The organism is Amycolatopsis ultiminotia (genome assembly GCF_039536925.1).
Classification (GTDB): domain Bacteria; phylum Actinomycetota; class Actinomycetes; order Mycobacteriales; family Pseudonocardiaceae; genus Amycolatopsis; species Amycolatopsis ultiminotia.
The window spans coordinates 1-57,671 of the sequence record NZ_BAAAZN010000007.1 but is presented as its reverse complement, the minus strand read 5'-3'; the positions used below and the strand labels follow the sequence as shown (position 1 = coordinate 57,671).

At 71.0% G+C, this 57,671-nt stretch carries 47 protein-coding genes (1 of these 47 running past the window's edge); 23 read left to right on the top strand and 24 right to left on the bottom strand.

Going from position 1 to position 57,671, the window contains the following annotated elements:
* Positions 1–197 carry the beginning of a winged helix-turn-helix transcriptional regulator gene (locus tag ABD793_RS17510; RefSeq protein WP_344861150.1) on the bottom strand. Its footprint begins 226 nt before the window's first position, so only the first 197 of its 423 coding nucleotides appear in the window; its start codon is at positions 195–197; its stop codon lies off the left edge, out of view.
* Between the two features lie 94 nt (positions 198–291).
* On the opposite strand from ABD793_RS17510, the gene ABD793_RS17505 reads away from it, so the two are divergent.
* The gene (locus tag ABD793_RS17505; RefSeq protein ID WP_344861148.1) at positions 292–972 is read left to right on the top strand and encodes an SDR family NAD(P)-dependent oxidoreductase; all 681 of its coding nucleotides are present in this window, start codon (positions 292–294) and stop codon (positions 970–972) included.
* A gap of 173 nt (positions 973–1,145) precedes the next feature.
* On the opposite strand, the gene ABD793_RS17500 is transcribed toward ABD793_RS17505, so the two are convergent.
* The gene (locus ABD793_RS17500; RefSeq protein WP_344861146.1) at positions 1,146–2,306 is read right to left on the bottom strand and encodes a saccharopine dehydrogenase family protein; all 1,161 of its coding nucleotides are present in this window, start codon (positions 2,304–2,306) and stop codon (positions 1,146–1,148) included.
* A 67-nt stretch (positions 2,307–2,373) separates the two neighbouring features.
* On the opposite strand from ABD793_RS17500, the gene ABD793_RS17495 reads away from it, so the two are divergent.
* From ABD793_RS17495 to hrpA, 3 genes are all read left to right on the top strand, one after another.
* Positions 2,374–2,688, top strand: coding sequence for a hypothetical protein (locus tag ABD793_RS17495; RefSeq protein WP_344861145.1), 315 nt, complete (start codon positions 2,374–2,376; stop codon positions 2,686–2,688).
* Between the two features lie 45 nt (positions 2,689–2,733).
* Complete coding sequence (locus tag ABD793_RS17490) at positions 2,734–3,939, top strand: cation:proton antiporter (RefSeq protein WP_344861143.1); 1,206 nt, start codon at positions 2,734–2,736, stop codon at positions 3,937–3,939.
* 249 nt (positions 3,940–4,188) lie between these two features.
* Positions 4,189–8,076, top strand: coding sequence for an ATP-dependent RNA helicase HrpA (gene hrpA, locus ABD793_RS17485; protein ID WP_344861141.1), 3,888 nt, complete (start codon positions 4,189–4,191; stop codon positions 8,074–8,076).
* Between the two features lie 127 nt (positions 8,077–8,203).
* Here hrpA and ABD793_RS17480 read toward each other — a convergent pair whose 3' ends face one another.
* Positions 8,204–8,602, bottom strand: coding sequence for a hypothetical protein (locus ABD793_RS17480; protein ID WP_344861139.1), 399 nt, complete (start codon positions 8,600–8,602; stop codon positions 8,204–8,206).
* A 164-nt stretch (positions 8,603–8,766) separates the two neighbouring features.
* Complete coding sequence (locus ABD793_RS17475; protein ID WP_425548721.1) at positions 8,767–10,419, bottom strand: bifunctional 3'-5' exonuclease/DNA polymerase; 1,653 nt, start codon at positions 10,417–10,419, stop codon at positions 8,767–8,769.
* A gap of 202 nt (positions 10,420–10,621) precedes the next feature.
* Between ABD793_RS17475 and ABD793_RS17470 the strand changes: the two genes are divergently transcribed.
* Positions 10,622–12,235: an acyl-CoA synthetase gene (locus ABD793_RS17470; protein WP_344861135.1), complete on the top strand. Its 1,614-nt coding sequence runs from the start codon at positions 10,622–10,624 to the stop codon at positions 12,233–12,235.
* 452 nt (positions 12,236–12,687) lie between these two features.
* Here ABD793_RS17470 and ABD793_RS17465 read toward each other — a convergent pair whose 3' ends face one another.
* Positions 12,688–13,629, bottom strand: coding sequence for a hypothetical protein (locus ABD793_RS17465; RefSeq protein WP_344861133.1), 942 nt, complete (start codon positions 13,627–13,629; stop codon positions 12,688–12,690).
* 386 nt (positions 13,630–14,015) lie between these two features.
* On the opposite strand from ABD793_RS17465, the gene ABD793_RS17460 reads away from it, so the two are divergent.
* The 3 genes from ABD793_RS17460 to ABD793_RS17450 are packed head-to-tail and all read left to right on the top strand — an operon-like array spanning position 14,016 to position 16,369.
* Positions 14,016–14,768, top strand: coding sequence for an SDR family oxidoreductase (locus ABD793_RS17460; RefSeq protein ID WP_344861131.1), 753 nt, complete (start codon positions 14,016–14,018; stop codon positions 14,766–14,768).
* Positions 14,769–14,781: 13 nt separating this feature from the next.
* Complete coding sequence (locus ABD793_RS17455; protein ID WP_344861129.1) at positions 14,782–15,438, top strand: histidine phosphatase family protein; 657 nt, start codon at positions 14,782–14,784, stop codon at positions 15,436–15,438.
* Positions 15,439–15,448: 10 nt separating this feature from the next.
* Positions 15,449–16,369, top strand: coding sequence for an SMP-30/gluconolactonase/LRE family protein (locus ABD793_RS17450; RefSeq protein WP_344861127.1), 921 nt, complete (start codon positions 15,449–15,451; stop codon positions 16,367–16,369).
* Positions 16,370–16,388: 19 nt separating this feature from the next.
* Here ABD793_RS17450 and ABD793_RS17445 read toward each other — a convergent pair whose 3' ends face one another.
* Complete coding sequence (locus tag ABD793_RS17445; protein ID WP_344861125.1) at positions 16,389–17,216, bottom strand: enoyl-CoA hydratase family protein; 828 nt, start codon at positions 17,214–17,216, stop codon at positions 16,389–16,391.
* Positions 17,213–17,926, bottom strand: a complete 714-nt coding sequence (locus ABD793_RS17440) for an SDR family NAD(P)-dependent oxidoreductase (protein WP_344861123.1) — start codon at positions 17,924–17,926, stop codon at positions 17,213–17,215. Before ABD793_RS17440 ends, ABD793_RS17445 begins: the two co-directional genes overlap by 4 nt.
* Before the next feature lie 47 nt (positions 17,927–17,973).
* Between ABD793_RS17440 and ABD793_RS17435 the strand changes: the two genes are divergently transcribed.
* From ABD793_RS17435 to ABD793_RS17420, 4 genes are all read left to right on the top strand, one after another.
* Positions 17,974–18,792, top strand: coding sequence for a PaaX family transcriptional regulator (locus ABD793_RS17435; protein ID WP_344861121.1), 819 nt, complete (start codon positions 17,974–17,976; stop codon positions 18,790–18,792).
* A gap of 7 nt (positions 18,793–18,799) precedes the next feature.
* Entirely contained in the window at positions 18,800–19,591 is a 792-nt protein-coding gene (locus ABD793_RS17430) for a tryptophan 2,3-dioxygenase (RefSeq protein ID WP_344861120.1), read from the top strand.
* The gene (locus ABD793_RS17425) at positions 19,588–20,781 is read left to right on the top strand and encodes a kynureninase/PvdN C-terminal domain-containing protein (RefSeq protein ID WP_344861118.1); all 1,194 of its coding nucleotides are present in this window, start codon (positions 19,588–19,590) and stop codon (positions 20,779–20,781) included. The genes ABD793_RS17430 and ABD793_RS17425 overlap by 4 nt, the downstream gene beginning before the upstream one ends.
* A gap of 144 nt (positions 20,782–20,925) precedes the next feature.
* Positions 20,926–21,999, top strand: coding sequence for a Glu/Leu/Phe/Val family dehydrogenase (locus ABD793_RS17420; protein ID WP_344861116.1), 1,074 nt, complete (start codon positions 20,926–20,928; stop codon positions 21,997–21,999).
* 53 nt (positions 22,000–22,052) lie between these two features.
* On the opposite strand, the gene ABD793_RS17415 is transcribed toward ABD793_RS17420, so the two are convergent.
* The 3 genes from ABD793_RS17415 to ABD793_RS17405 all read right to left on the bottom strand — a co-directional run bounded on the left by ABD793_RS17415 (position 22,053) and on the right by ABD793_RS17405 (position 23,707).
* A complete protein-coding gene (locus ABD793_RS17415; RefSeq protein WP_344861114.1) occupies positions 22,053–22,238 on the bottom strand; it encodes a DUF5302 domain-containing protein in 186 nt (61 codons plus the stop codon).
* A gap of 136 nt (positions 22,239–22,374) precedes the next feature.
* Positions 22,375–22,614: a hypothetical protein gene (locus tag ABD793_RS17410; protein ID WP_425548714.1), complete on the bottom strand. Its 240-nt coding sequence runs from the start codon at positions 22,612–22,614 to the stop codon at positions 22,375–22,377.
* Positions 22,615–22,810: 196 nt separating this feature from the next.
* Positions 22,811–23,707: an alpha/beta fold hydrolase gene (locus ABD793_RS17405; RefSeq protein ID WP_344861112.1), complete on the bottom strand. Its 897-nt coding sequence runs from the start codon at positions 23,705–23,707 to the stop codon at positions 22,811–22,813.
* 67 nt (positions 23,708–23,774) lie between these two features.
* Here ABD793_RS17405 and ABD793_RS17400 point away from each other — a divergent pair, with 67 nt between their 5' ends.
* Positions 23,775–24,491 (top strand): TetR family transcriptional regulator, encoded by a 717-nt coding sequence (locus ABD793_RS17400; RefSeq protein WP_344861109.1) that lies wholly within the window; start codon positions 23,775–23,777, stop codon positions 24,489–24,491.
* A 160-nt stretch (positions 24,492–24,651) separates the two neighbouring features.
* Here ABD793_RS17400 and ABD793_RS17395 read toward each other — a convergent pair whose 3' ends face one another.
* The 6 genes from ABD793_RS17395 to ABD793_RS17370 all read right to left on the bottom strand — a co-directional run bounded on the left by ABD793_RS17395 (position 24,652) and on the right by ABD793_RS17370 (position 31,616).
* Positions 24,652–25,281 (bottom strand): TetR/AcrR family transcriptional regulator, encoded by a 630-nt coding sequence (locus ABD793_RS17395; RefSeq protein ID WP_344861107.1) that lies wholly within the window; start codon positions 25,279–25,281, stop codon positions 24,652–24,654.
* Positions 25,282–25,377: 96 nt separating this feature from the next.
* A complete protein-coding gene (locus ABD793_RS17390; RefSeq protein ID WP_344861104.1) occupies positions 25,378–27,072 on the bottom strand; it encodes a flavin monoamine oxidase family protein in 1,695 nt (564 codons plus the stop codon).
* Entirely contained in the window at positions 27,069–27,842 is a 774-nt protein-coding gene (locus ABD793_RS17385; RefSeq protein WP_344861101.1) for a carbon-nitrogen hydrolase family protein, read from the bottom strand. The genes ABD793_RS17390 and ABD793_RS17385 overlap by 4 nt, the downstream gene beginning before the upstream one ends.
* A complete protein-coding gene (locus ABD793_RS17380) occupies positions 27,839–29,221 on the bottom strand; it encodes an amino acid permease (protein WP_344861765.1) in 1,383 nt (460 codons plus the stop codon). The genes ABD793_RS17385 and ABD793_RS17380 overlap by 4 nt, the downstream gene beginning before the upstream one ends.
* A gap of 201 nt (positions 29,222–29,422) precedes the next feature.
* Positions 29,423–30,928, bottom strand: a complete 1,506-nt coding sequence (locus ABD793_RS17375) for a sensor histidine kinase (RefSeq protein ID WP_344861098.1) — start codon at positions 30,926–30,928, stop codon at positions 29,423–29,425.
* A gap of 4 nt (positions 30,929–30,932) precedes the next feature.
* Positions 30,933–31,616 carry a response regulator transcription factor gene (locus ABD793_RS17370; protein WP_344861096.1) on the bottom strand — a complete coding sequence of 228 codons (684 nt, stop codon included), beginning with the start codon at positions 31,614–31,616 and terminating at the stop codon, positions 30,933–30,935.
* A 102-nt stretch (positions 31,617–31,718) separates the two neighbouring features.
* On the opposite strand from ABD793_RS17370, the gene pip reads away from it, so the two are divergent.
* The 4 genes from pip (at position 31,719) to lpdA (ending at position 35,340) form a co-directional block, all read left to right on the top strand.
* The gene (gene pip, locus ABD793_RS17365) at positions 31,719–32,681 is read left to right on the top strand and encodes a prolyl aminopeptidase (RefSeq protein WP_344861094.1); all 963 of its coding nucleotides are present in this window, start codon (positions 31,719–31,721) and stop codon (positions 32,679–32,681) included.
* 233 nt (positions 32,682–32,914) lie between these two features.
* Complete coding sequence (locus ABD793_RS17360; RefSeq protein WP_344861092.1) at positions 32,915–33,094, top strand: hypothetical protein; 180 nt, start codon at positions 32,915–32,917, stop codon at positions 33,092–33,094.
* Positions 33,095–33,149: 55 nt separating this feature from the next.
* Positions 33,150–33,944 carry a lysophospholipid acyltransferase family protein gene (locus ABD793_RS17355; RefSeq protein ID WP_344861090.1) on the top strand — a complete coding sequence of 265 codons (795 nt, stop codon included), beginning with the start codon at positions 33,150–33,152 and terminating at the stop codon, positions 33,942–33,944.
* 10 nt (positions 33,945–33,954) lie between these two features.
* On the top strand, positions 33,955–35,340 hold the full coding sequence (lpdA, locus tag ABD793_RS17350; protein WP_344861088.1) for a dihydrolipoyl dehydrogenase: 1,386 nt from the start codon (positions 33,955–33,957) through the stop codon (positions 35,338–35,340).
* A 42-nt stretch (positions 35,341–35,382) separates the two neighbouring features.
* Here the strand turns inward: lpdA and ABD793_RS17345 are convergent, their stop codons facing one another.
* Positions 35,383–36,015, bottom strand: coding sequence for a class I SAM-dependent methyltransferase (locus ABD793_RS17345; protein ID WP_344861086.1), 633 nt, complete (start codon positions 36,013–36,015; stop codon positions 35,383–35,385).
* A gap of 27 nt (positions 36,016–36,042) precedes the next feature.
* Here ABD793_RS17345 and ABD793_RS17340 point away from each other — a divergent pair, with 27 nt between their 5' ends.
* Positions 36,043–36,819, top strand: coding sequence for an SDR family oxidoreductase (locus tag ABD793_RS17340; protein ID WP_344861085.1), 777 nt, complete (start codon positions 36,043–36,045; stop codon positions 36,817–36,819).
* A gap of 9 nt (positions 36,820–36,828) precedes the next feature.
* On the opposite strand, the gene ABD793_RS17335 is transcribed toward ABD793_RS17340, so the two are convergent.
* On the bottom strand, positions 36,829–38,280 hold the full coding sequence (locus tag ABD793_RS17335; RefSeq protein ID WP_344861083.1) for a peptide ABC transporter substrate-binding protein: 1,452 nt from the start codon (positions 38,278–38,280) through the stop codon (positions 36,829–36,831).
* A 170-nt stretch (positions 38,281–38,450) separates the two neighbouring features.
* Between ABD793_RS17335 and ABD793_RS17330 the strand changes: the two genes are divergently transcribed.
* Positions 38,451–39,719, top strand: a complete 1,269-nt coding sequence (locus ABD793_RS17330; protein WP_344861763.1) for an LVIVD repeat-containing protein — start codon at positions 38,451–38,453, stop codon at positions 39,717–39,719.
* 127 nt (positions 39,720–39,846) lie between these two features.
* Here ABD793_RS17330 and ABD793_RS17325 read toward each other — a convergent pair whose 3' ends face one another.
* Together ABD793_RS17325 and ABD793_RS17320 are read right to left on the bottom strand one after the other, a co-directional pair.
* Positions 39,847–41,451, bottom strand: coding sequence for a glycoside hydrolase family 13 protein (locus ABD793_RS17325; RefSeq protein ID WP_344861080.1), 1,605 nt, complete (start codon positions 41,449–41,451; stop codon positions 39,847–39,849).
* A 693-nt stretch (positions 41,452–42,144) separates the two neighbouring features.
* Positions 42,145–43,158 carry a LacI family DNA-binding transcriptional regulator gene (locus ABD793_RS17320; RefSeq protein WP_344861079.1) on the bottom strand — a complete coding sequence of 338 codons (1,014 nt, stop codon included), beginning with the start codon at positions 43,156–43,158 and terminating at the stop codon, positions 42,145–42,147.
* A gap of 189 nt (positions 43,159–43,347) precedes the next feature.
* Between ABD793_RS17320 and ABD793_RS17315 the strand changes: the two genes are divergently transcribed.
* Positions 43,348–45,210 (top strand): GTP-binding protein, encoded by a 1,863-nt coding sequence (locus ABD793_RS17315; protein WP_344861077.1) that lies wholly within the window; start codon positions 43,348–43,350, stop codon positions 45,208–45,210.
* Positions 45,211–45,222: 12 nt separating this feature from the next.
* Here ABD793_RS17315 and ABD793_RS17310 read toward each other — a convergent pair whose 3' ends face one another.
* Both ABD793_RS17310 and ABD793_RS17305 read right to left on the bottom strand, forming a co-directional pair.
* Positions 45,223–47,013, bottom strand: coding sequence for a glycosyl hydrolase family 28-related protein (locus tag ABD793_RS17310; RefSeq protein ID WP_344861076.1), 1,791 nt, complete (start codon positions 47,011–47,013; stop codon positions 45,223–45,225).
* Between the two features lie 11 nt (positions 47,014–47,024).
* Positions 47,025–48,881, bottom strand: a complete 1,857-nt coding sequence (locus ABD793_RS17305) for a glycosyl hydrolase family 28-related protein (protein WP_344861074.1) — start codon at positions 48,879–48,881, stop codon at positions 47,025–47,027.
* A gap of 289 nt (positions 48,882–49,170) precedes the next feature.
* Here ABD793_RS17305 and ABD793_RS17300 point away from each other — a divergent pair, with 289 nt between their 5' ends.
* Entirely contained in the window at positions 49,171–50,139 is a 969-nt protein-coding gene (locus tag ABD793_RS17300) for an alpha/beta hydrolase (RefSeq protein ID WP_344861072.1), read from the top strand.
* Between the two features lie 25 nt (positions 50,140–50,164).
* Complete coding sequence (locus ABD793_RS17295; RefSeq protein ID WP_344861071.1) at positions 50,165–51,151, top strand: helix-turn-helix domain-containing protein; 987 nt, start codon at positions 50,165–50,167, stop codon at positions 51,149–51,151.
* A gap of 100 nt (positions 51,152–51,251) precedes the next feature.
* On the opposite strand, the gene ABD793_RS17290 is transcribed toward ABD793_RS17295, so the two are convergent.
* Entirely contained in the window at positions 51,252–53,849 is a 2,598-nt protein-coding gene (locus ABD793_RS17290) for a bifunctional FO biosynthesis protein CofGH (RefSeq protein ID WP_344861069.1), read from the bottom strand.
* Between the two features lie 145 nt (positions 53,850–53,994).
* Here ABD793_RS17290 and ABD793_RS17285 point away from each other — a divergent pair, with 145 nt between their 5' ends.
* Positions 53,995–55,614 carry an IS1634 family transposase gene (locus ABD793_RS17285; protein ID WP_344861067.1) on the top strand — a complete coding sequence of 540 codons (1,620 nt, stop codon included), beginning with the start codon at positions 53,995–53,997 and terminating at the stop codon, positions 55,612–55,614.
* Here the strand turns inward: ABD793_RS17285 and ABD793_RS17280 are convergent.
* On the bottom strand, positions 55,611–56,363 hold the full coding sequence (locus ABD793_RS17280) for an SDR family oxidoreductase (protein ID WP_344861761.1): 753 nt from the start codon (positions 56,361–56,363) through the stop codon (positions 55,611–55,613). The genes ABD793_RS17285 and ABD793_RS17280 overlap by 4 nt on opposite strands.
* Positions 56,364–57,671: the final 1,308 nt, after the last annotated feature.

The following is a 57,671-nucleotide window of genomic DNA, read 5'->3' as shown; positions in this document are numbered from 1 at the left end:
AGCGTCTGGGTCAGCATCCGCTGCGAGATCCCGGGAATGCTCGCCTGTAGTCCGGAGTAGCGCAGCGGCCCGTCGCCGAGCGTGCTGATGATCAACACGGTCCACTTGTCGCCGATCCGGTCGAGCACCTCGCGGATGAACGCGCTCTCTTCGGGCCATGCCTGACACGGCCCGCTGATCCTCGCCGGTATCACCATCTCGTCCGCCTCCCGTTCGCATTCACCACAGTACGGGCCTCGCAGCCTGTTACCACACGAGCAGTAAGTAGCGAGCATCGAAAGGAAACTCGCCATGCCCACCATCGCCATCGTCGGAGCCGGCCCCGGCCTCGGCCGGTCCATCGCCAAGGCGTTCGGGGACAACGGATTCTCCGTCGCGCTCGTCGCCCGCACCCAGGAGAAACTCGGCAACCTCGCCGCGGAGCTGACCGAGGCCGGGATCGAGGCCGCGGGCTTCGCTGCCGACGTCATGGATCCGGCCTCGATCGCCGCCGCCTTCGACCGGATCAAGGAGCGCTTCGGAGCCGTGGACGTCCTGGAGTACTCGCCCGCCGCGCACGCCCCCGTCCCCGGCCTGGGCAATCCGGGCCCGATCGAGGCGAGCAGGGCAGACATCCAGCCGCAGCTCGAGTACTACCTCTACGGCGGGATCGCAGCCACCGAGCAGGTGCTGCCCGCCATGATCGAGCGCGGCAGCGGCACCATCCTCTACACCACTGGCGGCACTTCCCAGGACCCGCTTGCCGGGCCCGCCGAGTTCACCACGACCGCCATCGGCAGCGGTGCGCTGCGCAGCTACGCGTTGAAACTGCACCAGGCGACCGCGGACACCGGCGTGTACGTCGCGCACGTCCCGATCTTCGCCTGGATCGGCAGCGGCGGGCCGGAGACCCGGCCCGAAACCATCGCTCGGCACTACTGGACCGCCCACACCACGCGCGACGGCGCCGAGCTGCCCTACGTCGCCCTGTGACCGGAGCGGCACTTCACGACCTGGTTCGCCGGCCGCCTGATGCCTGGCGGGACAACCGGAAAGCACGGATTGCCGGGTCCATCGGCCGGCATACATCGCGAGATCGCTGCTCGAGTCCGGCGGGTGCGACTGCACCTTCGATGGGTGAAGAGCCGGTTCGGTGCGGAGCCGGTTCAGAGTGTGCGGAAGCCGATGCCCGCGCGGGTCAGTCTCCCGATCAGCGCGTCGCCCATCGCGGTGGCCGTGGTGAGCTGGCCGGCGGTGCTCGGCAGTTCGTCGAAAGCCAGGCAGAGCGCGGATTCCGCGAGCATTTTGGCGGTCTCGTCGTAACCCGGATCGCCGCCGGAGACCTCGGTGGTCACTTCCTCTCCGCCGCCGCGGCCGGTGAAGCGGACGCGGAACCAGGAGCGTGCCCGTCGCCCGGCATCCGGGCCCTCGCCTGGGGCGAGCAGCCGGGACAGTGCACGCCGGGCGGGCGGCAGCTGGGCCGCGGCGAACAACGCACCGACGCCGGCCGCGGTCGCGGCCACCGACGGCAGGTGTGCGAAGGCGGCGAAGTGGCGGTAGCGGAAATCCGGGCCATAGCGCGGCAACGCACGCGCGGACTGCCGCACGATCTGCGGGTCGACGGTGGGCAGCGGCACCGCCCAATGTCCGGTACCCGGTGTGCGATGCGGGGCGCCCGCGGGAATGTGCACCGAGCGGCCGGGTATGGCCGGCTCGAGTTCGTGCCGCTGCTTCGCGGCCCGGGTGCTCTGGGTGCGCCGGGAAAACGCGTCGAGCGCGGTGGCGAAGGTGCCGCCGGAAGGCCGCGCGCCGACCCGGACGTAGCCGTCCACCCGCAGTGGCACGTTCTCCGGCAACTGCCGGACGGTGTACCACACGCCGAGGTCGTGCGGGATCGAGTCGAAACCGCAGCAGTGCACGATCCGCGCTCCGGTCTCGGCCGCTTTCGCATGGTGTGCCACGTACATCCGGTCGACGAACTCCGGCTCGCCGGTGAGGTCGACGTAGTCCGTGCCCTCCGCGGCGCAGGCCACCACGAGTGGCTCGCCTCGTGCGAGGTAGGGGCCCACCGTGGTGACCACCACCTTCGCTGCGGCGGCGATTTCGCGCAGTGAAGCCGGATCGCCGGTGTCCGCGGTGCGGATCGGCAGTTCGGCCCAGCGCTCGTCGATCCCGGCGAGGTGCTCGCGCAGCGCGGCCAGTTTGCCGGGGTTGCGTCCCGCGATCGCCCAGCGGAAGCCTGCCGGGGCGGTGCGGGCGAGGTACTCCGCGGTGAGTGCGCCGGTGAATCCGGTGGCACCGAACACCACCAGGTCGTAGTCGGCCATGTCGCCAGCGTAGTCCATCGGCAAAGACCACAGTGGACAGTAAAGGTATGGTAAACTCGTCGGCACGATGATTGGTGCCGCCCGCTCCGTGTCGCGGCACCGGTCCATCCTCGGGCTGTTGCTCGTCGCCGCGATCGCACTGGGTGTCGCGATGGCCGGCCCGGCGCCGGCAGGCGCGCACCCGGATGATGCCGGGCCCGGCCTGGTTCAGCAGCACGCCACGCATGTCGCGGCTGCGCATCCGTCGCCGCTCGCCGTAGTTCCCGCGGAAGTCCGCCTGCCACGCCCGGTCGCGTGTGCCACCGCGGTCCCGGTGCCCGAGCCCGCCGAGGTGTCCCGCGCGTTCGTGCCCGCACTCGCGCGGGCTCCGCCTGCCGGCTGAGTACGTCTCGTCGCACTCGTACCCAGCTGTCGCTCGGAGGACCCCATGAGCCACGGTCATGCTTTGCTGGCCGTCGGCGGCGCGTTTCTCGCCGCCGGTGCCCTCGCCCGCGTCGGAGCCCGGATCGGGCTGCCCACCATCCCGCTGTTCATGCTGGCCGGTTTCGTCTTCGGCCCGTACACCCCCGGTCTGTCCCTTGTGGACGACCCGGCCGAGTTCGGCGTGCTCGCCGGTCTCGGCCTCGTGTTCCTGCTCTTCTACCTCGGACTGGAGTTCTCGCTCGACGACCTCGCCCGCGGCGGCGCACGGCTGGCCGGAGCCGGGCTCGCCTACCTGGTGCTCAACGTGGGCGGCGGGCTCGCGTTCGGCTTCGCGCTGGGCTGGGGCACCAGGGAGGCCTTGGTGATCGCCGGTGCGATCGGGATCTCCTCCTCGGCCATCGTGACCAAGCTGCTGCTGGAGACGCGGCGGCTGGCGAACCCGGAATCGCGCCTGATCATGGGCATCATCGTGCTCGAGGACCTGTTCCTCGCGCTCTACCTCGCGCTGCTGCAGCCGGTGCTCAGCGGCGCGGACGGCTTCGCCGCCGCCGTGGCCGATTTCGGCAAGGCGTTCGCCTTCCTGCTCGCGCTCACCGCACTCGCCCGGTGGGGCGGGCGGCTGGTCTCGCGTCTGTTCGGCTCCGCCGACGACGAACTGCTCACAGTCTGCTTCGTCGGGGTGGCGGTGCTCGGCGCCGCGGTGGCGGAGGAGGTCGGCGTGTCCGACGCGATCGGCGCGTTCATGGTCGGCATGCTGCTCGGCGGTTCGAAGGTGGCGCCACGGGTGCACAAGCTCGTACTGCCACTGCGTGACGCGTTCGGCGCACTGTTCTTCTTCATCTTCGGCCTGTCGATCGACCCGGGCGCGGTGGGCACGGTCGTGCTGCCGATCCTCGCCGCGGCGGTGCTGACGCTGGTGCTGAACCTGGCGGCCGGTGCGGCCGCGGCCCGCCTGCACGGCTTCGACCGCCAGGCGGGCGTCAACATCGGGCTGACCGTGCTCACCCGCGGCGAGTTCTCCCTCGTACTGGCCGCGATGGCGACCACGGCAGGCCTCGACTCGAGGGTGGCCCCGTTCGTCGCCGGATACGTGCTCCTGCTGGCCGTGATCGGCCCGCTCGCGGTCCTGCGCTCGGACCGGCTGACCTGGCTGCTCCCGTGCCGGCTGGTCCGCTCACGACGCACCGAAGCGGCGGCGCGGACAGCGTGACAGCCCGGCCCCGTCAGCCCGATCGCGCAGCGGTGCCGGTCTGGCCGGTCCGCTCCGGCCGGCGTGCCGGACGAGGCCTCCGCTGTCCGGCCGGTTCGCCGGCCGTGCCCGGGTGCCGGTCCGGGCGGCTGGGCCTGCACTTGCCCGGTCCGGTGGGGGCTCGTGCGGGGCTGCCCGACCGGGCTCGGGCGTTGCGCTCGGCATATTCGGGAGCCTCGCCGGTCACGCACCGCTATCCTGGGCCGAGGTATGTCCACTCCAAACTCTCTCCCAGAGCTGCGCGCCCGGCTGTCCGAGCTCTTGCTGCGCGACGAGCACCGGCTGCGCCGCAGGCTCGACGGTGCCCGCCGGGCCGGGGACAAGCAGGTCGTGGCCGAGCGGATCGCCGGCGAAATCGAGACCGCGCGGCTGCGCGTGCAGGCGCGCCGCGATCGCGTGCCCAAGATCGAGTACCCGGCCGAACTGCCGGTCAGCAGGCTCAAGGACGAGATTGCCGACGCGATCCGTGACCACCAGGTGGTGATCGTCGCGGGGGAGACCGGATCGGGCAAGACCACCCAGTTGCCGAAGATCTGCCTTGAACTGGGCCGTGGCGTGCGCGGGCAGATCGGGCACACCCAGCCGCGCCGGCTGGCCGCGCGCACGGTCGCCGACCGCATCGCGAGCGAACTGAAGACCGAACCGGGCGAGGCGGTGGGCTACAAGGTCCGGTTCACCGACCAGTCCGGGCAGCACACGCTCGTGAAGCTGATGACCGACGGCATCCTGCTCGCCGAGATCCAGCACGACCGGATGCTGCGCCAGTACGACACGCTGATCATCGACGAGGCGCACGAGCGCAGCCTCAACATCGACTTCCTGCTCGGCTACCTCAAGCAGCTGCTGGCCCGCCGCCGGGATCTCAAGGTCATCATCACCTCGGCGACGATCGACCCGGAGCGGTTCGCGAAGCATTTCGGGGGTCCCGACGGCCCCGCCCCGATCGTCGAGGTCTCCGGCCGCACCTACCCGGTCGAGGTGCGCTACCGGCCGCTCGCCGATCCGGACGAGCACGCGGCCGATCCGGACCGCGACCAGACCCAGGCGATTGCCGACGGGGTGCGTGAACTGTCCGCCGAGGGGCCCGGCGACATCCTGGTGTTCCTCTCCGGCGAACGGGAGATCCGCGACACCGCGGACGTGCTGAACCGGCTCGGGCTGCCGAACACCGAGGTGCTGCCGCTGTATGCCCGGTTGTCCGCGGCCGATCAGCACCGGGTGTTCCAGCAGCACACCGGGCGACGGATCGTGCTGGCCACCAACGTCGCCGAGACCTCGCTGACCGTGCCCGGCATCAAGTACGTGATCGACCCCGGCACCGCGCGCATCTCGCGCTACAGCCATCGCACGAAGGTGCAGCGGCTGCCGATCGAGCCGATCTCGCAGGCTTCGGCCAACCAGCGCAAGGGCCGCTGCGGCCGCACTTCGGACGGTATCTGCATCCGGCTGTACGCCGAGGACGACTTCGATGCCCGGCCGGAGTTCACCGATCCGGAGATCCTGCGCACCAACCTCGCGTCGGTGATCCTGCAGATGACCTCGCTCGGCCTCGGGGACATCGCCGCGTTCCCGTTCGTGGAGCCACCGGACCGCCGCCAGATCACCGACGGCGTGCAGCTGCTGCGGGAACTCGGCGCGTTCGAGGCAGAGGAGGCCGCCCGGCTCACCGAAACCGGCCGCAGGCTCGCGCAGCTCCCGGTGGACCCGCGGATGGGGCGGATGGTGCTGGAGGCCGCGCGCAACGGCTGCGTGCGCGAGGTGATGATCATTGCCGCTGCACTGTCCATTCAGGACCCACGGGAGCGGCCGGCGGACAAGCAGCAGGCGGCGGACGCCCAGCACGCCCGCTTCGCCGACCCGTCGTCGGACTTCCTGGCCTACCTGAATCTCTGGGAGTACGTGAGCGAACAGCAGAAAACGCTCACCGGCAACCAGTTCCGCCGGATGTGCCGCGCCGAGTACCTGAACTACCTGCGCATCCGCGAGTGGCAGGACATCTTCGGCCAGTTGCGCCAGCTCGCCAAGCCGCTCGGGATCACGCTGAGCAGCACGCCCGCCGATCCGCAGCGCGTGCACACCTCGCTGATCGCCGGCCTGCTTTCGCACATCGGGCTGAAGGATCCGGCGAAGGGTGACTACCTCGGCGCGCGGGGTGCGCGGTTCGCGGTGTTCCCCGGGTCGGCACTGTTCAAGAAGCAGCCCCGCTGGGTGATGTCGGCGGAGCTGGTGGAGACCTCGCGGCTGTGGGCCCGGGTCAACGCGCGGATCGAGCCGGACTGGGTGGAGCCGCTGGCCGGGCACGTGGTGAAGCGCAGCTATTCCGAACCGCACTGGGAACGCAAGCAGGGTGCGGTGATGGCGGTCGAGAAGGTGACGCTCTACGGCGTGCCGCTGGTCGCCGACCGGCGGGTGAACTACGGGCGGATCGACCCCGGGCTGTCGCGCGAGCTGTTCCTCCGCCGCGCGCTGGTGGAGGGCGACTGGCACACCAACCACCGGTTCTTCGCGGAGAACCGGGCGCTGCTGGAGGAGGTCGAGGACCTGGAGAACCGGGCGCGCCGCCGGGACATCCTGGTGGACGACGAAACCCTCTTCGAGTTCTACGACCGGCGCGTGCCCGCGGACGTGGTGTCCGTGCGGCACTTCGACAGCTGGTGGAAGAAGGCCCGGCGCAGTGATCCGGACCTGCTGTCGTTCGAGAAGTCCATGCTCATCAACGAATCCGCGGGCGGGGTGACCGAGGCGGACTACCCGGACGCGTGGACCCAGGGTGGGCTGGTGTTCGCCCTCACCTACCAGTTCGAACCCGGCGCGGACGCCGACGGGGTCACCGTGCACCTGCCGTTGCCGGTGCTGAACCAGGTGACGCCGGACGGATTCGACTGGCAGGTCCCCGGTCTGCGCGGGGAACTGACCACCCAGCTGATCAAATCGCTGCCGAAGTCGTTGCGGCGCAACTTCGTGCCCGTGCCGGACACCGCGAAGGAAGTCCTTTCGCGAGTGTCCCCTTCGGACGGTCCGCTCACCGAGGTGCTGTCCGACGAGCTGCATGCGCTGCGCGGGGTGGACGTGCCGCTGTCCGCATGGGACGTCGCCGCGGTGCCGGACCACCTGCGGATGACCTTCCGCGTCGTGGACGAGCGCGGCAAACGGGTGGCCGAGGGCAAGGACCTCGACGAGCTGAAGCGGCGGCTGGCGCCGCGCGTGCGCGAGACGATTTCCCGGGCGGCCAACAGCATCGAGAAAGCCGGGCTCACCCGGCCCGCATTCGGTGAGCTGCCGAAGGTGTTCGCCTCGACCCGGCGCGGGCACGACGTGAAGGCCTATCCCGCGCTGGTGGACGAGGGCTCTTCGGTGGCCGTGCGGCTGCTGGACACCCCGGCCGAACAGCGGCACGCGATGTGGGCGGGCACCCGGCGGATGCTGCGGCTGAACCTGAACTCGCCGATGAAGTTCATCACGCGTTCGCTGTCGAACTCCTCGAAGCTGGTGCTCAACCGCAATCCGCACGGCAGCGTCGCGGGATTGCTGGAGGACTGCGTGGACTGCGCGGCCGACGCACTGATCGCCGAGGCGGGCGGTCCGGTGTGGGACGAGGCCGGTTTCGCCGTGCTGCTGGAGAAGGTGCGGGCCGGGCTGAACCCGGCAGTGCTGCGGGTGCTCACCGAGGTGGAACGCATCCTGCTGGCGGCGAACGACGTGGAGACCCGTCTGGACGGGGCACGCGGTCCGGCCCAATCGCTCGCGGACATCCGGGCCCAGCTCGACGGCCTCGTGCACGCCGGCTTCGTCACCGAGACCGGCGCCGCCCGGTTGCCGGACGTGGTCCGCTACCTGCGTGGTGTGGAACGCCGGCTGGAGAAGCTGCCCACCGAGCCGACCAGGGACCTGCAGCGCACCGCCGACATCGCGTGGATCACCCGGGAGCACGAAGCCACCCTGGCCAGCCTGCCACCGGGCACGTCGTCCCCGGCACTCGCGGAAATCCGCTGGATGATCGAAGAACTGCGGGTGAGCTTCTTCGCGCAAACCCTCGGCACCGCGCACCCGGTTTCGCTCAAGCGAATCACGAAGGCACTGGACGAGGCGCTGTCCTGACCTTCCGCGGCCACGAATCCCGGCCGGACGGGGGCGCCGGATTGCCGTCGTCCGGCCGGCTCTGCGCTGATCCTGATGGAAGCAGCGGTGGACTCACGGGTGCCGGGTCGGGCTGATCCCGCGTCGACTATTTCACGAGCAGGGTGATCGTCGCGGCGCCGGCCGAAACTGTTCCTGCGACCGCCGAGAGGGATGCTGCTTTCCCGCCTATTCCGCCGAGCATCCGGCCGCCCGCTTTGGTCAGGGCTTGCTCGCGGAAAGCCATCTTCACCTTCTGCCATTTGTGCTGGCGGAAGTGGCAGCCGAGCAGGATGCCGTGCGCGTTGTTGCGGCAGAACCCGTTGTCCCGGGTGGTGGCGCAACACCAGGTCGGAGCCTGGAAGAGGCAGTACAGCACCACGAACGCGGACAGGATCGCGATGATGCCGGGTTCGACTGACGGCAGCGGCCACAGGAAGGCGACCGCGACCAGCAGCAGATACCCCCACAGATTGCCGAGTTTCCTTTTTGTCTTTCTCCCCACCATGGCAGAAGAAGTTACTGATCACTCGCGCGGCCGATAGCGCCGTGCGGGTGGAAGTTCATCGCGGTGTTCGACACCGAAATAAGCCGCCGACCGGTCTCCGTTGCGCCGAACGGATTCTCGATTCCGCCATGTGGTCAGTGGGAGGGATGGGGTCCGGGCGCCGGCTATTTCGCCTCTGCGTACGTGTCCGCCGGAATCGCGTGCATCGGGAATCGCACCGGGCAGGCCGGCCCGAACAGCAGGTGCGCGGATTCCTGTACTGCCTGCTCGACCAGCGCCGCCACCTCGGTGGCCAGTTCCGCCGGGGTGTGCACGATGACCTCGTCGTGCAGGAAGAACACCAGGTGGGCCGGCGGTGGCAGACGGCGGCGGAGCGTGGCGAGCAGCACCGAGGTGAGGTCGGCCGCGCTCGCCTGTACCACGAAGTTGCGGGTGAACCGGCCCCAGCCGCGGGACGCCCGGCGGGCGCGGGTCTCCGAGGCCTCGTCCTCGGCAAGGCCTCCGGTGAGGGCACGCCACGCGGCGGACGGGGCCGGGGACGTGCGGCCCAGCCTCGATCGCACGCGCTCGCCGCGTTCGCCCGCCGCGGCTGCGTGCTCCACATAGGACACTGCATCCGGGAAGCGCCGGCGCAGCAAGGCCAGCAGCGGGCCGGCTTCGCCGGACGTGCCGCCGTACATGGCCGAGAGCATGGCGATCTTCGCCCGGGACCGGTCGTCTCGTGTGTCGCCGGGCCGGAGCGGGACGTACTGCGTGCCGGAAAACAGCGCCTCGGCCAGCCGCGCGTACAGGTCGGTGGCCGCCGCGACCTCGGCGAGCCGCCGGTCGCCGGACAGCGCGGTGAGGACCCGTGGTTCGAGCTGTGCCGCGTCGGCGACCACGAGCTGCCACCCCGGATCGGCACGCACGCAGGTGCGCAGCACCTTCGGGATCTGCAGGGCGCCGCCGCCGCGCGTGGCCCACCGCCCGGACACCACCCCGCCGACCACGTAGTGCGGCCGGAACCGGCCGTCGGCCACCCATTCGTCGAGCCAGGTCCAGCCGTTGGCCGAGTGCAGCCGGGACAGCTCCTTGTACTCCAGCAGCGGCGCGATCGCCGGGTGGTCGATGTCGCGCAGCAGGTACTTGCGCGCGGACGGGATCTCGATGCCCTCGCGGCCGAGCGCGCGCAGCACACTTGCCGACGAGTCCGGGTTGACCTCCCGGCCACCGAACGCCCCGGAGATCTGCGCGGCCAGCGTGACCAGCGCCTTCGGCCGCTGCCCGTAGGGCACCCGCGGGCCCAGCCGCTCCTGCAGCAGCTCACGGTGCAGGTCCGCCCGCCACGGCAGCCCGGCCGCCGACATCTCCACCGCGGCCAGCGCGCTCGCCGATTCCGCCGCGAGCAGCAGCCGCATCCGGCCGGGCGCCTCGGTGGCGGCCATCCGCTTCTCCTGCTCGGCCAGCACCAGGCGCGCGGCCTCGGTGACCGGGACGCCCTCGGGCAGACCCGGCCCGCGCGGCGAGAACAGCGTGGGCTGCACGTCCTCGCCGAACGCCGGTCCGTCGTCCGGCGGCTGCTCACCCCTGGCCCGCGCCCACGCGGCACGCAGGCTGCGCGACTCGGTCTCCCGGCCCTCGTAGGCCAGCAGCAGCCCCTCGGCCAGCGCCAGATCGTGGCACCGGTCCAGCCGCACCCCCGCCTCGACCAGCGCGGGGTAGTCCGCCTCGACCGACGGGAACACCCAGCGCGGGCTCCGCGCCGCCTCCAGCGTCCGCACCTGTGCGATCCACTCGGTCCGCGAAAGCCCGCGCCGGACCCCCTCCGGGCCTTCGATCGTGTAGCGGGAGTCCTCCTCCCGGCCGGTGATGACCTGCACCCCGCCATTGTGCGGACCGGCACCGACAATTCCGGCCACCGGTGCGGTCCCCGGGTCTGGTGCGGGCCGCCGCGGCCTGGTCTACTCTCGAGTAGCTCCCATACCGCCGGTACGCCGACCGCGGTGTGGGATCTCCCGCAGCAGCAACGGAGGTGCCCGGATGAGTGTGGTCGCGCTGGCCGGCAAGGTGACCGAGACGGTGCGCAGTATCGACGTGATGCGCCGGGCCGGACTGGTGCCGTTCCCGCGGCTCGACGAGGGACTGCGCTCGCTCGCCGCGGTCCGCAAGTACGGCCCGTTCGCCGGGGCCTGCCACATCGCGGCCCGGCGTGACCCGGCCGCGGTCGCGGTCGCCGACGAACTCGGGCCGCTCACCTTCAAACAGCTCGACGACCAGTCGAACGCGCTGGCGAGGGCGTGGGCGGAGCGTGGTCTCGGTCCGGGCACGGTGATCGCCGCGCTGTGCCGTGACCACCGCGGGCTGGTGCTCGCGATGGCCGCATCGGGCAAGCTCGGCGCGCCGCTGCTGCTGATGAACACCGGATTCGCCAAACCACAGCTGGCCGACGTCGCGGAGCGCGAAAAGGTCCGCGCGCTCGTCTACGACCAGGAGTTCACCGGACTGCTCGACGCGGTGCCCGGCACCGTCGAGCGCTACCTGGCCTGGGTGGACGAACCGGGCGGACGGGACATCCCGGTGCTCGACGAGATCATCGCCAGCACCGACGACCGGCCGCTGCCCGCGCCCGCGAAACCGGGCGGGTTCGTGCTGCTCACCAGCGGCACTACCGGTACCCCGAAGGGTGCGCCGCGGCCGCACACCTCGGCACTGGCCTCGGCGCAGTTCCTCGACCGCATTCCGTTGCGGGCCGGCGAGGCGACCTATCTGGGTGCCCCGCTGTTCCACGCCACCGGGCTTTCCCAGGCCATCCTGAGTTTCGCGCTCGGCTGTACGGTGGTGCTGCGCCGGAAGTTCGACCCGGAGGCGACGCTGCGCGGCGTGGCCGAGAACCGCTGCACGGCGCTGGTGCTGGTGCCGACGATGCTGCAGCGGATCGTCGACCTGCCCGACGAGGTCCGCGCGCAGTACGACACCTCGTGCCTGCGGATCATCTTCGTCGCCGGTTCCGCGCTGTCGCCTGATCTGGGCAACCGGGCGAACGCGCAGTTCGGCGACGTGGTGCACAACCTGTACGGCTCCACCGAGGTCGCGGTCGCCACGGTGGCCACCCCGGCCGACTGGAAGCGGGCGCCGGGCACGGTCGGCCGCCCGCCGGTCGGCTGCCGGGTCGCGCTCTACGACGAGCGCGGCGGGCAGATCACCGAACCGGACGTGACCGGACGGGTGTTCGTCGGCAGCGGCCTGAGCTTCGGCGGCTACACCGACGGCCGCACCAAGGAAATCATCGACGGCCTGCTCGCCAGCGGCGATGTCGGCCACTTCGACGACAGCGGACTGCTGTTCATCGACGGACGGGACGACGAGATGATCGTCTCCGGCGGCGAGAACGTGTTCCCGGTCGAGGTGGAGAACCTCCTGGTGGAGCACGAGGACGTGGTCGAGGCCGCGGTGATCGGCGTGCCGGACGAGGAGTTCGGCCAGCGGCTCAAGGCGTTCGTGGTGCGGGCAGCCGGGGTGGCGCTGGACGCGGACGCGGTGCGCGACCACGTCAGGGCGAATCTGGCCCGCTACAAGGTGCCGCGGGACGTGGAGTTCCTCGACGAGCTGCCGCGCAACGCCACCGGGAAGGTACTCCGCGCAAAGCTTTCCTGAACCGGCTCCGCGTCGCTCAGCCGTCCGGCGGCTCCAGCGCCGGTGTCCGGCAGTTCGGTCAGGGACTCCTGCGCCGGCGGTGCACTTCCCGTTTCATCCGGAACACTGGGTGCTCGCCGGGATAAGCGGGCTCGGCGCCCGGCTGAACGAGCTCACGCAGCTCGGCGAGCAGGGTGGTGTGGGCGGGCGGAAGGCCGCTTCGCGGGGACCCGCGGTGCATCCGTTCGCCGCCGATCTGCGAAGCCGGCGCGAGCTGGGGCGCCGCCTCGCGGACGGTCTGCGGCCGACCGGCCGGTCCGAGCTGCCGAAGGCGAGTTTCCACCTGGCCGAGCTCGGACGGATCGCCTGGCCGCCGGGGGTTCGGCCACCGTCCTGGCTTGTCCGAGGAGTGTTTCGCGCTTGCGGGGCTCGGTTCCCGGGGCGGAAAACCGGCCTTCCGCGATGACCGGTGCTCAGGCCTCCCAGCCGATGCCGAAGATCCCCGGTCCGAAGTCGAGGGCGATGGCGTGTACGCCGTGTCCGCTGTCGAGCCGCAGGCGGCGGCGGGTAGTGGCGCCTTCGGGGGTGCGTGAGTACTGCCAGCACCGGGCCGGCACGGCCTCCGAGGCGAACCGCACCTCCAGCAGGTATTCGCGCACCGAGCGGCGGAATTCGCGATAATGCGTGGCGCGGCACCGTGGATACGGTGGGCCTGCGTTGACCAATGTGTACTCGATGAGGTGTGTCTCGCCGCGGGCCAAGGTGTGCTCGAACAGCAGCTCGGCCACCAGCAGGCCGTGTTGGTCGTCCACTTCGGCGCGTCCGGTCCGGCAGTTGCGCACCGGATGCAGCTCCGGAGCCGCGGCCTCGTCGCCTTGTGCATACACGAGCAGCCAGCGGTCCTGGCCGTCCGCGCCGGCCTGGAAGACCGCGCGTGAGGTGACCGTCTGCTGGCCGCCGTCCTCGGCGATCTCGCAGCGGTCGTGCAGGCCGACGAGCTTGAGCTGGTGCTGCTGTTCGAGTGCGTCCGGCGCGCCGACCCGGTCGAGCATCGGCTGCAGGATCTCCCTGGCGAAGGTGAGCGGTTCCTCGCCTGCCCGGTCCCGGCGGCTCGCACCGCGCGGCCGGGGCGGGGGCAGCAGGCCGAGCAGTGCACCGGCCGGCACTTCGAGGATCTCCTCCAGCAGCCGTACCGCGGACAGCGATCCGGCCCGTTCGGGCTGGCGTTTGCCGGACTGCCAGTAACTGAGCGCGGTGACGCTCACCGCCGCGCCGCGGGCGCGCAGCCGGGCCTGGATCCGGTCGAGTGACAGCCCGCTGGTGGCGATGGCCTCGCGCAGCGCGTTCGCGAACGCGGTCCGGGCACCCTCTGCGGGCTCCGGACCGATCCGGTCCGCTGTGTGCCGCCCTGCCATCGTCTCCCCGACCGCCCCCGCCCGTAACCGACCGTGCCGGACTCGCCACGAAGACCGTATCAGCCGCCCGAACAGGCATTCCTCGACGGCAATGGGGCGAACGGCCTAGTACTGGCAACTGTGAACCATTGCCGTGACCTGCGCGAGCACGTTTCCATGGCCTGGGCAGACCGCGCCGGGACCGGCGCGAGCGGACCCCTCGGCCCCGGCGCGCGGTCCGCGCCCCGCGCCTCGCCGGCGGCCGTGTCCGGAACCGGTGGCCCGGCCTGCCCCCAGACGCCGGGCCACCGGTCGCCTCCCGGTCGTACCGCAGTATGGGTTACCAATCGGTAGTTCCGGCCCCGCCGCCCGCCGGAGGTGGTTGCCGCCGCGGTAGATTCCGACGCATGGTCCTGCGGAAGAACATCCTCGTCACCGGTGCCAGCTCCGGTCTCGGCGAGGGCATGGCGAGGCAGTTCGCCGCGCGCGGGCGCAACCTCGCGCTGTGCGCCCGGCGAACCGAGCGGCTGGACGAGCTTGCCGCCGAACTGCGCACGGCCTACCCGGGGATCAGGGTGGTGACGCGGGCACTCGACGTGAACGACCACGACCGCGTGGTCACCGTGTTCGACGAGTTCCGCGCCGAACTGGGCGGGCTGGACCGCGTGGTGGTCAACGCCGGGATCGGCAAGGGACAGCCGGTGGGCAAGGGCCGGTTCGACGCCAACCGGCAGACGATGGAGACGAACTTCGTCGCCGCCGCCGCGCAGATCGAAGCGGCCGCCGCGATCTTCCGCGAACAGCGGGGCGGGCACCTTGCCGTGGTCTCGTCGTTCAGCGCGCTACGCGGGCTCCCCAAGAACGTCACCGCGTACGCCGCGTCGAAGGCGGGGATTTCCTCGTTCGTGGACGGCACGCGGCTGGAGCTGCGCGGCAGCGGGATCACCGTGACCGAGCTCCGTCCCGGCTACGTCCGGACCGAGATGACCGGCCGCGCCGGGAACACGCTGCTGATGACCTCCGCGGAGAAGGGGGCGCACGCACTGGTCAAGACGATCGAGGCGGAGCCGAAGCGTGCTTACGTACCGGCCTGGCCCTGGGTGCCGCTCACCGTCGTGATGCGGCTGATCCCCGGCAGGTTCCTGCGGATGTTCGTCTGAAAGGCGGGTTCGGATGGGTGCGATCTACCTGGTGCGGCACGGTCAGGCGTCGTTCGGGGCGGCCGATTACGACGCGCTGTCCCCGCTCGGGTTCGAACAGGCCGCGGCGGTCGGTGCGGAGCTGCGCCGGCGGGGCGTGGAGTTTTCCCAGGTGCGTTCGGGCACGCTGGCCCGGCAGCGGGACACCGCGGCGACCGCGCTGAAGGAACTCCGCTCCGCGGTACCGGTCGTCGAGGACGCACGCTGGAACGAGTACGACCACGTGGACATCTCCGCCCATCATGCGGGCGGTGCGCCGCAGGAGGACTCGCGGGCATACCAGAGCCTGCTCGACGCCGCACTCGCCGCATGGGTCGAATCCGGCGACGCCGGTCCGTGCGCGGAGACCTGGCCCGCTTTCCGGTCGCGCTGCACCGCGGCGCTCGCCGATCTCGTCGCCTCGCTCGGCAAGGGCGAGCACGCGCTGGTGTTCACCTCCGGTGGCGTGCTCGGCGCGGTGGCCGGTGCGCTGACCGGGGTGCCCGAGGCCGGGTTGCTGAAGTTCAACCGGGTCACCGTGAACACCGGGATCACCAAGCTGACCTCCGGCCGAGGCGGGGTGAACCTGGTGTCGTTCAACGAGCACGCGCACCTGGAAGGCGAGGCCGCGCGGTTGCTCACCTACCGATAGGAGACGCGACGTGCAATTCGGTGCGGTGACCGTGGTCCCGGTCAACGGGCACGGGCCGGAGGACGTGGTGGTCGACGCCGCGGGCCGGGTGTACACCGGGGTCGACGACGGGCGGATCCTGCGGGTTTCCCCGGACGGGAAGCGGATCGACCTGCTCGGCGACACCGGCGGCCGTCCGCTCGGGCTGGAGCTCTACGGCGACGACGAGCTGTTGATCTGCGACGCCCGCGCGGGCCTGCTCACCATGCCGCTGGCCGGCGGCCCGATCACCACGCTGGCGACTTCCGGGGCCGGGCTGGACTTCGTGTTCTGCAACAACGCCGCGGTGACCGCCGACGGCACGATCTACTTCACCGACTCCTCGCGCCGGTTCGGCATCGACCGCTGGCGCGACGACCTGATCGAGCAGACCGCGGGCGGGCGGCTGCTGCGCCGCACCCCGGACGGCGAGATCACCCTCGTCGCCGACGGCCTGCAGTTCGCCAACGGGGTGGCCGTGCCGCCGGACGAGTCCTTCGTGGCGGTCGCGGAGACCGGCGCGTGCCGGATCACGCGGATCCGGCTGCAGGGTTCCCGTGCGGGCGAACGGGATCTGCTGATCGACGACCTGCCGGGCCTGCCGGACAACATCGCCACCGGCAGCGACGGGCTGATCTGGATCGCGCTGGCCAGCCCGATGGTCTCCGCACTGCGGATGGCCCGGCGGCTGCCTGCTCCCGCGCGGGCCGCGATCCGCGCGCTGCCCACGGCGCTGCAGCCGGCGCCCAAGCGCGAGGTCGGCGTGCTCGGGGTGGCCGCGGACGGCCGGGTGGAACACGAACTGCGCGGCGAGATCCCGGGTTTCCACCTGCTGGTGGGTGTGCGCGAACACGGCGGGCGGCTGTGGTTCGGCAGCCTCGAGGAGCACGCGATTGCCTGTACCGAGCGGTGAATCCGGTCCGCCCGCGCGCTCAGCGTCCCGTCCACTGTGGAGCCCGGCCGGCCGACCACGCGGCGTAGAACTCCTTGTGGTCGCGGGCGGTCATCAGCAGCGCCTGGGTGATCGCCTCCAGTTCGATGGCACCGCCGAGGTCGCTGTCGAGTTCACGGGTCAGCAGGACTTTCGTGGTCGAGTAGGCCAGTGCCGGGCCGTCGGCCAGCCTGCGGGCCAGCGCGGTGGCCTCGCCGTGCAGTTCGGCGTCCGGGATCACCCGGGTGGCCAGCCCGATCGCCTCGGCCCGGGTGGCGTCCAGTTTGTCGCCCAGCATCAGCAGTTCCGTCGCCCGGCCCAGTCCGACCAGCCGGGGCAGCAGGTACGCCGAACCCATGTCCGCGCCGGCAAGACCGACCTTCGTGAACAGGAAGGCGAATTTCGCCGATTCGGCCAGCAGCCGGAAGTCGCTCGCCAGCGCGAGCACCGAACCGGCGCCCGCGGCGATGCCGTTGACCGCGGCGATCACCGGGATCGGCGTTTCCCGCAGCGCCTTCACCACCGCGCCGGTCATCCGGGTGAATTCCAGCAGCTGCGCGGTTTCCATCTGCTGCAGCTCGCCGATGATCTCCTCGACGTCGCCACCCGAGCAGAATCCGCGGCCGCTGCCGGTGAGCACCAGCACCCGCACGTCGCCGCGATGCGGCAGTTCGGCGATGAGGTCCCGCAGGTCGGCGTAGACCTCGAAGGTCAGCGCGTTGAGCTTGTCCGGCCGGTTGAAGGTCACTGTGCCGACGCCGTCGTCCACAGTGAACTCGAAGTGCTCCCACGACCCGGTGAGTGCGGCGCTGGCGCGGAACGGGCTCATTTCTGGATACCTCCACCGTCGAGAACGAGGGTCTGCCCATTGATCGCGGCCGCCTCCCTGGCAGCGAAAAACGCAACCGCGTACGCGACTTCGCCGGGTTCGAGCAGCCGGCCGAGCGGAGCCGCGGCGGAGAGCGCGGCTTCGGCCTCCGCCTCGTCCCGTCCGGTGCGCGAACGGATCCGCGCCACCGACTCGGCGGTCATGTCCGTGCGCACGAAGGCCGGGCAGACCGCGTTCGCGGTGACTCCGCTGCCCGCCACCTCCGCCGCGACCGCGCGCATCAAGCCGACCGCGGCATGCTTGGACGCGGTATAGCCGGTGGTGTAACGGAATCCGGCCTGGCCCGCGGTCGACGCGACGGTCACGACGCGGCCGTGATCCCGTTCGCGCATCCCCGGCACCACCTCGCGGGTGCACAGGAACGCGCCGGTGGCGTTCACTTCGAACTGGCCGCGCCAATCGTGCACTGTGGTCTTCGCCAGCGGTGCACTCGACGAGACGCCGGCGTTGTTCACCAGCACGTCCACCGGTCCGAGCCGGGCGAAATACGCGCGCACCGCGGCTTCGTCGGTCACGTCGCATTCGGCCCGGCCCGGTGCGAGGACGGTGTCCCCGGCCTGCCGGAACCGCTCGGCGACCGCGGCACCGATGCCGCGGGTGCCGCCGGTGACCACCACGAGCCGCGCCGGGCGAACGGAGGAGAAGTTCACCTGTCGAAACCTACACTGCAGCGGGCTGTGGTGTATAGAGTTGGATTGTGCCCGAACCCCAGGAACCGGCGCGGACGCCGCAGGAGCTCGTGATAACCCTGCTCGGCAGCTACGTGAGTCCGCGCGAGACCCGCCGGGTGTGGTCCGGCGGGCTCGTCGCGCTGCTGCGTGAGCTGGGGCTCTCCGACGGCGCGGCGCGGATCTCGCTGACCCGGCTGGTCCGTCGCGACCTGCTCGCCCCGCACCGCGAGGGCAGGCTGGTGCACTATTCGCTGACGCCCCGTACGGTCGCCCTGCTCGCCGACGGCGACCGGCGGATCTTCGGACTCGGCCGCCGCGATCGGCCCGTGGGCACCTGGACCGTGCTGTGGCAGAACATCCCGGAATCCCGGCGGCCGGCGCGGGAACGGCTGGTGCGGCGGCTGCGTTTCCTCGGCTTCGGCCCGGTGCAGGACGGCACCTGGCTCGCCCCGCACGACCGGGAAGCCGAGGTGCTCGAAGTGCTTGGCGAACTGGACGTCACCGAGCACGCCGGCCTGATGCTGGGCATGCCGTCGGCTGCACTGGACGTACGCCGGTTCGCCGGCCGCGCATGGGACCTCGACGGTCTTTCCGCCCGTTACGACGCCTTCGTCACCGAGTTCGGCAGCTGCCCGCGCGACCTGCCCGACGCCGAGGCGTTCACGGTGCGCACCCGGCTCGTGCACGCCTACCGGGTGTTCCCTTCGCTCGATCCGGAGCTGCCCGCCGACCTGATCCCGGCGCCGGGACGGCGGGCCGCGGCCGTCGAGCTGTTCCACGACCGGTACACCGCGCTGGCCCCGGCGGCCCAGCGGCACTTCGACCGTGTTCTTTCCCCGAAATGAGGACCCGATGACCGGACCAGGCGATCCGCAGGCCGCACTCAGCTACACCTCCTACCTTGCGCTCGACGAGCTGCTCACCGCACAGCGGCCGCGTTCGGACGAGCACGACGAGCTGCTGTTCATCGTGATCCACCAGGTGTACGAGCTGTGGTTCAAGCAGATCCTGCACGAGGCGGCGTTCCTGCAGGACAACCTCGAAGCGGGCAATACCGCGCATTCGATCCGCACACTGCGCCGGATCCTGACCGTGCTCAAGGTGGTGGTCGCGCAGATCGACGTGCTGGAGACCATGACGCCGAGCCAGTTCACCAGCTTCCGCGCCCGGCTGGACGCGTCCAGCGGTTTCCAGTCCGCACAGTTCCGCGTGCTGGAGGCGGTGCTCGGACGCCGCGACGAGCGGGTGCTGGCGCACTACCCGGACGGCGGTGAGCAGCGGGCCCGGATCTCTGCGGCGATGAACCGGCCGTCGGTCTTCGACTCGTTCCTGAGCTACCTCGCCGGGCACGGGTACGCGGTCGCGACCGAGCGCGACGTCACGCGCGCCGTCGAGCCGTCCACGGCGCGGCAGGAGGTGCTGCTGAAGGTCTACCAGGACGACGGCGGGCCGTCGGTGGTCGCGGAATGCCTGGTCGACCTCGACGAAGGGATGCAGGAGTGGCGGTACCGGCACGTGAAGATGGTGGAGCGCACGATCGGCGACAAGACCGGGACCGGCGGTTCCTCGGGAGCGGGCTACCTGCGCACGACGCTGTTCCAGCCGATGTTCCCGGATCTGTGGGCCGTGCGGAGCCGGTTGTGACCACCCTCGACGCTCTGCGCACCAGTCCGAACGCGCTTGCTCCGCACTACTCGCGGTTCGCCGTGGCCGATCGGCTGCTGTTGTCCGCGCATTCCCACCAGGCCTGGCCCGACGTCGCCGAGGACGGGTTGCGCGAAGCGTTCGCCGACGCGGCACGCGACGTGGACGAGAAGTGGGGGAGGGCGTTCGCGAAGGCCGAAGAACTCCGCGAGGGGTTCCGCGGCCTGCTGTCGGATCCGAACGGCGAGTACGCGCTCGGCGCGAACACCCACGAACTGGTCCTGCGCTTGCTGTCCGCGATCGAGCTGCGGAAACGGCCGCGTCTGGTGACCACGGACGGGGAATTCCACACGCTGCGCCGTCAGCTGGCCCGGCTGGCCGAGGAAGGGGTCGAGGTCGTCCGGGTGCCGGTGCACCCGGTGCCGACGCTCGCCGAACGCCTCGCCGCGGAGGTCGACGGCCGCACCGCCGCGGTGCTCGCCTCGGCCGTGCTGTTCGAAACCGCCCGGATCGTGCCGGGGCTGGCGCATCTGGCCGGGGTCTGCCGGGACCACTCGGCCGAGCTGGTCGTGGACGCCTACCACGCGCTCGGGGTCGTCCCGTTCCCGCTGCACGACCTCGGCCTCACCAACGCCTGGGTGCTCGGCGGCGGATACAAGTACCTGCAGCTGGGCGAGGGCAACTGCTTCCTGCGGCTGCCCGCGCACGCCCAGGAGCTGCGGCCGGTGATCACCGGCTGGTACGCGGAATTCGGTGCACTCTCCGACGAACGGCGGCCCGGCGAGGTGGCCTATGCGGCCGGCGGCGACCGGTTCGCCGGTGCCACCTACGACCCGTCGAGTCACTACCGCGGCGTTCGGGTGCAGCGGTTCTTCGCCGAACACGGGCTCACCCCGCACTTCCTGCGCGAGGTCTCCCGCCACCAGGTCGGGCTGCTCGCCCGGTGTTTCGACGAGCTCGGGCTGCCCGAGGACGTGGTCACCCGCGACCGCGACACGCCGCCGGAAGGCATCGGCGGCTTCCTTTCGCTGCGCAGCCCGCAGGCCGCGCAGCTGTGCGCAGCGCTGGCCGGGCGGGGTGTGCGCACCGACAGCCGGGGGCACTACCTGAGGTTCGGGCCCGCGCCGTACTTGTCCGACGCACAGCTGGAAGCCGCGATGTCCGCCCTTCGAGCTGTCATCGAGCAGTAACGGAGGTTTCCGCTGGATAGTCCTTCCCGGTGCGCATAAATTGGCGGTGTGCGCCGGCGCGGACGATCTCCGGTCCGGTGCGCGACCCGCACACAACAGCGCGCGGCCACGAACCGCGCGCCGGGAGACAAGGGAGTCACCACCGTGACCGAAGGAGTGTTCGGCCTCCGCAGCGGCCATGAACAGGTCGTCTACTGCCAGGACGAGGCCAGTGGCCTCAAGGCCATCATCGGGATCTACTCCACCGCGCTGGGCCCGGCGCTCGGCGGTACCCGGTTCTACCCCTACGCCACCGAGGACGAAGCGCTCGACGACGTGCTCGCGCTGTCCAAAGGCATGGCGTACAAGAACGCGCTCGCCGGACTCGACCTCGGCGGCGGCAAGGCGGTGATCCTCGGCGACCCGAACACGGTGAAGTCCGAAGCGCTGCTTCGCGCGTACGGCCGGTTCGTGGAGTCTCTCGGCGGCCGTTACTTCACCGCCTGCGACATGGGCACCTACGTGCAGGACATGGACGTGGTGGCCCGCGAGACGCGGTACGTGACCGGTCGTTCGCCGGAGAACGGCGGCGCGGGCGATTCGTCCGTGCTCACCGCTTTCGGGGTCTTCCAGGGCATGCGCGCCTCTGCCGAGCACGTGTGGGGCACGCCCGAGCTGACCGGCCGCCGCGTCGGTGTGGCCGGCGTCGGCAAGGTGGGGCACATCCTGGTCGAGCACCTCGTGCAGGCGGGCGCGCAGGTGGTGATCACCGACGTGGCGCCGGCCGCGGTGGAACGCACCCGCGCGGCGTACCCGAGCGTCGAGGTGGTGTCCGATGTGGACGTGATGATCGGCACCGAGCTGGACGTTTTCGCGCCGTGCGCGCGGGGTGGCGTGCTCACCGACGAAACGGTGGCCGCGCTGCGTGCCCGGATCGTCTGCGGTGCAGCGAACAACCAGCTCGCGCACCCCGGCGTGGACAAGCTGCTCGACGACCGCGGCGTCCTGTTCGCCCCCGATTACCTCGTCAACGCCGGTGGCGTGATCCAGGTCGACGACGAGCGGCACGGCTTCGACTTCGCCCGCGCACAGCGCAAAACGGCCGCCATTTTCGAGACCACGAAAGCGGTGTACGCGCTGGCCGAGTCCGAGGGCGTACCGCCGGCCGCGGCGGCCGACCGGCTGGCCGAGCGCCGGATGACCGACGTCGGCAGGCTGCGGTCCATTCTCACCGTGTGACGCCGGAACGCCGGAGGTCCCCCGTGCCGCGGCACGGGGGACCTCCGGGTGGCTCAGCCGCTCTTGCGGCGGAAGGTGCGCTTGTTCGCGGCCGGCCCGTGCGCGTGCTGGTTGCGCGCCCCGCCGTTCTCGTGCGAGTCCCCGGTCCGGGCCTGCGCCTGCTTGCGCTCGAGCGCCTCCCGGAACCTGCGCTTGACGTCGTCCTCCTCGTCGCCGGGCGACGGTTGCGGTTCACTCATGCTGACCTCCGAAGGCGACGACGTGGTACCCGCACAGCCTGGCACCGACCGGCCCGCTTGGCGAGCCGATTTCGCCGCCGCATCCCACCGCGATGACGGGGACGGTCATCGCTCGCCGGGTGGGTGAAGCCTGCGCTCAGTCCTTGTACGAGACATCCAAGTAGATCTTGCCGTCCTGGACGATGCACTCCAGACCGTCCACATCGGGGGTGCTCGGAAAGTTGTGCAGCGCTGTCTGGCAAGCATCGTTGGACGGGTACGGACCCTTGAGCTCTTCGTGGGCGGGCGACGCGAACGCCGTACCGGAGGCGAGCAGGGCGGTGCCGAGACCGGTGATGCAGATGACCGATGCAGCTGCGAGCTTCCGCATGTTCACAGGTATTCTCTCCTGATTCGGATCGGGTTGGCCACTACGGAGACGCGCCGGTTTCCGGAACGTCCACCGGCGAGTGCTACTCCAGCCTGTACCAGGTCGAACCGAACCGGACCGCGCCTTGCCCATTCGCGCACAAGGAGCCGCTCGAACAGGCAGCCTGCTCGCGTGAAAAGCAACCTGGTGGCCGAGATGTCCGCTACGTCGCGGGGCCGGTGCCCGGCGTGTCTTCGGCCCTCGCGCGAGCGGTGGTGCGCACGATCCCGGCCACGAATTCCGGCCACAGCGGCTCCGGCAGGTCATGACCCATACCGGGCAGCACCACCAGTTCCGCACCGGGAATCGCCGCGGCGGTCGCCTTCCCGCCGCTGAGGTCGATCATCGGGTCCGAGTCGCCGTGCACCACCAGCGCAGGCAGGCGGACGTCGCGCAGCCGCTCGGTGCGGTCCCCGGAGGCGAGGATCGCCATTGCCTGGCGCAGTGTGCCTGCCGGGTGCACCGCCCGGTCGTAGGCGCGGGTCGCCTTGTGCCGCAGGTACTCCCCGGACGCCGGGTACCCGGGCGAGCCGGTGGTGCGGAAGTTCGCGATGCTCTGCTCGATGGCCTCCGCGCGCGTTTTCGCCGGCGGACGGGTCAGGGTGGCGAGCGCGGCGGGGGAGGTCTGGCCGACGGACGGATCACCGGTGGTGGACATGATCGAAGTGACGCTCAGCAGCCGGTCCGGATGGTCGATGGCCAGCTGCTGCACGATCATCCCGCCCATCGACGCGCCCACCACGTGCGCCTTCACCAGGCCGAGCGCGTCGAACAGCCCCACAGTGTCGTCCGCGAGATCCGACAGCAGGTACGGCGCGTCGGCCTGCCCCGCGGCGGAGAGCTCGGGCACGGCGAGGTCGTCGAGCCAGGTGGACAGGCCGATGTCGCGGTTGTCGAACCGGATGACCTGGAACCCGCGGGCGGCGAGCAGTTCGCAGAAGCCCGTGTCCCAGGTGATCATCTGCGCACCGAGGCCCATCACCAGCACGATCGGCGGATGCGCCGGATCGCCGAACGTTTCGTATTCGAGTTCGAGGCCGTTGGCCCGCGCGCGTGGCATACCCCGATCATGCCGCATCGCAGAGCACCCCGGCACCGGCCGCCGGAGCACCGATACGGTACGCCGCATGCGGTCTTCCTCGGCACCGGCCGGAAGTGACACCCGCTCGCGGGCCGCCACCGGGCGGCAGGCGATCACGGCGGAGCGGGTGATCGACGCGGCGGTGCGGCTGACCGTCGAACACGGTCTGGAAGGCTGGACGCTGCGCCGGCTGGCCGCCGAGCTCGGCGCCTACCCCGCGGTGGTCTACCACCACGTCGGCGACCGGGACGCGGTGGTCTGCGCGGTGCTCGACCGGGTGGTCGGCGGACTCCGGGTCCCGGACCCCGGCCTGCCGTGGCAGGAGTGGTTCGTCGAGCTGTTGTCGGAGCTGCGCGTGGTACTGCGCCGGCATCCGGGCACGGCCCGCTGGATGGTGCTGTTCGGCCCGTCGGTGCAGGCCGCGACGGAGCTGCTGGACCGCGGTGTGCGGATGCTGCTGGACGCCGGCTTCGGCGAGGAGAGCACGCTGGCTTACCACCTGCTCGCCGCGACCGCCTGCCAGTTCGTCACGATGGAGGACGACCGGGACGGCAGCCTCGCCGAGCGACTGGACAACACCGAGGAGTACGCGGCCTACCGCGACCGCTCCGATCTGCCGGGGATGGCTGCGCACGGCCGCACGATGCACCGCCTGCTCACCGAACCGGGCCTGCTGGACGCCTACTTCACACACCTCTACGACTACGCCGTCCGGCGCTGTCTGGACGGCTTGACCACCCGGCTGGCCGACATCCGCGGCTGAGTGCGCACGGGACGGGCCGGCCGTCCGGACGTGGCCGGCGTCCGGGCCGCGGACTGCCCGAACCGATGCCTGCACGGCGTAGCGTGGGCGGTACCGGGGGCCGCGCTCCCGGTGGGACCCCCCGGCACTCTCCTCCCCCTCGTGGTGCCGGGGGTTCTCCTCACTCCGGTGGCGGGTTCTGGATCACCGGGAACACCTGGGCCACCAGCGTCACGAGGGACGCGGTCAGCAGCGTGTGCACCTGGGCGCGCGACAGCGATCCGAGCACCAGCCACTCGCGGCCGGCGGCCTTCACCATGCCCGCGAACGCACGCACCGCCGCGTTGAGCTCTTCGCCGTGTTCGCTCTCCCTGGACAGGCCCACCGCCTCCAGCACGCGGTCGGCCGACTCTCGGTCGGCCTCGGCGAGGATCCGTTCCACATCCGGATCTCGGCCGATGCCCTCCGGCGTGATCGCGGCGAGCCACAGCTTCTCCTGCCCGGCCACCATCTCGAGGAACCAGTCGATCGCCACGTCGGCGCGCAGTTCCAGCGGACCGTCCGGCAGGATCTCCACGGCCAGCCGCGGCACGGTCAGCGCGCGGCGCACGATTTCCAGGTACAGCAGGCGTTTCGTGCCGAAGTAGTGGTTGATCAGCCCGCGTGCCACCCCGGCCGCCGCCGCGATGTCCGAAGTGGACACTTCCGAATAGGGGCGTTCGCCGAACAGCCGGGCGGCGCAGGTGTAGATCTGCTCCTTGCGCTCGTCCGGTTCCAGTCTCCGCCACCTCGGCGCCGGCTCGGTGCTCATACCGGCCATTTTCGCATGATCGGTTCAGAGCCGCGGACCGATCGTGGCCGGCGACCCGTTCGGCTGCTACCGCGGGGTACGGGTTGACGGTGCGGGTCAGTCCGCCACCTCGAGCGGCGCGAGGTCGTCGAACAGGTCACCCGGTCCGGGATTCGCCGGCTCGCTCGCGCCGCCGAGGTGCCGCTGCACGCCCCACACCGCGTTGAGCGCGGTCTGCACCGCGCCCTCGGCCCAGCCCGCCGTCCACGACACGTCGTCCCCGGCGAGGAACAGCCCGCGGTACCGCTCGGGCAGCCGGTCCTGCACGAAATGTGTGAACAGCCGGTGCTGGTAGCGGTAGTGCCCCGGCAGGTTCGCCTTGAACGCGCCCATGAAATGCGGTTCCGCCTCCCAGGACACGGTCACCGGATCGCCGACGAGGTGCCGGCGCACGTCCACGCCGGGGTAGATCTCGCGCAGCGACTGGAGCATCACCTCCACGCGCTCGGAGACGTTCAGCGGCAGCCACTTCAGCGAATCGTCGGCCCAGGTGTAGGACAGGCAGATCACCGCGGGGGAGTCCGGATCGGAGCCGAGCAGGTAGGTGCCGCGCGGCATCCGGTCGGTGAGCGTCATGCTCATCGTGTCGCGGCCGGTCACCGGGTCCGGGTCGAGCCAGAACGGCCGGTCCACCGGGACGAAGACCTTCGAGGACGCCATGTAGTGCGTGCGCTCGATCGCCGTCCAGTGATCGATCGGGAACAGCGCCTCGTCACATTCGATCTTCGACAGCAGCATCCAGCTCTGCGCAGTGAACACCGCGGCGGGAAACGTGCGGATGTGCCCGGAGGCGTCGGTGACGGTGATGTTGCCCGGTGCGGTGCGATGCAGCCGCGTGACGCCGGGCCGTGGACGGCCGTCCTCGTGCAGGGTCGCCAGGCTGGTCCCGGCGGACCAGTGGGCGAGCCGGTCTGGTGCCCGGTCCCACAGCCGCAGCGGCAACTGTCGGCTGCCGCCGACCACGCTGCGGTGTTCGTCGTCCGCGCCGGTGTACACCACACGCAGGATCTCCAGGATGGAGTTGGGGAAGTCGGTGTCCCAGCCGCCGGTGCCGAAGCCGACCTGGCCGAAGATCTCGCGGTGCCGGAACGAGGCGAAGGCCGGCGAGTCGCACAGGAATCCGTAGAAGGTCTGGTTGTCCAGCCTCGGCACGAGCTCGTTCCAGATCCGCTTGATCGTCTTGGTGTCCCGGTCGCGGATCGCAGTCTGCATTTCGGCGAACGACGCGTGCTCGTCGAGCGTGCGCTGCCAGGCACGGGCCACCTCGCCGAACACCTCGGGCAGCTCGTCCGGTGTGCGGGCGTAGTGGCTGCGGCCCTTGAGGTCCACCACGGTGCTCGGCGTGGCAGGGGAAAGCGGGTTCGGGAACGGGACGGTCTCCAGTCCGACCTCGTCGAGATAGTGGAACAGCGCAGTGGACGCGGGCGGGAACCGCATCGCGCCCATTTCGGCCACCACGTCGTCGGGCAGTCCGGGGAAATGGTGCGTGCGCAGTCGTCCGCCGAGTTCGGCGATCTCGTAGACCACCGGCCGCAGGCCCATTTTCATCAGCTCGTAGGCGGTGACCACGCCGGCCAGCCCGCCGCCGATCACCGCGACCTCGGTGCCGTGCGCACCGGCCGGCACCGAGCCGAGCCCGGCGGGGTGGTTCAGGTAGTCGTCGTAGGCGAACGGGAAATCGGGGCCGAACATGGTGATCGGCCGGACCGCCTTGTCCTCGGCGGGGATCGCGGTGGGTACGGCGGAAGTCACGGCTGAGGTCCTTCGGTCAGGCTGCGGTACAGCTGCGGACGGCGGTCGGTCAGGTAAGGGGTTTCCTCCCGCGCCCGCGTGAGTGCGGTGAGGTCGACGTCGGCGAAGATCAGCTCCGGTCCGGTGCCCGCCTTTGCCAGCGTCGCGTCCGGTGCGGAGATGCTCGAGTGGCCGCAGTAGGTCAGCTCGCCTTCGGTGTCACAGCGGTTGGCGTACACCACGTACAGCCCGTTTTCGTGCGCGCGCACGGGTACGAGCAGGTCGGCGACCCGTTCGTACGGCTGCATCAGCGCGGTGGGCACGAGCAACAGGTGCGTGCCCGCCAACGCGTGCGCCCGGACCATCTCCGGAAACTCGACGTCGTAACAGATCAGCAGCCCGGTTCGGAGTCCGCCGAAGTCTGCTTGCACCACCGGTTCGTCGCCGGGGGCGAACCGGGTCCGGTCGAGATCCCCGAAAAGGTGCGTCTTGCGGTAGTTCGCGAGCCTGCTGCCGTCCGGGCCGAGCAGCTGCGCGGAGTTGTACACCGTGGGGCCGTCTCGCTCGGGGTAGCCGTAGGCGAGTGCGACACCGTGCCGGGCGGCGAGCGCGCCGAGTGCAGCGGACAGCGGCCCGTCGGCCGGTTCGGCGAGCCGGTGCGCCGCCTCGCCGATGTGGTAGCCGGTGGTGATCATCTCTGCGGTGACCACGAGCCCGGCGCCGTGCTCGGCCGCAGTGGCCACGGCTTCCGGCAGTTCGGCATACGGTCCTTGGTGGACGGCGACGATCATCGTTGCTCCGCCAGTTTCGAACGCCGGATGCCGTAACCGAAGTAGAGCACCAGCCCGAGCGCCATCCACCCGCCGAACACGACCCAGGTCGCACCGTCGAGGCTGAACATCAGGTACCCGCAGCACAGCACCCCGATGATCGGCGTGACCGGCGAGAACGGCACCCGGAACGTGCGCGGCGCGTCCGGCCGCCGCCGGCGCAGGAGCAGCACGGCGATGTTGACCAGTGCGAACGCGAACAGCGTGCCGATGCTGGTGGCGTCGGCCAGCTTGCCCAGCGGCACGAACGCGGCGAGGGCAGCCACGAACCCGGACACCACGATGGTGTTCGTCCGCGGCACCCCGGTCTTCGGGTGCACTGTGCACAGTGCCTTCGGCACCAGCCCGTCGCGGGACATGGCGAACAGGATCCGCGTCTGTCCGTAGAGGACGGTCAGCACCACGCTGGAGATCGCCACGATCGCACCGACCGCCAGCACGCCCGCCCAGAAGTCGTTGTCCAGCACCGTGGTGAGCACGTGCGACAGCGCCGCCTCCTGGTCGCCGAACTGCTGCCACGGCAGCGCGCCCACCGCGGCGACCGCGACCAGGCAGTACAGCACGGTGACGATGCCCAGCGAGAGCAGGATCGCCCGCGGCAGGTCACGCTGCGGGTTGCGGGCCTCCTCGCCCGCCGTGGACGCGGCGTCGAAACCGATGTAGGAGAAGAAGAGTTTCGCCCCGCCCGCGCTCAGCCCGGCCAGCCCGAGCGGCATGAACGGGGTGAAGTTCCGGGCGTGCACCGCGGTGAACGCGATGGCGCAGAACAACACCAGCGTGGCGATCTTGATCACGACCATCACTGCGTTGGCCCGCGCGCTCTCCTTCGCACCGGACAGCAGCAGCACCATGGCGAGCAGCACGACCACGATGGCGGGCAGGTTGACCAGACCGCCCTCTCCGGGCGGTCCGCTGACCGCGTCCGGCAGCGTCACCCCGAACGCCAGCCGCAGCAGTTCGTTCACGTACTGGCCCCAGCCGACCGCGACCGATGCCACCGAGACGCCGTACTCCAGCACCAGGCACCAGCCGCAGACCCACCCGACCAGCTCGCCGAGCGTCGCGTAGGCGTAGGAGTAGGACGAGCCGGAAAGCGGGATCATCCCGGCCAGTTCGGCGTAGGAGAGCGCGGAGAACAACGCGGTCACCCCCGCCAGCACGAACGAGGCCACCACGGCAGGCCCGGCCACCGGGACCGCCTCGCCGAGCACCACGAAGATGCCGCTGCCGAGCGTGGCACCGATGCTCAGCATGGTCAGCTGGGCCAGCCCGAGCGACCGCCGCAGCGGACCGTGCCCGGCCTCGGCGACCAGGTCGGCGACCGGTTTGCGGCGCAGCATCGCGGTGCCGAGCCCCGGCCGGGGCGGGGCAGGGGGAGTGGGGCTCACCAGAGGTCTCCTCGGAGTTCGCGGCGCTGCGGCCAAGGGCGGGTGCGAGTCACGGTATCGATCGACAGGCGTGCCGAAAACCGAGAAATATTGTGAATGACAGTGAATTGCAAGCGGATCATTGTGCTTTCGTGGTCGATTCCGGGGATGTGTTCAGCGCACCGGCAGCAACAGCGTGAACGTCGGCGGCTCCGACCGGGTCAACCGCAGCCGCCCGCCGTCGGCCTCGGCGAGACTGCGGGCCAGCCGCAAGCCGATCCCGTGCCCGCTCGCTGCAGGCCCACCTGGGCCGGAGCTGCTTGGGCCGCCTTGGCTGGGGTCGCCCGGACCGGAGCCGTCTGGGCCGGGGCCGTCGGGGCTGGAGGCGCCTTGGCTGGTGCCGCCCGGACTCTGCTCGGTTGGACCGGAGCCGCCGGGACCGGGGCCGCTCGGATCGGGCCTGTCCGGGTGGTGCCCGCTGCGCCCGTGTTCCCACGGACCGGGCTCGTTCGGTGCGGGCTGCGGCTGGGTGAACGGGTCCCGGTCACCGAGGCCGGGGCCCTCGTCGGAGACGTCCAGGGCGAGTGCGTCGCCGGCGTCGCGGGCCACCACGGTGACCGTGCCGCGGCCGTGGGTGATCGTGTTGTCCAGCAGGACCGCCAGGATCTGCCGCACCGCGGCCGCGGACGCCCTGGCCGTCGGCGGGTCCTGCACCTCGATCCGCAGCTGCCGCCCGTCGGGCAAGGTGGTGGATCGCAGCTCGGCCAGCAGCGCGTCGAGGTCCAGCACGGCGCGGGGCGCACGCCGTTCCCGGGAAAGCGCGAGGAGGTCTTCGACGGTGCGCTCCAGCCGGTCGGCCGAGGCGATGCCCGCGCGCACCGCGGCGTAGGGGTCCGTGCCCGGTGTTTCGATCGCGGCCTCCAGCTGCAGCCGCAGGCCTGCGAGCGGGGTGCGCAGCTGGTGCGAGGCCTCCGCGGAAAACGCCCGTTCGCGCTCCAGCGTCTCGCCGATCCGCTCCGCGGTCACGTCGAGCGCGGTGCCGACGCGGTCGATTTCCAGGACCGCCGATTTCGGGGCACGCACAGTGAAATCGCCCTCGCCGAGCCGGGTGGCGGCGCCGGCCAGTTCCTCCAGCGGACGGGTCAGCCGCGCGGCGAGCCGCCGGGCGACCAGCCAGCCCGCCAGTACCGCGGCGACCGCGCACCCGGCCATCGCCAGCCAGAGCAGGCCGACCTCGCGGACCAGCTCGGAGCGCGGCACCGCGGCCCGCACCACCCCGGTCAGCCGGGCACCGGTGAGGACCGGGACCGCGAGCACGTCGTCGCTGCCGACCGTGCCGTCGACCATGTCCCTGCGGGTGCCGGCGACGGTGCGCACCACCTCGTCGGCCTCGGCCGGACCACGACCGGCCACGAGCTTCCCGGCCGCGTCGTAGACGCCGACCTCGGTGTCGTCCGGCAGGTCCTCGTCGTCGTGCTCGGCACCGCCGGTCAGCCGCGGGATCCGGCCGGCGGCGAGCGCGTCGGACACCACGACGGCCGCTCCGTCGGCGGCACGCTCCAGTTCGGACGTGGTGTGCGAGCGGAAGTACCAGAGCACCCCGACCCCCAGCGGAAGCCCGAACAGCGCCGTTGCCAGCACCGCGACCAGCACGGTGATCGTCACGATCCGGCGCCGCACCCGCTCAGGCCTCCTCGAGCCGGTAGCCGTGCCCGCGCAGGGTGGCGATCCGCGGTACGTCCTGCGGGGATCCGGCGGCCGCGGCGAGCTTGCGGCGCAGCGCGGCGATGTGCACGTCGAGTGTCTTCGTGGAACCGTGCCACTGCGCGTCCCACACGTCGGTCATGAGCGTCTCACGGCTCACCGCGACGCCCGCCTGTCCGGCAAGGCGGGCGAGCAGGTCGAACTCGCGGGCCCGCAGCGGCACCTCCCTGCCGTCGAGCGCGACCCGCCTGCGGGCGGTGTCCACTTCGAGCGCGCCGATCGTGACGATCGGGGCGGACGGCGGGGCCGGGGCACCGCGGCGCAGGTGCGCGCGGACCCTGGCGAGCAGTTCGGCCAGCCGGATGGGTTTCGTCAGGTAGTCGTCGGCACCGGATTCGAGGCCGACGACCACGTCCATCTCGTCGGCGCGCGCGGTGAGGATGACCAGAACCGCGGCAGGCATCGCGGTGCGCAGCCGCCGGCACACCTGCACGCCGTCGACATCGGGCAGCCCGAGGTCCAGCAGCACGAGCTCGGCCGGGGCGGTCCGCAGCGCGCTGCGTCCGTCCCGGCACCAGAGCACTTCGTGACCGTGTGCGCGCAGAGCGGATTCGAGCACGGTGCCGATCACCGCGTCGTCCTCCACCACCAGCACCTTGGCCACGCCGGAAGCGTAACCAACGGCTCCTGCTCCGGGACCGCTCCCGTCCTCGTCCACAGTGGACGGGCGCACCGGGTCGGCCGCAGGTCGGGCATAGTGGCGGGTATGCGCGTTCTGTACCCGGAAATCGAGCCGTCCGACCAGGGGATGCTGCCGGTCGGCGACGGTAACGCGCTGTACTGGGAGGAATGCGGCAATCCCGAAGGCAAACCGGTCGTGTTCCTGCACGGCGGGCCCGGCGGCGGGATCATCCCGCGGTACCGGCGGCTGTTCGACCCGCGGCGGTACCGGATAGTGCTGTTCGACCAGCGCGGCTGCGGGCGCAGCACCCCGCACTGCAGCAGCCCGGAGGCCGATCTGTCGGTGAACACGACCTGGCACCTGGTGGCCGACCTGGAACTGCTGCGCGAGGCAAGGGGCATCGACCGCTGGCAGCTCTTCGGCGGCTCGTGGGGCAGCGTGCTCGCGCTCGCCTACGCCGAAACGCATCCGGAACGGGTCACCGAACTGGTGCTGCGCGGAGTGGCGACGTTGCGGCTGAAGGAGATCCAGTGGCTCTACGGCGGTGGCGCGGCCTGTCTGTTCCCGGAGGCCTGGTCGCGGTTCCTCGCCCCGGTGCCGTATGCCCGCCGCGGTGCGGACCTGGTCGAGGTCTACCACGAACTGCTGCACCACCCCGATCCCGACGTGCACGGCCCGGCCGCGCAGGCGTGGAGCCGGTGGGAAGGCGAGACGGTGAAGTTCACCCCGCGCGAGGAAGTGGTGGCCGCGTTCACCGAACCGGAGTTCGCACTGGCCATCGCCCGCATCGAGAACCACTACTTCCGGCACGGCGGCTGGTTCACCGAGGACCAGCTGATCCGCGAGGCAGGCAAGCTCGCGGGGATCCCGTGCGTGCTCGTGCAGGGCCGCTACGACGCGGTCACCCCGGCCACCACGGCATGGGAACTGGCTCAGGTCCTGCCCGGCGCGGACCTGCGCATGATCGGCGACGCCGGGCACGCCTTCGACGAACCGGGCACCCTGCACGAGCTGATCAGCGCCACCGACCGGTTCGCCTCGGACTGACCGCCGTGGCCGGTCCCGGCCGTCCGGACGAGCCGTCCGGCGGTGGTGCGGGCTTGCCCGGTGCCGACGGGGTTGTCGTGGGTGGGTTCACTCGGTGGCGTCGGGGTTCCGGCGGTTGTCCGCGCAGTAGTCCGGAACCCGCCAGTCCGGCCAAGGCGCTGGCGTTCCGGTCACCTGGTCAGCCGGTTCGGCACACTCCGCGACCAGCCGGGGAATTCGCCGCCCTCCGAGTGGTGGCCGATCGCCCGCGGCCCGGCCGGTCGAGTTCGCCGCCCCGGCCCGGCCTGGGCCGGGGCGATCCCCGGGATCGCGGGGTGCTCGGTTCGCCGACGGTCCTCGTCGGCAATTTCACCGTCGGGCCGGTCCGCGTCGTGGCCGCACGGTCCCGGTTCGGCGCGGTCCGCCGGATGTGATCCGTACCGCGTCCGGGGGTTGCGGCGCACCGATCCGGGGCCCGGTCCGCTACGAATGACGGTCATGGCACTGCTGCGCACCCGAGACCGCTGGACCCCGCTCGAAGGGGAGTTGCTCGGCTTCGGCCGGATGCAGGCCTACGGCAGGCGGTTCGCCCGCGACGGCCGCGGTGCCTGGTACCACGTCGCGATCGAGGTCGTGTGGCAGTTGCTCACCGTGCTCAGCCGGTTCCGGGTGCGCGGCGGTCGGCACATCCCGGCCGCCGGCGGGGTGCTGGTGGTCTCGAACCACCTGTCCTTCGCCGATCCCGCCACGCTCACCGCGTTCTGCCTCGGCGCCGGCCGGGTACCGCGCTACCTGGCGAAGGCGAGCCTCTGGCCCGCGCCGGTGCTCGGTTCGGTGATGCGCTCGGGCAGGCACATCCCGGTGCACCGCGGTGCACCGACCGCCTCCGGTGCCTACCGGGACGCGGTCGCCGCGGTCCGCGCGGGCGAATGCGTGGCGATCTTCCCGGAGGCCACCTTTTCCGGGGATCCCGCGCACTGGCCGATGAAGGGCAAGACCGGCGCCGCGCGGATCGCGCTGGAAACCGGCGTCCCGGTGGTTCCGGTGGCGAACTGGGGCACCCACGAACTGCTGCCCGCCGGCGCCTGGTTCCCCCGCGGGGTGCCGCGCCGCACGGTGGAACTGCTCGCCGGTCCGCCGGTGGACCTGTCCGATCTCACCGGTCCCGAGCCGACCCGCGCTGTCCTGGAAGAGGCGACCGCTCGCATCATGACCGCGGTGACCGCCCTGCTCGCCGAGATCCGCGATGAGCGCCCGCCCGCCGGCGGGAACGGCGAAGGGTAGCTTCGACGGTATGAGCGCACACTATGACGTGGTGGTCCTGGGGGCCGGAGTCGGTGGCTACGTGGCGGCGATCCGGGCGTCCCAGCTCGGCCTGAGTGCGGCCGTGGTGGAGGAGAAGTACTGGGGCGGGGTGTGCCTCAACGTCGGCTGCATCCCTTCGAAGGCGCTGCTGCGCAACGCCGAACTGGCGCACACCGTCAAGGAAGAAGCCGCCACGTACGGCATTTCCTCCGACGGCGAGATCCGCTTCGACTACTCCGCGGCCTACGAACGCAGCCGCAAGGTGGCCGAAGGGCGCGTCAAGGGCGTGCACTTCCTGATGAAGAAGAACAAGATCACCGAATACCAGGGGCACGGCACCTTCGTCGACGACCACACGCTGGAGGTCGGCGACGAGCGGATCACCTTCGGCCACTGCGTCATCGCGACCGGCGCCACCGCGCGGCTGCTGCCGGGCACGCAGCGCAGCGAGCGCGTGGTCACCTACGAACAGCAGATCCTCGAAAGCGACGTGCCGGAGAGCATCGTGATCGCCGGCGCGGGCGCGATCGGCGTCGAGTTCGCCTACGTGCTGCGCAACTACGGTGTGGACGTGACCATCGTCGAATTCCTCGACCGGATGGTTCCGCTGGAAGACGCCGAAGTCTCCGCCGAACTGGCCAGGCGTTACCGCAAACTCGGCATCGAGGTGCGCACCGGTACGAAGGTCGAGGCGATCGACGACTCGGGCGCGAAAGCCGTGGTCACCGTCTCGAAGGACGGCGAACAGCAGGTGCTCGAAGCCGACCGGGTGCTGCAGGCCATCGGGTTCCGGCCCAACGTCGAGGGCTACGGCCTGGAGAACACCGGCGTGGCGGTCACCGACCGCGGGGCGATCGCGATCGACGCCCGTGGCCGGACGAACGTGCCGCACATCTTCGCGATCGGCGACGTGACGGCGAAGCTGATGCTCGCGCACGCGTCCGAGGCGATGGGGGTGGTGGCCGCCGAGACGATCGCCGGTGCGGAGACCATGGAGCTGGACTTCGTGATGATCCCGCGCGCCACCTACTGCCAGCCGCAGATCGCCAGCTTCGGCTGGACCGAGGAACAGGCCCGGGAGCAGGGTTACCACGTGCAGGTCGCCAAGTTCCCCTTCACTGCCAACGGAAAGGCACACGGTCTCGGCGACCCCGGCGGTTTCGTGAAGCTGGTCGGCGACGGGAAGTACGGCGAGCTGCTCGGCGCGCACCTGATCGGGCCGGACGTGACGGAGCTGCTGCCGGAGCTGACGCTGGCCCAGCAGTGGGACCTGACCGTGCACGAGGTCGCCCGCAACGTGCACGCCCACCCGACCCTCGGCGAGGCGGTCAAGGAAGCGGTGCACGGCCTGGCCGGGCACATGATCAACTTCTGACCCGCGCCCCCGCGGGCTGACCGGCCGCGCCCGCGCAGGCGGTCAGCGCTCGGCGACCAGCAGGTGGAAGGCGCGGTCGCGGTCCCCGATCCGGTCGTGCCGGCGTGGTTCCAGCCCGGCTGCGGCGAGCGCCGCGGCCAGTTCGTCGACCGGGCGCAGCCGGAAGCCGTGGCCGGTGAACGGTTCGGCCGCCATCGTCCCCGGGTCACCGACGCCGACCACGAAGCGGCCGCCCGCCGTGAGCACACGTGCCACCTCGGCGAACGCCTCCTCCGGATCGGGCACGAAGTACACGGTGTTGACCGTCAGCGCGGCCTGCACCTGTCCGTCGGCCAGCGGCAACGCCGCCATCCCGGCCTCGTGCAGCCGGAGCCGCCCCGCGGCGACGTTGGCCGGGAACGCCCGCCGGGCGCGGGCGAGCGCGGTCGCCGAGATGTCCGCGCCGTGCACCGTGCCGCCTGCCGTCGCGCGCAGCAGCAGGTCCAGCCCGAGGCCACCGCCGAAACCGATGTCCAGCGCGGTTTCCCCGTGGCGCACCGCCAGCGCCTCGACCGCCGCGGTCACCGGCCCGCGGTTGACCCGGTTGAGCAGCCGGGCGAGGGCATATCCGGCCGGTCCGCTCGGACGGCCGAGCTGGCGGGCCAGTCCGGCGAGCACCTTGTCACGTGGTCCCATCGGCCCAGTGTGCCGTGCCGGCGCCGGATGTGGCAGCGTGCGAACCGGAGACTCCAGGGAGGGCCAGTGAACGACAGAACCGCGGTGGTCACCGGGGCGGGTTCCGGGCTGGGCCGCCGGATCGCGCGGGCCCTGCTCGGGGCCGGATACCGGGTCGCATTGGCCGGACGGCGCGAGCCCGCACTGCGCGAAACCGCAGGGGACGAGGCGAACGCGCTGGTCGTGCCCGCCGACGTGGCCGACCCGGCGGCCGTGACGGAGCTGTTCGCCACGGTGCGCTCCGCATGGGGAAGGCTGGACCTGCTGGTGAACAACGCCGGCGTGATGCACGGCGGCACGGTCGCCGAGCTGTCGGTCGACGACTGGCGACAGACCGTCGACACCAATCTCACCGGGATGTTCCTGTGCGCACAGCAGGCCGTTCTGCTGATGCGCGAGCAGGACCCGCGCGGCGGGCGGATCATCAACAACGGCTCGATCTCGGCGCACGCACCGCGGCCCGCGAGCGTCGCCTACACCGCGACCAAACATGCCGTCACCGGCCTCACCCGGTCCATCTCGCTCGACGGCCGCGCCTGGAACGTCGCGTGTGGACAGATCGACATCGGCAACGCGGCCACCGAGATGACCGGGCCGATGGCCGCGGGCATCGCGCAGGCGGACGGCCGGGTGGTGGCGGAGCCGACCTTCGACGCCGGGCACGTCGCCGACGCGGTGCTCTACATGGCCGGGCTGCCGCTGGAGGCGAACGTCCAGTTCCTCACCATCACGGCCACCACCATGCCGTTCATCGGCCGCGGCTGACCCGCCGGTTCAGCTGCCGAGCCGGGCGAGGTCGAGGCCCGCGAACGGGGTCGTGCGCACGTCGTGCACCCGCGGCCCCCACACCGCGTGGCCGTGCCCGGTCCACAACGGAATCGCGGGAAGATCGCGCAGCGCCTGGTTCTCCGCGACCCGGTAGAGCTGGCCCGCTTCCTGCGGGGTGCCCGCGGCCTCGGCGGCGGCGAGGTCGCCGGTGAAGCCGGGATCGGTGTACCCGGCCGCGGCGGCCAGCTCCCCGAGCACGTCCGCCGGACTCGGCGAACCGGGTTTGAGTTCCACTGTGGACGGACCGTCCGCCGGTCCGCCGGAGGGCTGCGGACGCGCGGTCACGCCGACCCCCAGCGCACCGGACAGGCCGGCGGCCAGCGTGCGGGTCCATTCGCCGGCACCGGGTTCGGCGTACACCGGCACGTCGCCGGTGAAACCCGCTTGGCCGAGCAGGGATTTGGCGGCGGCCGCGTCGAAAGTGCACGGACGGCAGGTGCCGGTGCGTGCTCCCGGCGCCTCGGCAGGCGGAAGCAGGGCCTTCGCCGGATCGGCCTGGTGCGCGAGCGGGCCGTCCGCCAGTGCGCTGCGGTCGGCGCCTAGTGCGAAGGCGTGCCGCACGCTCGCGTCGGCGAACCGGGTCGCGCCCGCGGGGAACACCAGGTAACCGGCCTGCGGGAGGTCCCAGGTGGTGTGCCGGTCGGCGAAATCTGCGTGCATCGCGTCGTGCCGTTCGCCGGGTACGGACGTGGCGAGGTCGAGTTCCCCGTCCTTCACCGCGTCGTACTGCTCCACCGGATCGCCGACCCGCAGGTCCACCTCGTCCGGCCGGCCGGCGGCGACCCGTCGCAGGGTCCCGCCGGTGCCCGGCTGCCAGTCGCCGTCGAGCCGGAACGGGCCGTTGCCCACCGGATGCCGCGCGAAGCCGGTCCAGTCGTGCGAGGCGAGCACCGACCGGGGCAGCGGCACGAGCCCCGGTGCGGCCAGCCACGCCGGCACCTGACCGGACGGGCGGTCGAGCACGATCCGGATCGTGTTTTCGTCCGGCGCGGTGATCTCCTTGGCCCGCAACGATTTCGTCAGCACCGAGGTGGCCGCCCACTGCCGGCCCGCGATCAGCTGCCAGGTGTCCACATAGGATTTCGCGGTGACCGGGGTGCCGTCGTGGAAACGGCCGCCGGTGCGCAGCCGCACCGTCCAGGTCATCCGGTCCTCGCTGGTGATCGACTCGGCCGCACGAGGGGTGAGCGTCCCGGTGGCGGCGTCGTAGTCGGCGAGCGGGGTCCACAGCGCACCGGTGACCAGCCGGCCCGCCTGGTCCTCGACGTCGGCGGGCAGCAACGTGCCGGGTTCGGCCAGGCCCGCGGTGAGCACCCCCGGGCGGGCCGGTTCCGGCGCCGAGCATCCGGCGAGTGCGGTCACGACGACGGCGAAGAGGAGGAGCAGGCGCGAGCGCATGGTGTCTTATTACCAGGTGGAAAGGAACCAAAGGCGGTTGTGTCCGGTTGGGCACCGTCTTAAGGTGCTTCCGTCACACTGGGCGTTCTGGGAGGTTCGGTTTGCGCCGGCTGTGGGTTCGATCCGTGGTGGCGCTGGCCACTGCGGCCGCGACGCTGGTCGCCACCGGAATGCCCGCCGCCGCCTGCGGCGACGACAAGCCCGCCGTGGCGGCGAAGCACACTCCCGGTGATCCGGGCTCGACCAGGGGCGTGCGCACGGTCGGCTCGCTGCCCGACGCGCAGGGTGCGATTTCGGCGAACTTCCTCAGCTACGGCAGCCGTGACGTGATGGTCGTGTCCGGCGAGTTCGGGCTGAAGGTCTACGACCTCACCGCCGATCCCGCCCGGCCGCGTGCGATCGGCGAACTGAGCCTCCCCGGGCTGTGGGAGACCGAGGACACCGAGGTGGACGCGCAGCGCAAGCTCGTGTTCCTCTCGCGCGATCCGCGGGCCTTCGAAGGCAACACGCACACCGGCGAGTCCGGCATCTACGTGGTCGACGTGTCGCGGCCGGAGGCCCCGGCGATCCTCAGCTACGTGCGGGTCCCGGCCGGGCACACCACCAGCTGTGTGGACGGCTGCCGCTCGCTGTGGACCGGCGGCCCGGCGAAGGCCGACGACCAGCCCGCGGACTGGGGCGGGCGGCCGATCTGGGTCACCGACGTGCGCGATCCGCGGCATCCGAAGGTGCACCCGAACCCGATCGACCTGGCCCGCAACGACGGCAAGACCGACTACGTGCACGACGTCCAGGTCGACCGCGCGGGCGTGGCCTGGGTGTCCGGCTCCGGCGGGGTGCGCGGCTACTGGACGGCCGGCCTGCACCGCGATCCGGTGGCGGGCGGTCTCCGGTGGGCCAGTGCCACCGATCCGGTGCCCTACGCCGGGGGCGGGGTGGACGAGACCGCCGCACCGTCGAAGTTCCTGCACAACAGCTTCCACCCGGTCGGCTCCGGCGCGGACGGTGCCTGGCGCGGCCACGACCTGGTGTACGCCACCGAGGAGAGCTTCCTCGACGGTTGCGCGGGCGACGGCGTGCTCACCATCTCGTCGCTGGAAGGCTCCTACCGCGGCGAAGGCTGGCGCTCGACGCCCGAAGATCCGTTCCGGCTCCGCAGCATCGGCACCTGGAGCGTGGCCGGCCAGGAGGGCAGCGACCCGGCGTCGGACGACTGCTCGGCACACTACTTCGACCTGCGCGGCAACGTGCTGGTGCAGTCGTTCTACGCACAGGGCACCCGCTTCCTGGACGTGAGCGACCCGACGAACCCGCGCCAGATCGCCTGGTTCCGCCCCGCCGACGCGTCCTCGTGGGCCCCGTACTGGCACGACGGCTACGTCTACGTCGCGGACAACGCCCGCGGGGTGGACATCCTGAAGCTCACCGCTCAGGTGTGATGTCCGGGGAGGTTGGCCGGCCGGCGTTGCTGTCCGGCGGCATGTGTTCGGCGGTGACGCCGAGGTCGGTGGACCAGGCTAGCGCGGGCCGGAGCACGCCGATGACGGTGTGCGCGAAGGCCATCCCTCAGCTTCGCAGCCACACCGCGGTGTCCGTGGGCAGTGTGTCGTCCGGGAGGGATCCGCTCGCCAGCAGGACTTCCCGGTGTGGTGGCAGCGGCACTGGCACCGCGGAGAAGTTCAGTGCGAAGGTGAAATCCGGGTTCCTCCGGAAGGCCAGCACTTCCGGGCCGAGGTCGAGCCACGACAGTGCCGGTCCGCCCAGCTCGGTGCGCAGGCGCAGTCCCGTGCGGTACAGCGTGAGCATCGACTCCGCGTCGCCGGTTTGCGCTTCCGCCGTGTAGGCGGCCCATTCCGCGGGCTGCGGCAGCCACGGTTCGCCGTCGCCGAAGCCGAACGGCGGTGCGGAACCGGACCACGGCAGTGGCACCCGGCAGCCGTCCCGGCCGGGGTCTGCGCCCTGTGTCCTGGCGAAGACCGGGTCCTGGCGCACCGCGTCCGGGATGTCTTCGATTTCCCACAGTCCCAGCTCTTCGCCTTGGTACAGATAGACGCAGCCGGGCAGCGCGAGCGTCAGCAGTGCCGCCGCCCGTGCTCGCCGGGTGCCGAGCGCGCGGTCCACCAGGGTGCCGTGCAGGCGGTCGGCGAAGGCGAATCCGGTGTCGCCCGCGCGGCCGTAGCGAGTCACCTGGCGGGTCACGTCGTGGTTCGACAGGACCCAGGCGGACGGCGCACCGACCTTCTCGTGACTGCTCAACGTGCGGGTGATGACCGCGCGCAACCGGCCGAGGTCCCAGGGGCAGGCGAGGAAATCGAAGTTGAACGCGGAGTGCAGTTCGTCGCGGCGCAGATAGCTGACCGTGCGGGACTGGTCCGGCAGCCAGAGTTCGCCGACGAGGACCTTCTCCCCGGGGTAGGAGTCCGCGATCCTGCGCCAGGTCCGGTAGACCTCGTGCAGCCCGTCGCGGCCGGAGAACGGCGTCTCGTCACCCGGTTCGACGCCCGGCAGCGCCGGGTCCTTGACCAGGCCGTCCGCGACGTCGATGCGGAACCCGTCGACCCCGCGCTCGAACCAGAACCGCAGCACGTCCTCGAACTCGGCGCGGACGTCGGCGTTGTCCCAGTTGAAGTCCGGTTGGTGCGGGCTGTAGAGGTGCAGGTACCACTCGCCGGGGCTGCCGTCCGCCTCGATCACCCTGGTCCAGGCCGGTCCGCCGAAGCGGGACGGCCAGTTGTTCGGCGGCCGCGCGCCGTGCGTGCCGCGGCCGGGACGGAACCAGAACCGTTGCCGCTGCGGCGATCCCGGTCCGGCCGCGAGTGCGGCGCGAAACCACCGGTGCTCGTCGGAGCTGTGGTTGGGCACGATGTCGATCAGCACCCGGATGCCGAGCCGGTGCGCGTCGGCGATCAGCGCATCCGCGTCCGAAAGCGTGCCGAAAAGCGGTGCTATGTCCCGGAAATCGGCGACATCGTAGCCGCCGTCGTGCATGGGCGAGGGATACCACGGGGTCAGCCAGATCGCGTCCACCCCCAGCCCCGCCAGATGGTCCAGCCGCGCCCGTACGCCGGCCAGGTCGCCGACGCCGTCCCCGTCGCCGTCGGCGAAACTGCGGAGGTAGACCTGGTAGATCGACGCATGGCGCCACCAGGCCGGAGCACCCGAAGCGGTCACTGCGACCTTCCTCCCTTGTGGATGGTGCGGCTCAGCCCTTGACCGACCCGGCGGTGAGCCCGGCCAGTATCTGCCGCTGGAACACGAGGAACTGCCGCGATCGTCGTCCGCACTGCCCGGACCCCCGCACGCGGCGAGCGCGGCCGCCAGGCTGCCCGCCCCGAACAAGGCCAGCACGGCACGGAGGTCGCGGCGGAATCTCACGCCGGCAGGGCGGGAGTGCTCATCTCAAGCTTCTTCTCACGGTCGCGCCGGCTGGATCGTGATGGCAGCAACTCTAAAAGTGCGAGGCGAACGTGTGCAATAAGACGACGAAAAGCTGCAACTTACCGATATCAGCAAGAGCACGACCGGTCCGGGCACGCGAGCGGCCTTCACCGGTACGGATTCCCCGGCAAGAGGATGGGGATCGACATCCGGGTGGCCGAGCATCTCGGCGACGCGAGACAGCGGCCGCGCCCAGCCGACCGCGCGCACCCGGCGAGCCAGGGTTGTCGGCGAGCCAAGGGTGTTCAGCTGCGGATGGTGTTCCGCAAGACCCGGCGTGCCGTGGTGTCTGGCTGCGGGTGCTGTTGGCAAACCGGACGTGCCGTGGTGTCCGGCCGGGGAATGTGCCGGTTTGCCGGCCGGGCGTGCCAAGGTGTTCAGCTGCCGGGAAGTACGAGTTGTGCGGTGTCCGGCGCGACAGGGGGCTCAGCCGCGGGGCAGGTGGCGTGCGGTGGATCCGCGGACCACCAGTTCCGGGGCGAACAGCAGTTCCTCCACTGCCACCTCGCCTCCGTTGATGCGCTTGACCAGCAGTTCCACCACCGCGCGTCCCATGGCCTCGATGGGCTGGCGGGTCGTGGTCAGTGGCGGGTCCGTGCAGTTCATCAGTGCGGAATCGTCGTAGCCGACCACGGACACGTCCTCCGGCACCGAGCGGCCCTGGCGGCGGGCCGCGCGGATCGCGCCGAGGGCGAGCAGGTCGCTCGCGCACAGCACCGCGGTGGCGCCGCGCGGGTACAGCCGGGCGGCCGCCGCGTGGCCGCCTTCGATGGAGAACATCCCGTGCTCCACCAGTTCGTCGAGCACCGGCAGCCCCTGCTTCGCCGCATACGACCGGAACGCCGCGAGCTTGCGCCGGGACGGCACGTGGTCGGCGGGGCCCAGTACCAGCCCGATCCGCTCGTGCCCGAGCGAGGTGAGGTGCCCGACGGCCTGCTCCACCGCCACCGCGTCGTCGCAGGACACCTGGGGCAGGCCGAGGTGGTCGACGGCGGCGTTGATCAGCACCGTGGGCAGCTTGCGCTCGGCGAGGTGGTGGTAGTGCGTGTGCACGGCCTCGGCCTGCGCGAACAACCCGCCGGCGAACACCACCCCGGACACCTGCTGTTGCAGCAGCAGTTCCACGTACTCGGCCTCGGACACCCCGCCCGCGGTGCGGGTGCACAGCACCGGCGTGAAGCCCTGCTGCGCGAGCGCGTTGCCCATGATCTCGGCGAGCGCGGGGAAGATCGGGTTCTGCAGTTCGGGCAGCACCAGCCCGACCAGGCGGGCCCGCTCCCCGCGCAGCTGGGTCGGCCGCTCGTAGCCCATCACGTCCAGCGCGGTGAGCACGGTGGCCCTGGTCGCCGCGGACACCCCCGGCCGCCCGTTGAGCACCCGGCTGACCGTGGCCTCGCTGACCCCCACCTGGCGGGCCACTTCGGCAAGTCGACGCGTCATGTCCGAAATTTTACCGCAACCACTTGCAAAACCGGGACCCCATCGATCGGGGCGAAATTCGGTTGCCTGCACCGGGGCAGTCCTGATGCAGTGCGGGTCCGAGTACGCACCGAGAGGAGCCGGTCATGCGCGGAACCAGGACGTTCCCCCTCGTCCCGATCCCTGCGCAGCCGAAGGAAGCCACGCTCCGTGCCCGTACTCAACCTGGGAATTCTCGCGCACGTCGACGCCGGTAAAACGAGCCTCACCGAACGGCTGCTGCATGCCGCCGGGGTGCTTGCCGAACCCGGGCGGGTCGACGCAGGCACCACCAGCACCGACACTCTCGCACTCGAGCGCGCCCGCGGCATCACCATCCGCTCGGCCGTGGTGGCGTTCTCCCTCGGCGACACCACCGTCGACCTTCTCGACACCCCCGGCCACCCCGACTTCATCGCCGAGGTGGAGCGGGTGCTGGCGGTGCTCGACGGTGCGGTGCTCGTCGTGTCCGCCGTCGAGGGGGTGCAGCCACAGACCCGGATCCTGATGCGCACTCTGCAGCGGTTGCGCATCCCGGTGCTGCTGTTCGTGAACAAACTGGACCGTGCCGGCGCCGATCGGGCGCGCGTGCTGGCCGAAATCACCCGTCGGCTGACCCCCGCGACCGTCCCGATGGGACAGTGGTTCTCCGGCACCCGGCTCACCGAAGTGCTGGCGGAACACGACGACGAGGTGCTCCGGTCCTTCGTGGCCGACGAACCACTGTCCGGTCAGGTGCTGCAACGGCATCTGGCCGGCCAGCTCGCCCGTGCGCTCGTGCACCCGGTCTACTTCGGATCCGCGATCACCGGACAAGGTGTACCGGAACTGCTTGCCGGGATCCGGGATCTGTTGCCCGTCGCCGACGAGGACACCAGCGGCAAGCTGTCCGGCACGGTGTTCAAAGTGGAACGTGGTGCGGCGGGTGAGAAGATCGCCTACGTTCGCCTGTTCGCCGGTGCTTTGCACGTGCGTGACCGGTTGCCCGCCGGCAAGGTGAGCGCCCTCAGCGTCTTCGCGGACGGCGGGGAAAGCCGGTGCACCTCCGTCGGTGCCGGGCACATCGCCCGGCTGTGGGGGTTGTCCGGTGCCCGTATCGGCGACCCCGTCGGCTTGACACCCGCGGCCGGGCAACCGCAGTTCGCGCCACCGACGTTGGAAACGGTCGTGGTCCCGCGCGATCCAGCCGACCGCGGCCGGCTGCACACCGCACTCACCCAGCTCGCGGAACAGGACCCCTTGATCGGCCTGCGAGTCGCTGACACAGGCGAGATTTCCCTTTCCCTCTACGGAGAAGTACAGCGAGAAGTCATCGAAGCCACTCTCGGAACCGAGTACGGCGTGGCCGTCACGTTCCACCGCACCGAGACCCTCTGTGTGGAAAAGGTCGTCGGCTGCGGGTGCGCGGAGGAGACGCTGGGTGCGAACCCGTTCGTCGCCGGTGTCGGACTGCGCGTCGAGCCGGGTCCGCCGGGCAGCGGCGTGACCTTCGGCTACGAAATCGAACTGGGTTCCCTCATCCCGGCATTCTTCAATGCCATCGAGGAGACCGTGCACGACACTCTGCGAGCCGGCGTGCACGGCTGGCAGGTGATCGACTGCGCGGTCACCTTGACCTCATCGGGCTACGACAGCATCTCCAGTACCGCAGGGGACTTCCGCGGCCTGCCCCCGCTCGTCCTTGCCGCCGCGCTGACCCGCGCTGCCACGGTGGTCCACGAGCCGGTGCACGCGTTCACCCTCACCGTCCCGTCCGAGGTCACCGGTCCACTCGGGACTGCGCTCGCGAGATTCCGGGCAGTGCCGCACACGACCGCGCGCACCGGCGACACTGCCGAGCTGAGCGGGTTCGTCCCCGCGGAGAAGTCCGGCGCGCTCCAGCGTGCCCTGCCGTCGCTGACCCACGGCGAGGGCACGCTGGAGACGTCGTTCTCGCACTACGCGCCGATCCACCGCACCGTCCCGGATCGCCCCCGCCGTGGCCGCAATCCGTTCGATCGCGAGGAATACCTGGTCCGGGGACGGCTGGGCTGAGCCGTGGCGAGGTCAGTGCGCGGTCGTGCCCTGCTCCGGTGGCCCGGAGTTCGGTTCGGGCCAGCTCGTGCAGTCGTCCCAGGTGCCGGTCCAGCCGGTGTTGCCGGAGCCGGTGAAGGTCATCTTCGGGGTCGACGACGGGAAGGGACAGTTGTAGGTACCGGTCACGCCGACGTCCGAGGCAGTCAGGTTGCTGATCGACACGCTGCCCTGCGTCTGTGACTGCGCCACGAACGTGCCCGCGCCCTTGACCGTGACGCCGTCGATGGTGATGCCGCCGACCTCCTTGCCGGCACCGTTCCCGTCGATGAACTGGATGGCCTCGTACGGGCTGTCGGTCGCGGTGAAGTCGTTCACCTTGATGGTGACGCCGCTGATCGCCTGGTCCCGTGCGTCGAACCAGAGTGCGCCGACGCCGAACTCCCAGTTCGGGTCGAGTGCGCCGGCCCGCAGCGCGGTATTGCCGGACAACGTGATCGTGCCGGACAAGGGGACCGAATCGAAGCGGTTGGCGACCAGGTATCCGCCACCGAGCGCGTTGGTGTCCTGCACCAGGTTTCCGCTCACGGTGTTGTCCGAACCGCCGTAGAGCGCGATGCCGTTGGCCAGATTCGGCTGCACCACCGTGTTGTCGGAAATGGTGTTGCCCGAGTCGGCCTGCCCGTTGGACCAGAGGGCGAGCGCGTCGTCCCCGTTGTTGCGCAGATAGTTGTTGTGCAGCTTGGACTTCGTGACCGCGCCGTCGAAGTTCACGCCGTCGGCCTGGGTGTCGAGAATGCGGTTGTTCTCGATGGTCAGGTCCGAGGAAGCGCCGTTCATCAGCCACAGCCCGCATTTGGTGTCCTGGATCCACAGTCCGGACACCACCGAACCGGCACCGAGTACGCCGTGGAAAGCGTTGTCCGGACTGCTGTCGTTGCGTTCGGAGACCGAGCCGAACACCGCGAAGTCGTACAGCTTGATGCCGCCGGATGCAGTGTTGTTGTTGAAGATGTTGTTACCGTGCAGCACGGTGTACCACTGTCCGGCGCCGCGCAGCGTGGTTTTGTCGATTTGCAGTGCGGTGCCGATTTCGAACCGTCCGGCCGGTACCCACACCTGTTCACCCTGTTGCTGCCCGGCGGCCAGCGCGTCGTGGAACGCCTGCGAATCGTCCGAATCGTCATCCGCGGTCGCGCCGTAGTCGGTGACCGACAACGAATCCGCGGGTTGCTCTGCGGCAGGACCGACCTGTTCGAAGTCCGCGAGGTCGATCGTCGCCGCACTGACGTCGCCGGAATCCAGCGCTACCTTGACTTTCGCCCCCTTCGCGGCGTTCTTCCCGAACAGCAGGCGGGCGTCGTCGAAGAAGTGGTGCGTCTTCGAGCCGGAGATCGACGGGGTGTCGGTGTAGCTGTACTGCGAGGTCACCGAAAGGCCGCCGGCGAGCTTGGTGTCGTCGACGTACACCGAGATCCGGCCCGAACTGCTGTCCGGCAGGTTGTAGTGCACGTTGATCGCATTGGCCGCGGCAGGCAGCGTGAACTCCACGGACTGCCCCTGGCCGAGCTTCACCGCCTGCCGGCCGGAGGCTTCCGACGCGACCGTGCCCTGGGTGCGGTCGGGGCCGACCGCGGTGCCGGTGGTCGTCGAACATTCGGCTTCCACGGTCTGGAACGCCGTGGTGGCGCCGCCGGCCGCGGTGGCCGGGCAGGTCGCCGCGGCGGCGGCCGGACCGGCCGCGAACACGGCCAGTCCGGAGGACACCAGCGCCGCGGCGGCCACTGCCGCCTGGGCACGGATCCGTGCTGAGGTGGGGGACATCTTCGACACACTCACCTTCCTGCGATTTCCCGGGGATGGGTCTGCGCGGCGGGGTAGACCGGATCCGGCCATTCGCCGCAGTACGTGCTGGTCCAGCCGGAGTTGCCGCCCTGGTCGGCAAGTCCGTCCAGGGCGTCCGGGCCGAGGCAGTTGTACTGGCCGGCGCGGCCGATCCCGGTGGCCACCACGTCCTTCACCGAACCGCCCGGTTTCGCCTGCAGCTGCCAGGCGAAGGTGCCGGCACCGGTGATCCGCAGACCGTCGAAGTGCACGTCGCCGGTGGCGCTGTCGATGAACTGGATCGCCTCGTAGTTGTTGTCCAGCAAGTCGTTGTCGGTCACGTCGATCCGGCCGGTGATGGCCGAATCACGCCCGTCGAACCACAGCGCACCCACGCCGAACTGCCAGTTGGAGTCGAGCACGCCGGTGCGGATCGCGGTGTTGCGCGCGATGGTCGTGGTACCGGCCAGCGGCACCGCGGTGAACCGGTTGGCCACGTGCAGGCCGCCGCCCTCGTCCTGGTTGTCGGCGACCACGTTGTCCGACACCGTGTTGTCCTTGCCGCCGTAGATCGCGATGTTGTTCGCGAGGATGGGCAGGGTCACGGTGTTGAAGGAGAACGTGTTGTCGTGGTCGGCGTCCTTCTCCGACCACATGGCCAGGCCGTCGTCGCCGGTGTTGCGCAGGAAGTTGTTCGTCACCAGTGCGTTGCTGATGCCCTGGTGCAGGTTCAGCCCGTCCGCGGTCTGGTCGAGGATCCGGTTGCCGCGCACGGTCAGCCCGTCGAAGGGCCCGTCCAGCCACAGCCCCACTTTGGTGTGCTGCAGCCACAGGTTCTGCACCACCGAATCACCGCCGAGCGCACCGCCGACGGCGTTCGACTGGTCGCAGTCGACGCGTGCGTCGACCTCGCCGATGATCGCGAAGCCGGACAGTGTCACGCCGGTGCTGCTGCCGGGCACCGCGGGATTGCCCGGATAGGTCGACGTGCCGCAGCTGGCCGGTTCGCCCTTGCCGAAAACGCCCGCGCGGGGACCGCTGAGCACCGAATACCACGGTCCGGCGCCGCGGAGGGTGACCTGGTCCACGGTGATGTGGTGGCCGAGGGTGAAGGTCCCGGCCGGGATCCAGACTTCCTTGCCCTGACGGTGCGCCGCGGCGACCGCGTCGTCGAATGCCGGCGCGTCGTCGCTCGTATCGCCGGTGGTCGCGCCGAAATCGGTGACCGACAACGAGCCCTCGGGTTGTTTCGCGGCAGGACCGACCTGTTCGAAGTCGGCGAGGTCGATGGTTGCGGTGCTGCTGTCGCCGGCGTCGGCCTGCAGCCGGATTTTGGTGCCCGCCGGATAACTGGTGTCGAACAGCGCACGGGTTTCGTCGTAGAAGTGGTGGCCCTTGCCCTGCGCCGGGTCGTTGGTGAACGGATAGCTGCCGTAGTACCAGGAGTAGCGCGAGGTCAGGTCGAGGTCGCGGGCGTGCTTGCCGTCGATGTACACCGACAGGGCGCCGTCGATCCCGGTGCCCTCGGCATTGTCGGGAAGGCTGTAGCGGACGTCGAGGGAATCAGCCGCGGCGCTGAGCGTGAACTCGACGTACTTGCCCTGGCCGTCGAGCGTGACCGCTTTCCGTCCGGAAGCCTCGCCCGCGAGCGTGCGGGCAGTGCGGTCCGGGCCGATCACGGTGGCGTTGGTGGCCGCGTCCTCCGCCTCCTGCTCCACGAACGGGACGCTGGCTCCGCGCTCCGCCGCGGCCGCCGCCGGTGCACCGGCGAAACCGGCCGTGACCAGCACGGACAAGACGAGTGTCGCGGCCGCGCACAGTGCGGACGACCGCTTTCCGAACAGGGTGAAGACACGAAAGGAAGACACGAGCGGCACTCCCGGGGTCGTGTGCACGGGTGGGGATAGCGGGTGAGCTGGATCATACGGATCATCGACGGAAATTCGCAAGAGTCGTACTGACTCACGCAAATTTCCGACAAGCGCCGTCCTTGGCTGCCCCGCACCGATCCGGCAGACCGGAATGCGCGGCCCGACGTCCACGCGGACCGTCCGCCCCCCGCCGTCTGGCGGGTGAATTCCGCCGGTTGGCTGAGGTCCGCCGGGTGCGCAGCGGCCAGGATCGGAGGGGTATTCACCGAGGACAGAAGGAGACTTGATGACCGTCCGGTACCCGCCCCTGCCGTTCGACCCGGAACTCGCCGCGGCACTGGAGCTCAACAAGAACGAGCGGACCGTGCTCGATTCGCCCGCGGCGATCCCGCAGATGCGGGCGAACATGGCGGCCCGGCAGATCCCGTTGTCCGACATCACCGGCGACGGCACGATCACGGCGTCCGAAGTGGACGCACCGGGCCCGCGCGGCCCGATCCCGCTGGTGATCGGACGGCCCGCGGATGCTCCGGCGGACATCCCGGTGCTCTACTGGCTGCACGGCGGCGGCATGATCCTGCACGGGCACAAGGGCCGGGACCTGCTGGTGCTCAAGGAGATCGCGCTCGCCCTCGGCATCGGTTTCGTCGCGGCGGACTACCGCGTCGCACCGGAGAATCCGCATCCGGCACCGGTCGAGGACTGCTACGCCGGTCTGGAATGGACGGTCAAGCACGCCGCCGAGCACGGCTTCGACCCGGCGCGCGTGGTGATCGGCGGGGCGAGCGCGGGTGGCGGGCTGGCCGCCGCGACGGCACTGCTCGCCCGCGACCGGGGTGGTCCGGCGCTGCTCGCCCAGCTGCTGATGTACCCGATGCTCGACGACCGCAACGACACCCCGTCCGCGCACCAGATGGCGGGCACCGGCGTGTGGGACCGGACCGCGAACGAAATCGGCTGGACGGCGCTGCTCGGCGAGGCCCGCGGCGGCCCGGACGTTTCGCCCTACGCCGCTCCCGCGCGGGCCACCGACCTGGCCGGTCTGCCGCCCACGTTCATCGACGCCGGCAGCTCCGAGACGTTCCGGGACGAGGTGGTCGACTACGCAACCCGGCTGTGGCGAAGCGGGGTGCAGGCCGAATTGCACGTCTGGCCCGGTGCTTACCACGGCTTCGACACCACCGCGCCGCAGGCGGAGCTTTCCCGGCTGGCGAGCGAGGCCCGGCTGCCCTGGTTGCGGCGGGTGCTCGGCTGAGGCGTCCGCGCGGCATGATGGGCTGATGAGGGACCTCGTCTCGCACCTCACCGCACTCGACCCCGGCGCCGCTGCCACGGTGCAGGTCATCGCGTACTTCGACCGGCTCGTGGAAGGCCGCGCCGGGCTGGAGCCGATCGTGCGCGGCGCGGCGGTGCTCTCCGGATGCCCGGCCCGGCTGTCCGACCAGGAGCGGCATGTGCGGGTCCGCGTGCAGCCGGACGGCCGGGTCGTGCCCGCCACGCAACCCCCGGAGCCGGACTGGCCGTCGGTGCCGGTCCGGGCGGACGGGCCGCCCGCGTTGTGGCTCGAACGTCCCGGCCCGGCCGGCCCGGTCGACGCGATGGTGCTGGAACGCGCCTCCGCGGCGGCGCGCGGTGTGCTGGAACGCACCCGCGGCCGGGCGGGAGATCCGGCGTCGGTCGAGGTGGTGCTGGACGCGAGTGCCGAGGAGAGGACCCGGTTGCTCGCCGGGCGCCGCCTCGGCCTCGGCCCGGCCGCCCGCGCGGTGGCGACGGACGGGGCCCGTCCGCTCGTCGTCGCACCGGACTGGACGCCGCCGGAACACACCCGGGCCGGTCTCGGTCCCGCGGTTGCGGTCGCGGACCTGCCGTCGTCCTGGGCCAAGGCTCGCATCGCCTATCGCTTCACCGCGGGCGACGACGATCCCGGACCGCCGGTCGTGGACTACGCGGACCTGGGCGGTCTTGCCGTGCTCGCCGGCGCGATCGGCCCGGACACCACCCCGGTCGCCGACGTCGACGCCATCGAAAACGCACGAACCACAGCACCGTGGGTCCTGCCGACGCTGGCCGCCGTCGCGAGCGCCCCGAGCCTGCGTGCCGCCGCGACCGCACTCGTGCTCCACCACTCCACCCTGCAGGAACGCCTCGGCCACGCCGAACACCTGCTCGGCTGGCCCGTGCGCGACCCGGCCGGAAAACTACGGCTGCAGCTGGCACTGGCGCTGTGGCGGCTGCACCGCACAGCCTCGCTCGTCCCCGACGGCTGAACGTGGCGGGTCGCTCGGTCTGCCTTCGCGCAATGGCAGCAACGGTTTCCGCGTCGGCTGAGCGTGGCGGGCTACGCGCTCCGCGCAGCCCGCCGTCGCACTAGGGCGTCAGCAACGGCAGCAACGGTTTCCGCACCGCGGTCGCCACGCCGTCCGACTCGGCCGCGGCCGCCACCCGCTCGTCCGATGGCGTGCCGTAGGACGTGGTGCGCTGCCGCAGCGGCCGGCCCAGCGGCTCGACCATCGCGCGCATGTCGCTGATCGTCTTGTACGAGCCGTTCGAGGCGCCGGCCATCCGGCTGATCGTCTCCTCCATCAGCGTGCCGCCGATGTCGTTGACCCCGCCCTGCAGCACCGCCCGGCTGCCTTCCTCGCCGAGTTTCACCCACGAACTCTGGATGTTGTCGATCGCGCCGTGCAGCAACAGCCGGGCCAGCGCGTGCACCGCGCGGTTCTCCCGCATCGTGGTGCCCGCGCGAGCCAGCCCGGCCAGGTAGATCGGCGCGTTCTGGTGGATGAACGGCAGCAGCACGAACTCGCTGAACCCGCGTTTCCCGGTGCGTTCCATGCCTTCGCGCTGCAGCCGGGCGAGCAGTTTCAGGTGCCCGACCCAGTGCCCGGGGTTGTCCACGTGGCCGTACATCATGGTGGCCGTGGTCGGCAGCCCGACCTCGTGCGCGGTGGTCACCACCTCGATCCACTCCGAGGTCGGCAGCTTCCCCTTGGTGAGCACCCACCGCACGTCGTCGTCGAGGATCTCCGCCGCGGTGCCGGGCAGTGAGTCCACTCCGGACTCCTTGGCCCGCACCAGCCAGTCGCGAATGGACAGATTCGTCCGCGACGCGCCGTTGAGCACCTCCATCGGGCTGAACGAGTGCAGGTGGATCCCCGGCTGCCTGCGCTTCACCTCGGCCGCGAGGTCGAAGTAGGCGGTGCCGGGCAGATCCGGGTGGATCCCGCCCTGCATGCAGATCTCGGTGGCGCCCGCGGCCCACGCCTCGTCGACGCGGTCGCCGACCTGGTCAAGGGAAAGCGTGAACGCGTCGGCGTCGGTGCGCCGCTGCGCGAACGCGCAGAACCGGCATCCGGTGTAGCACACGTTGGTGAAGTTGATGTTCCGCGTGACGACGAACGTGACGTCGTCGCCGTTGACCTCGCGCCGCAGGTCGTCGGCCAGCTTGGTGAGTGCGTCGAGCTCCGGGCCGTCCGCGTGCAACAGGGCGAGCGCGGCGTCGTCGGAGAGCCCGGCCGGATCCTTTTCCGCGTTGCGCAAGGCTTCCAGCACGTCGGTGTCGAACCGCTGCGGTCCGGTCTTGATCTTGCCGGCGATTTCCTTCCAATCGCCGTACACCGAGTCGAAGTCGCCCCGCCGGTCGCCGGTGCGTCCCGAGGTGTCGATTTCGGTGTGCAGATCGGTGCGCCCGGACTGCTCCCATCCGCCGTCCGGCTCCTGCCACGGGATGCCCACCGCCGTCGCGCCCTCGCGCGCCAGGCCGGTCTCGGCGTCCACCAGCGCGGCGACGTGCCGGGTGACGCGCGGATCGAGCCACGGCTCGCCGCGCTGGATGTACTCCGGGTAGATGGTGAGCCGCTCCTTGAGCGTGTACCCGGCCTTCTCGGTCTGCCGTGCCAGCTGGTCGATCTGCGGCCACGCGCGTTCCGGGTTCACGTGGTCCGGGGTGAGCGGCGAGACACCGCCCCAGTCGTCGATGCCCGCGCGGATCATCAGATCGTACTGGTTGCCGATCAGGTTCGGCGGCGCCTGGATGCGCATCCGCGGGCCGAGCACGAGCCGTGCCACGGCGATGTTCGCGGCCAGCTCCTCCAGATCGGCGTCCGGGGTGGCCCGCATCTTCGTGTCCGGTTTGGCCCGGAAGTTCTGCACGATCACTTCCTGGATGCCGCCGTACTCGCGCGCGGTCTTGCGGATGGCGAACATCGCTTCGGCGCGTTCCTCGTGCGTCTCGCCGATGCCGATGAGCACCCCGGTGGTGAACGGCACCGAACTGCGCCCTGCGTCGTCGAGCACTCGCAGCCGGACGTCCGGATCCTTGTCCGGGGAACCGAAGTGCGGGCCGCCCTTTTCGGTGAACAGGCGGCGTGCGGTCGTCTCGAGCATCATGCCCATCGACGGCGCGACCGGCTTCAGCCGCTGGAAGTCCTGCCAGCTCAGCACACCCGGGTTGAGATGCGGCAGCAGGCCGGTCTCCTCCAGCACCCGGATGGCCATCGCGCGGACATAGGAGAGCGTGTCGTCGTAGCCGTGCGCGTCGAGCCAGTCGCGTGCGGCCTGCCAGCGGTCCTCCGGCCGGTCGCCGAGCGTGAACAGGGCTTCCTTGCAGCCCATTTCGGCACCCTTGCGGGCGATCTCGAGCACTTCGTCGGGGGAGAGGAACGGCGATTCGAGGCGACCGGGGACGGTCACGAAAGTGCAGTAGCCGCAGCGGTCCCGGCACAACCGGGTCAGCGGGATGAACACCTTGCGGCTGTAGGTGATCACACCCGCGCGCCCGGCTTCTTCCAGACCGGCGTCGCGGATGCGGGAGGCGTGTTCGGACAGCGTCTTGAGGTCGTCGCCACGGGCGTGCAGCAGCACCGTCGCCTCGGCGACGTCGAGCGTCTTCCCGTCCCTCGCCCTGGCGAGGGAACGGCGCATCGCGGAGGCGGTCGGGGCGGTGGCGTCAGGATCGGGTCCCATTCCAGCCACGCTAGGACTCGGGTGCTGCCACCGGCCAGTGCGTCCCGCGCCCGGTACCGTACCGGTCACTCCGGGGTGATCATCCACGCAGGTCAGCGCCCCGAAAAAGTTGACCCGCACCGGCCGCGCCGGTATTACCTAAAGGGTGGCGTCGGTCATCGGGAAGCGAATCGGCGGCCGGGTTTACTACTACCTGGCCGAGTCCGCACGAGTGGAAGGCAAGCCGCGGGTGGTCGGCCAGCGCTATCTGGGCACGGCCGAGGACATCGCCGCGGCGATGTCCGGCGGCGGGGCCCAAGCGGCAGGCGCGCAACACCGTTCGTTCGGCGATGTCGCCGCCGTCTGGGGCACCCTCCAGCGGCTGGATCTCGTCCGCCGGGTGGACGCCGTGGCGGGCGCGCAACGGGCCCGTCCGACGCTCGGCTTCCACCTTGCGCTGGCCGTGCTGCACCGTGCGACCGCACCGGGCACCGCGTTCGACGAGTGGTGGTCCGGCTGCGCTGCACCGGACCTGGTCCGCCCGCGCCCGCCGAAAGCCGCGATCACCCCGGCGAACCACCACCGGGCGCTGAGCCGGCTCACCACACCACGGATCAGCGGCGTCGAAGCGGCCGTGGCCGGAGCGGTCCGTGAACTGCTCGGCGACGACGGAACAGAGGCACTGGCGGTCGACGTCGCACAGTTCGCCGCGTTCACCGCCGCCGACTGCACGCTGCCCTCGGCCGGTAAGGACGTACTGGCCGGGCTGGGCCTGGTGGTCACCCGCGACGGTGCGATCCCGCTTGCGTCACACGTCTACCGCCGCGACAGCGGTGCCACGCCCACCTTCAGCGCGCTGGCCGGAGAGCTGGGCTCGCATTACCCGGACGCCGACGTCACGCTCGTCTTCCACGCCGGTCAGTCCGCGCAGCTGGACCTCGGCGCGCGCAGCCGGTTCGTCGGCTCGTTGCCGCTGGCCGAGTATCCGGAACTGCTGGCGCTCCCGGCGTCGGCACGCCGGAGGGTGGACCCGGAACGGTTCGCCGGGCTGACCGCACTGGACACCAGGGCGACCGTGGACGGTGTCCGGCGGCGTGTCATCCTCACCCATTCCGCCACGCTGCACGCCGCGCAGCACCGGGCGTTCACCGACGAGCTGAGCACCGCCGTGCGCGAGCTCGACGGACTGGCCGCGGCACTGGCCGCGGGCACACACCGCGGCGACCGGACCCAGGTCCGCGCCGAGATCTCCCGGACGATCCGCGGCCGCCGGGTGGAGCGGGTGCTCGGCACCACCCTCGAGGGCACTCGCCCGGGTGAGATCCGGTTGACCCGGCGGGTCGACGAGGCCGCCGTCGCCCGGCTCGGTGAGGAGTTCTTCGGCAAGCAGCTGCTGGTCACCGACCGGGACTGGGCGGTGCCCGAGGTGGTCACCGCGTACCGCGCGCGGACGCACCTCGAATCGACGTTCCGCTGGCTGACCGGGACGGCACCGGCGGGACCGACCGCGCGCCGGGAGTGGACCCCGCACCGGATCGCGGTGCACACGCTGGTGTCGATGCTCGCCGCCACGGTCACCCACCTGATGCGGCGCGAGGCCGACCGCGCCGGGATGAACCTGTCCGTGGCCGAACTGCTCGACCAGCTGTGCGGCATCGGCGAGACAGTGCTGCGGCACCGCTCGACCGGCGGCCGGCCTCGCACCCGCCGGATCCTGTCCGACCGCACGCCACAGCAGCAGGCGCTGTTCGAACTGTTCGGCCTGGACCGGTTCGCCCCGGCTTAGCCCTCGCGGTGGATCTGCAGCGGCGAGAAGCTCTGCACCACCGGCATCAGCTCGATCACGTTGATGTTCACGTGCGCGGGCTGGCCTGCCGCCCAGAGCACGGACTCCGCGACGTCGTCGGGGGTCAGCGGGGTGGTGCCCGCGTAGACCTGGTCCGCCTTGGAGCGGTCCCCGTCGAAGCGGACCGCGGAGAACTCGGTACCGCCGACCATCCCCGGCTCGATGTTCGTCACGCGCACGCCGGTGCCGTGCAGGTCGCTGCGCAGGTTGAGGCTGAACTGGTGCACGAACGCCTTGGTGGCGCCGTAGACGTTGCCGCCGGGGTAGGGGTAGGTACCCGCGATGGAGCCGATGTTGATCACGTGCCCGGCGCCGCGCCCGACCATCCCCGGCAGCACCGCGCGGGTCAGGCGGACGAGACCGGTCACGTTGGTCTCGATCATCTGGTCCCAGTCCTCGAGCTTCGCCTCGTGCGCCGGTTCGAGCCCCTTGGCCAGCCCGGCGTTGTTGACCAGCACATCGATGTCCGCCCAGTCCGCAGGCAACCCGGCCACGGCAGCCGCGACCGCCTCCCCGTCCCGCACGTCGAGCACGAGCGGCAACACCGCGTCCCCGAGCTCAGCGGCCAGCCTCGCCAGCCGCTCCTCGTTCCGGGCCGCAGCGATCACCCGGCCCCCCTCGGCGACGAACCGCCGCGCGATCGCCACCCCGAACCCGGCACTGGCACCGGTCACGAACACGGTCTTCATCGAATCGGTCACCGCTCTCCACCACACGCCCGGCCACCGCCGGACCACGTCCAGAACCCGGAGGGACCCGAACGCCCCACCGCCGACGTCCAGGTTAAGCAGATACCCCACCGCGGCCGGGCACCACCGGGCCGAACCCCGCTCGCCCCCCGGTCTCGTTGCTGGGCTGGGGTGGGTCGAACCCCGCTCGAGCCTCGGTCCTGTGGCCTCGCCGTGCTGGACCGGGGCTGGGCCGAACCCTGCTCGAGCCCCGGTTCCGTGGCTGGGCTGGGGCTGGGCCGAACCCTGCTCGACCCCTCGGTCCCGTTGCTGGGCTGGGGCTGGGCCGAACCCCGCTCGAGCCTCGGTCCCGTGGCCGGGCCGGGTCGCGCTGCGCCGGGTCGCGCTGCGCCGGGCCGCGTCGGGCCGCGCCGCGTCGGGCCGCGCTGAGCTGGGCCGTCGCCGTCGCCGTCGCCGTCGCCGTCGCCGGGCCAGGGACCAGGCCGTGCTGGGGCTGGGGGTCGCGCTCTCGCCGGGTCCTGCCGGGCCGGGCCCTCCGGCACCTGGACCGTATTGGGCCGGGACCGGGGCTGGGGCCGTGCCGTCGGCCGGATTCTGCCGGGGCCGGGCCTTCCGGGGCGGGCCGTGTGGGACCGGGGCCAGGCTGGGTTGTGCTGCATGGGTGCCACGACCGGCGATTTCCCAGTGGACTACTCCCCGCCGGACTATTCGGCGCAACTCTGCCGCGCGGTTGCATCGGAAGCTGGCCTGCCAGTCCGAAGTGCGCGGTACCACCGGCCCGGTGATGTCCGCACCGACTGCTCTGGGGACTGCTCACGCGCCGCCGCCTGCGGTGCGCCCGCGCATCGCGGATTCGGAGGGCCGGCCCGGCTGTCCGCCGGGTCCCGGCCGGCACGGCTTTGCGCTCGGCCATTTCCTGCCGTGACCTGCGAAGATCGACTTAAGGTACCCCCCCTGTTTGGGGTCTTGGGTGGTCATGTAAAGTTCTTCAAGTCGCCAGGGAGACCGGGTGGCTGCGGGGCACGAACCAAGCTCTCACTGGAAGGTGATTGAGTGGGTGTCTCTGGATAAAATTGCTAGGAATGGTTGCTTCAGTTGGGGCTGGGCCTGAGGGTTCTGGTTTTTTCTGGGGTGTGTTGCTTGAGAACTCAACAGTGTGCTAGTGAACTAAGCCAGTAGAGTTTTTTGTTTTTGGAGAATCCTCGTTGGGTTTTCTTTGAGTTTGATGTGTAGTCATTGGTTGAACTGTTCATTGTTGGAGAGTTTGATCCTGGCTCAGGACGAACGCTGGCGGCGTGCTTAACACAT

Coding starts and splice junctions, on each gene's coding strand:
- ABD793_RS17505 (WP_344861148.1), top strand. CDS start 292: ATGCCCACCATCGCCATCGTCGGAGCCGGCCCCGGCCTCGGCCGGTCC.
- ABD793_RS17500 (WP_344861146.1), bottom strand. CDS start 2,306: ATGGCCGACTACGACCTGGTGGTGTTCGGTGCCACCGGATTCACCGGC.
- ABD793_RS17495 (WP_344861145.1), top strand. CDS start 2,374: ATGATTGGTGCCGCCCGCTCCGTGTCGCGGCACCGGTCCATCCTCGGG.
- ABD793_RS17490 (WP_344861143.1), top strand. CDS start 2,734: ATGAGCCACGGTCATGCTTTGCTGGCCGTCGGCGGCGCGTTTCTCGCC.
- hrpA (WP_344861141.1), top strand. CDS start 4,189: ATGTCCACTCCAAACTCTCTCCCAGAGCTGCGCGCCCGGCTGTCCGAG.
- ABD793_RS17480 (WP_344861139.1), bottom strand. CDS start 8,602: ATGGTGGGGAGAAAGACAAAAAGGAAACTCGGCAATCTGTGGGGGTAT.
- ABD793_RS17470 (WP_344861135.1), top strand. CDS start 10,622: ATGAGTGTGGTCGCGCTGGCCGGCAAGGTGACCGAGACGGTGCGCAGT.
- ABD793_RS17465 (WP_344861133.1), bottom strand. CDS start 13,629: ATGGCAGGGCGGCACACAGCGGACCGGATCGGTCCGGAGCCCGCAGAG.
- ABD793_RS17460 (WP_344861131.1), top strand. CDS start 14,016: ATGGTCCTGCGGAAGAACATCCTCGTCACCGGTGCCAGCTCCGGTCTC.
- ABD793_RS17455 (WP_344861129.1), top strand. CDS start 14,782: ATGGGTGCGATCTACCTGGTGCGGCACGGTCAGGCGTCGTTCGGGGCG.
- ABD793_RS17445 (WP_344861125.1), bottom strand. CDS start 17,216: ATGAGCCCGTTCCGCGCCAGCGCCGCACTCACCGGGTCGTGGGAGCAC.
- ABD793_RS17430 (WP_344861120.1), top strand. CDS start 18,800: ATGACCGGACCAGGCGATCCGCAGGCCGCACTCAGCTACACCTCCTAC.
- ABD793_RS17415 (WP_344861114.1), bottom strand. CDS start 22,238: ATGAGTGAACCGCAACCGTCGCCCGGCGACGAGGAGGACGACGTCAAG.
- ABD793_RS17405 (WP_344861112.1), bottom strand. CDS start 23,707: ATGCCACGCGCGCGGGCCAACGGCCTCGAACTCGAATACGAAACGTTC.
- ABD793_RS17400 (WP_344861109.1), top strand. CDS start 23,775: ATGCGGTCTTCCTCGGCACCGGCCGGAAGTGACACCCGCTCGCGGGCC.
- ABD793_RS17395 (WP_344861107.1), bottom strand. CDS start 25,281: ATGAGCACCGAGCCGGCGCCGAGGTGGCGGAGACTGGAACCGGACGAG.
- ABD793_RS17385 (WP_344861101.1), bottom strand. CDS start 27,842: ATGATCGTCGCCGTCCACCAAGGACCGTATGCCGAACTGCCGGAAGCC.
- ABD793_RS17380 (WP_344861765.1), bottom strand. CDS start 29,221: ATGCTGCGCCGCAAACCGGTCGCCGACCTGGTCGCCGAGGCCGGGCAC.
- pip (WP_344861094.1), top strand. CDS start 31,719: ATGCGCGTTCTGTACCCGGAAATCGAGCCGTCCGACCAGGGGATGCTG.
- ABD793_RS17355 (WP_344861090.1), top strand. CDS start 33,150: ATGACGGTCATGGCACTGCTGCGCACCCGAGACCGCTGGACCCCGCTC.
- lpdA (WP_344861088.1), top strand. CDS start 33,955: ATGAGCGCACACTATGACGTGGTGGTCCTGGGGGCCGGAGTCGGTGGC.
- ABD793_RS17345 (WP_344861086.1), bottom strand. CDS start 36,015: ATGGGACCACGTGACAAGGTGCTCGCCGGACTGGCCCGCCAGCTCGGC.
- ABD793_RS17340 (WP_344861085.1), top strand. CDS start 36,043: ATGTGGCAGCGTGCGAACCGGAGACTCCAGGGAGGGCCAGTGAACGAC.
- ABD793_RS17335 (WP_344861083.1), bottom strand. CDS start 38,280: ATGCGCTCGCGCCTGCTCCTCCTCTTCGCCGTCGTCGTGACCGCACTC.
- ABD793_RS17330 (WP_344861763.1), top strand. CDS start 38,451: ATGCCCGCCGCCGCCTGCGGCGACGACAAGCCCGCCGTGGCGGCGAAG.
- ABD793_RS17320 (WP_344861079.1), bottom strand. CDS start 43,158: ATGACGCGTCGACTTGCCGAAGTGGCCCGCCAGGTGGGGGTCAGCGAG.
- ABD793_RS17310 (WP_344861076.1), bottom strand. CDS start 47,013: ATGTCCCCCACCTCAGCACGGATCCGTGCCCAGGCGGCAGTGGCCGCC.
- ABD793_RS17300 (WP_344861072.1), top strand. CDS start 49,171: ATGACCGTCCGGTACCCGCCCCTGCCGTTCGACCCGGAACTCGCCGCG.
- ABD793_RS17295 (WP_344861071.1), top strand. CDS start 50,165: ATGAGGGACCTCGTCTCGCACCTCACCGCACTCGACCCCGGCGCCGCT.
- ABD793_RS17290 (WP_344861069.1), bottom strand. CDS start 53,849: ATGGGACCCGATCCTGACGCCACCGCCCCGACCGCCTCCGCGATGCGC.
- ABD793_RS17280 (WP_344861761.1), bottom strand. CDS start 56,363: ATGAAGACCGTGTTCGTGACCGGTGCCAGTGCCGGGTTCGGGGTGGCG.